This is a genomic window from Flavobacterium daejeonense DSM 17708, assembly GCF_000425425.1.
Lineage (GTDB): Bacteria > Bacteroidota > Bacteroidia > Flavobacteriales > Flavobacteriaceae > Flavobacterium > Flavobacterium daejeonense.
Genome location: NZ_AUDK01000003.1, coordinates 173,015 through 230,685 on the forward strand (window position 1 = coordinate 173,015; position 57,671 = coordinate 230,685).

The window sequence follows — 57,671 nt, forward strand, 5'->3', positions numbered from 1 at the left end:
CTTTAGACATTAGAGCGATCAATGAAAAGATAGAAAGAGAGAGTGCTTTTATAGACCTTCTTACTATGGAAATGAATAAGGTGATTGTGGGTCAGAAGCACATGGTTGAACGATTATTGATTGGATTATTAGGGCAAGGACACATTTTGCTTGAAGGAGTTCCGGGATTGGCTAAGACTTTAGCTATTAATACCCTTTCGCAAGCGGTTCATGGTTCATTCAGCCGAATTCAGTTTACACCGGATTTATTACCTGCCGATGTTATCGGAACGATGATTTATAATATTAAGCAAAATGAATTCTCGATTAAAAAAGGACCTATTTTTGCTAATTTCGTTCTTGCCGATGAGATTAACCGTGCGCCTGCTAAGGTGCAATCTGCTTTGTTAGAGGCGATGCAGGAAAAACAAGTTACCATTGGTGATACTACTTTTAAATTAGAAAAACCATTTTTGGTTTTAGCTACACAAAACCCAATTGAGCAGGAAGGAACGTATCAGTTACCAGAAGCGCAGGTGGATCGTTTTATGCTGAAAACCGTAATTGATTATCCAAAAATGGACGAAGAGCGTTTGGTAATTCGTCAGAATCTTTCAGGAAGCTACGATAAAGTAAATCAGGTAGTTTCTATCGAACAAATTTTACGTGCACAACAGGCTGTTCGTGAAGTTTATATGGATGAAAAAATCGAGAAATACATTCTGGATATCATTTTTGCAACCCGTTACCCTGAAAAATATAAATTAGCTGATTTAAAACCTTTAATCAGTTTTGGATCTTCGCCTCGTGGAAGTATCAATTTGGCAACAGCGGCAAAATGTTATGCTTTTATCAAACGCAGAGGTTATGTAATTCCTGAGGATGTTCGCGCTGTGGTTCACGATGTGTTGCGTCACAGAGTTGGGGTGACTTATGAGGCTGAAGCTGAAAATATTACTTCGGTTGATATCATCAATAAAATTATAAACGAAGTAGAAGTACCTTAATTTAGTTTGCAGTTATCAGTTGTCAGTTGACAGTAATCTGTTTAACTGACAACAAACAACCGACAACCGACAACTGAAAAAAATGGATACAAAAGAGCTTTTAAAAAAAGTACGAAAAATAGAAATCAAAACCCGAAGACTGAGCGATCATATCTTCTCCGGGGAATATCATACTTCTTTCAAAGGGCGTGGAATGACTTTTAGTGAGGTGCGTCAATACCAATATGGCGATGATATTCGAAACATTGACTGGAATGTTACCGCCCGTTACAACGAAGCTCACGTAAAAGTCTTTGAAGAAGAACGTGAATTGACCATGATGCTGATGGTGGATATTTCGGGTTCGGAGAGTTTTGGTTCCAAAAATCAATTTAAAAAAGACATCGTAACAGAAATCGCTGCCACGATGGCTTTTTCGGCTACACAAAACAATGATAAAATTGGTTTGATTTTATTTTCGGACCAAATCGAATTGTATATTCCACCAAAAAAAGGGAGGTCACATGTATTACGCATCATTCGTGAGTTAATCGAATTTGAACCCAAAAGTCATAAAACCGATATTGCTCAGGCCCTGAAGTTTTTGTCGAGTACACAAAAAAAGAAAGCGATTGTTTTTATGATTTCCGATTTCATGGCGAGCGATTATGAGCAAACGCTGAAAATTGCTTCTAAAAAACATGATTTGACGGGAATTCGTGTCTATGATATTCGCGAAGAAAAAATGCCAAATCTGGGAATGGTTTCAATGCTGGATGCTGAAACCGGCGAAATGCAATTGGTAGACACCGGTTCGAAAGCCGTTCGAATGAGTTATGAAAAATATTATCATAACCAATTGAATTATTTCAAAGAAACTTTCAGTAAATCAGGTTCAGGCGTAGTAAATACAAGAGTTGACGAAAGTTACGTAACCAAATTACTGGGCTATTTCAAATCGAGATAAAGATTTTAGATTGAAGATTAACGATTTATGATTTATGATTGAATTTGATTGAAAATCATGTTTAGGATATTTGAACTAAGATTATTAGCAATGAACAAACTGGAACTGGAGAATAGATTGATAGATTTTGCAGCAACTATTATTTCAGTTGCAGGTAATTTTGAAAAGAATTACGCTGGGAATCATTTAGCAACTCAAATTATTCGTTCAGGAACTGCTCCGGCTTTAAACTATGGGGAAGCTCAAAGTGCTGAAAGCAGTAAAGATTTTGTGCATAAAATGGGGATTTGTTTAAAAGAGTTGAGAGAAAGTTTTGTTTGTTTAAAAATTATTGAAAAAGCGAATTTAACAACAGATTTGAATGATTTAGTTAAAGCAAAAATAGAAGCAAACGAGTTGATTTCTATTTTCGTGTCAAGTATCAAAACGGCAAAAGCAAATATGAAATGATTTTGAATTTGAGAAAACGAGTTGTAATTGTGGAAAATCAGCAATCAAAAATCGTTAATCTTCATTCGTTAATCATTTTTAAGCGAAAATTAATATAATGAAAAAACAAATATTCTTCTTATTATTTCTGTTTTCTACGGCCATTTTTGCTCAAAAAAGAGTAGAAACAAGTATCGATACCACTAAAAATAAAATTGGAGCCGAGTTCAAACTGACTTTAAAAACCTCGGTAGATACCTTGTCTAAGGTTGTTTTTCCAAATTTAAAATCGTTTGGGAAATTAGAAGTAATCCAGTCTTATCCTATCGATACGGTAAAAAACAATGATCGATACGAATTAATCAAGAAATACGGACTGACTCAGTTTGATTCCGGACGTTATGTGATTCCGGCTGTGAAAATCGTAATAAACAACAAACCGTATTTGAGTGATTCGATTGCGGTTGAGGTGGCCAATGTTCCCGTGGATACTTTAAAGCAAAAAATGTATGATATTAAAGATATTCAGCCGGCTAATGATTCAATAGGTAATTGGTGGAAATATCTTTTGGGATTTTTGCTTATTCATATAATTGCTGCGGGGGTATATTTCTTCTTAAAGCATAAGCAAAAGAAAAAAATAGAAGAAGAAGTTTATAAAACACCAATTGAAAAAGCAACCAGTTTGTTGAATAATCTGGAAAAGAAAGAGCTTTGGCAAAAAGGAGCAATAAAGGAATATTATAGCGAACTGACCGATATTGCCCGAAATTATATCGAAGAAGCCATTGAAATTCCGGCAATGGAAAGTACCACATCTGAATTGATTGCAGGATTAAGAGCGGCTTCGGTCAAAAAGAAAATGACACTTTCTCCTGAAACTATTGAAAATCTGGAAAGGGTTTTAAAACAGGCCGATTTAGTAAAATTTGCCAAATCAAAACCTTTGGAATATGAAATTACCGAGGATAAAAATAAAATCCAAAAAGCGATTTTAACACTGGATAGTTCGATTCCGGTTGAAATTCCGGAGGAAGAAGATGTTTTACTGAATGAAGTTCAAAGGCAAAAACAAATTGCACTGCAGTTAAAGAAAAAAAGGAACAATCGCATTGTTATCAGTGTAGCTTCTGTTCTTTTTTTATTGTTAGCCACTACTTTTTATTTGATGGCAACCAGAGGATTTGATTATGTAAAAGACAATCTTATCGGTCATCCGTCAAAAGAATTATTAGAAGGCGAGTGGGTAAAAAGTGAATATGGAAATCCGGCCGTTCGGATAGAAACGCCTAAAGTATTAGTGCGTACCGATTTGACAAAATCCTTGCCTAAAGAGGGAATGGCATTAATTAAAGAAATGCAATCTTTTGTTTATGGAAGTTTGATTGATGATTTTTATTTGATGGTTTCAACTTTCAAGTACAAACAAGAAGGACAAATAGATTTGAAAAAATCGATGGATGGTTCATTACAGGCTATGGAGTCCCAAGGTGCGCAAAATATGATTGTGAAACAGGAAGACTATGAGACCAAGGAGGGAATTACGGGCTTAAAAGCTTATGGAACTTTCTCCAGAGTAAGTCCGATAACTAATGATCAGCAAAGAATGTATTATGAAATTTTGATGTTTAGCCAGGAAGGTGGTTTACAACAGATATTGATTTTACATCAGGAAGGAGACAAGTATGCAAATGAAATTTCGGAAAGAGTGTTAAGTTCCGTTGAATTAAAAAATGAAGGCAGATAATGGCAAAAATAACTTTTTTAAATCCGGAGTTTTTTTGGTTGTTTCTTTTAATTCCATTGGCTATTATTTGGCTGGTTTTAAAAAGAAATCAGCAATCGGCAACTTTAAAAGTAAGTTCGATAAAAGGTTTTAAAACCAAACAATCCACTTTAGCAAAGCTAAAACCTTATTTAAATGTATTGCGTCTTTTGGCTTTAAGTTCTTTAATTGTGGCACTGGCGAGACCCAGAACAGTAGATATTAGTAATAGAACTAAAACAACTAAAGGAATTGATATTGTAATGGCAGTGGACGTTTCGGGAAGTATGCTGGCCAAAGATTTAAAGCCTAACCGTATGGAAGCTTTAAAAAGAGTAGCTACTGATTTCGTTGAACAACGACCTAATGACCGAATTGGATTAGTGGTTTATGCTTCTGAAGCTTATACTAAAACGCCCGTAACCAGTGATAAAGCCATTGTAGAGCAGGCAATTGAAAGTATTAAATATGATAATGTTTTACAGGACGGAACCGGAATCGGAATGGGATTGGCAACAGCCGTAAACCGATTAAAAGACAGTCAGGCTAAGAGTAAAGTGATTATTTTATTGACGGACGGAGTAAATAACGCCGGATTTATCGAGCCGGAAACAGCCGCTGATATCGCCAAACAATACGGTATAAAAGTATATACCATCGGAATTGGGACTAACGGAATGGCGGAGTTTCCTTATGCAGTAGCCCCAAACGGACAATTTTTGTTCCAAATGATGAAGGTGGAAATCGATGAAAGACTGATGAAAAGTATCGCTGCCAAAACGGACGGAACTTATTTCAGAGCAACGAGTAACAGCAAATTAGCAGAGATTTATAACGAAATCAACAAACTGGAAACAACCGAAATACAGGAATTAAAATTCTATGATTATGATGAAAAATACCGCCCTTTTGTGTGGTTAGCCGGTATTTTAGTTTTAATCGAAATTGGATTGCGAAATACAGTTTACAGAAGCTTTATATAAAAAGATTTATTGAATGAAGATTAACGATTTTTGATCTTTGATTTGGTACTTCAACAATCAAAAATCGTTAATCAACAATCAAAAATTATTATGGAATTAGACGAAAAAAAATATTTGTACTTACTGATTGTATTGCCTCTTGTGGTTTTACTTTTTCTGATGAATATGTATTGGAAGAAGAAAAAACAAAAGGAATTTGGCGATTTGGAAATCATCAATAAACTCAGTCCCGAACGTTCGGTTTTTAAACCAGTTTTAAAACTTATCGTTCTTTTGTTAGCTTTATTAGCTTTGATTATCGGATTAGTCAATCCAAAAATCGGGACCAAATTAGAAACGGTAAAACGCGAAGGAATCGACATTGTTTTTGCAATGGACGTTTCTAAAAGTATGCTGGCAGAAGACGTTGCTCCAAATCGTTTGGAGAAAAGCAAGCAAATTGTTTCGCAAATTATCAATCAGTTAGGAAGCGACCGCATTGGAATTGTGGCTTATGCGGGAAGCGCTTTCCCGGTTTTGCCTATCACGACCGATTACAGCGTGGCTAAGATGTTTTTGCAAAGCATGAATACTGATATTGTTTCTTCACAGGGAACTTCTTTGGATGAAGCCATCAGATTGTCAGGAACTTATTTTGATGATAAAAGTAAAACTTCCAAATTGGTGATTATGCTTTCGGACGGAGAAGACCATTCGGAAGGTGCCGAAGCCGCTGCCGAAGAAGCCAATAAAATGGGAATGCGCATTATTACGGTAGGAATCGGGACTGAAAAAGGAGGAACGATTCCGTTAAAAGTAAACGGAGTGGTTCAAAGTTACAAGAGAGATAAAAATGATGAGGTAGTAGTAACTAAGTTAAATCAGTCTGGGCTTGAAGAAATTGCCAAAGCAACAAAAGGCGGTTATGTAAATGGAAATAATACCAAAGAAGTATTGGATTACATCAAAAAAACCTTGGATAATATTCAAAAAACCGAATTTGAATCGACACAAATGGCCGATTTTGAATCTCAATTTCAGTGGTTTTTAGGATTTGCTTTTCTGTTGTTGTTTGTGGATATTTTCCTTTTGGAGAAAAAAACCAATTGGGTGAAGAAGTTAAACTTATTTAACGAAGAAAAATAAATGGCATTTCTCGGTTTAGAGAAAGAACATAAAAAAATGAAAATGGAGAATTGTAGCAAATACGGATTTACTTTTTTTACTTTCCTTTTTATCGGATTGGGAACTGCTATGGCGCAGCAAAAAGATAAGACCCTGCCTAAAGCTAATGAAGAATATGATCAAAATAAATATGCAGAGGCAGAAGCGGATTACAGAATATCAAATTCAAAATTTCCTAATCGTTCTGTGGCGCCTTACAATTTAGGAAATGCAATTTATAAGCAAAATCAAGCTTCAGAAGCTAAATATGCTTACGCAAAAGCACTAAAAAATGCCCGTTCGCGAGTTCAAAAACACAAGGCTTATCACAATTTAGGGAATGTGTTTATGAAGGAGAAGAATTATACAGAAGCCGTAGAAGCGTATAAAAATGCTTTGAGAAACGGCCCGGATGATGAAGAAACCAGATATAATTTTGCCTTAGCCAAAAAAATGCTGAAAGAAAATCCGCCTAAGGATAATAAGGACAAAAACGATAAGAATAAAGATAAAAACAAGGATAAGGACAAAGACAAAAATAATCAGGATAACAAAGATCAGAATAAGGATAACAAGGATAAAAACGATAAAAACAAAGACAAAAACGATCCTAATAAAGATAAAAAAGACGGTAAAGACAAACAGGATCAAAATCAGCAGCCAAAACCACAACCGGGTGGAATTTCTAAAGACCGCTTAGAGAATTTATTGGATGCGGTAAATAATGAAGAAAAGAAAATTCAGGATAAAGTAAAAGCCAGAAAAGAAAAAGGAAGACCTGTTCAAACCGATAAAGATTGGTAAAATTTAGTTTAATCGTTTAATCGCTTTTTGTATTTACAGAAATGATTAAACAATTAAGCAGTTAAACTATTTAAACAATTCGATGAAAAGATATTTAATTGTACTACTGTTAAGTTTTCAGGGACTTTGGGCTCAGGTGCATTTTGAGGCTAAGGTAAGCAAGAACACGTTGGGTCTTAACGAAAGACTTCGTATTGATTTTGTGATGAATATTGACGGAGATAATTTTGACGAACCTTCTTTTGAGGGTTTTCGGGTTATTGCAGGGCCGAGTCAGCAGGTAAGTCAGTCCTGGATTAATGGAAAAAGTTCGTTTGAAAAAATCTATTCCTATTATCTGATGCCGGAACGAAAAGGAAGTTTGTTAATTAAACAGGCAACTATTGAGTACAATGGTCAGGTGTATAAAACGTCTCCGGTTAGAGTAACCGTTACTAATGCTGTCGAACAGCCTAAAGATCCAAATGATATTAGTGTTTCTGTAGATGACAATTTGTATTTGGTTGCCGATATTTCGAAAACCAATCCTTATGTAAATGAGCCTATAACGGTAGTTTACAAACTGTATTTTAGTTACAATATCGGAATTAAGAATTTTAGAGAATTGAGTAAACCAAAATACAATGATTTTTGGAGTCAGAATATTGAAATCAGGCAATTAGTTCCTGAAGAAGGCATGTTCAAGGGCGAAAAGTTTCGTTATGTAGTGTTGAAAAAAACGGTCTTATATCCTCAAAAATCCGGAAAATTATCCATAGAACCACTTTCGATGGATATTGATGTTGAGTTACCTACGAATCGTAGAAATATGTTTGGACAAATGTTGTTGAAGGAAGACAGTAAAAGAGTTTCGGCCGGAGCCAGAACTATTGCTGTAAAAGCTTTGCCTGAAGCCGGAAAACCGGAAGATTTTACAGGTGCAGTAGGTAGTTTTGATTTTAGAGTAGCTCCAAGTAAAACCGTTCTGAAAAGTGGAGAAAGTCTGGATTTAGTGGTAAGTGTGGCCGGAAAAGGAAATTTAAAATTATTCAATTTACCTAAACCGGTAGTCCCTAATGCACTCGAAATGTATGATGCGGTGCATAATGAGCAAGTGAATACACCACTTTCCGGAATGTCCGGAAAAATATCCGACAGTTATACGATTATTCCGCAATACAAAGGGGAATATCCTATCAAACCAATGCAGTTTTCGTATTTCGATTTAAATTCAGGAAGGTATAAAACTGTAAGTTCTCAGGAAATTATTGTCAAAGTGCTTGACGGTCCAACGGCTGTGGCAAGTGCTACACCAAATTCCGGAGTGGCTAAAAACAAGGTGGTTGCCAATGAGCAATTTCAGTATATCAAATTGAAAACCGATTTGAAACCAATTAAGGCTAAAGATTTTTTTGGATCTAAATTATTCTATAGCTTATTGCTGATTCCTTTTGGATTGTTACCAATAATTGTATTGGCTAAGAAGAAAAAAGAAGCGATTGACGGCGATGTTGTGGGGAACAGAATCAAGAGAAATAACCGACTGGCGAAGAAATATTTATCGGAAGCTAAAAAACAAATTAACAACAAAGAACCGTTTTATGTGGCTTTGGAAAAAGCGATGCACAATTTCTTAAAAGCAAAATTACATATCGAAACTTCTGAAATGAGTAAGGAAAATATCAAAGAAATTTTGTTGTCTAAAAAAGCAAATCCGGAATCAGTAAACGAGTTTATTGCTCTGACTGAAAACTGTGAAATTGCAAGATACGCACCTTCGTCGAGTGCGACAATTCATAATGATTATGAAAAAGCGGTTATGATAATTTCTGATTTGGAAAAACAACTTTCTTAATTTGTTTAAACACAAAGAACACAAAATAATGAAGAAGATACTTTATATATTATTATTGGTAAGTCAGTTTTTCTTTGCTCAGGAAGCTTTTGACAAAGGAAATGAGCTGTATAAAAATGGTAAATACGAACAGGCGATTGCTGCTTATAATTCGGTGTTGAGTACTAAGCAGCATTCGGCGGAATTGTATTTTAATTTAGGAAATTGCTATTATAAACTTAACAAGGTTGCGCCGGCTATTTATAATTATGAAAAAGCTCTGGTTTTGAATCCGAATGATGGCGATATTCAGAATAATTTAAAATTTGCTCAAAAACGCACCGTTGACGAAATCAAAGTGGTTCCAAAAGTAGGTTTTGCCAAGTTATTGCGTGATTTTACAGGAATGTATCATTACAACAGTTGGGCGTGGATTGCCGTAGCTTTTTCGGTATTGTTTTTAATCTGTTTTTTGGGCTATTATTTTTCAGCTTTAACATTAAATAAAAGGCTGTTCTTTTTCGGAATGTTTGTAATGTTAGTAGCTGTAGCGATAAGTGTTTCTTCGGCTGCTTTTGAAAAAAGTTATTTTAAAAAGGAAAGACCGGCGATTGTTTTTGCCGAAATGACCGAAGTAAAAAGTGAACCGCAAAAAATGGGTGCGGATGTCGTGGTGTTGCACGAAGGAACCAAAGTTTTTGTCAAAGAAACTGTTGATAATTGGAAAAAAGTACAATTAACTGACGGAACCGAAGGCTGGATTGACAATGAGGCCATTCGGGAAGTGAAATAAATTGCAGATTTCTGTTAATGGTGACTGAACACTGAATACGGATTACTGATCACTTTTTTTCAAATCACCGTACCATTTTGCAATGGAAGGATACATAAAAACGGCTGTTTTTTGAATCGGATAGTAAAATATGGATTTGTCCAGTGTTTCTTTTTTAGCAAAAAAATGATTGTGATTGATTTTTTCGAAAATAGTAAAAATCATCCCCACGATTAAAACGGTTTTTAGCACCCGAAATAATCCTCCGCCTAATTTGTTAATCCATCCCAGGAAAGCAAAATCAACCAGTCCGGTTAGGATTTTGGCTAAAAAATGAATGCCAATAACAACAGCTAAGAAAGTCAGGATAAAGGCAAAAATCTGAATACTGTTTGGATTCCAGTGAACGTGATTGGCAAGAATATCTTTGGTAACAACCGAGAATTTTACGGCAAAATAAACCCCAACCAGCAACGAAAGAAAGGATGCTAATTCGATAAAAAGTCCGTTAGCAATTCCTTTGTATAAAGCAAAGGCGAGTAATGCGCCTAAAATAATATCTAAAAACCCCATAAAATAAGAGAATAGTATAAAGAGCAAAGATAAAAGAATTATGTTGGTATCTTTGCCGGAAATAATTTTATGTTTTATGAACTCATAACTCATAACTCATAACTCATAACCCAAAAGATGTCAAGAGATATAAAACTTAAAGAGCGTTGGGAAAAGCTCGTCGATATACTTTCAAACCAATTTTCGCAGGGAGAAGATTTGGATTTGGACGCCATTATTTTTCTAATTGGAGTTCAGGAATTAGGGAAATTACATCGGGAATTTAAAAAAGATGAAAAAGTAAACCTGATGCATATTGCCATTTGCCGTTTGCTGGAGCCTTATGGTTATTACGAATTTGATTTTTTTGACGCCGAAGGCTGGCCGCATTACAAAGTAAAAGAACAATTACCTTCGTTAAAAGCCGGGGAACAATCGGTTTTGATGAAGGAAGCCATTGTGAATTATTTTATCGGGAAAGAACTTATTGATTGATGATTGCAGAGTAACGATTGTAGACCCGAGCGATAGGAACGTGCGAAGCATTTTAGATTTGCTTTAAAAACTCATAACTCATAACCCATAACTCACAACTTTTACTTAAATTTGCACTCTCAATTATTGGACGAAAATGATAGATAAGATTAAAGAATATATTGGTGAAGCACAGGCTTTTTCTACTCATGATACAGCCGAATTAGAATCATTCAGAATTAAATTTTTAGGAAGTAAAGGAATCTTAAAAGAGTTTTTTGCTGAATTTAAAAATGTGCCTAACGAACAAAAAAAGGAATTTGGTCAGGTAATCAATTTGCTTAAAACTTCTGCTGAAGACAAAGTAAAATCCATCCAGGAAGCTTTAGAAAGTAAGGAAGAAGCTAAAGGGGTTTATGGCGATTTGACCCGTGCTGCCGAGCCGGTGACTATTGGTTCTCGTCATCCGATTTCGATTGTGAAAAACCAAATTATCGATATTTTTTCAACTATCGGGTTCAATGTTTCTGAAGGTCCGGAAATCGAGGACGACTGGCATAATTTTACCGCATTAAACCTGCCAGAATACCATCCGGCGCGAGATATGCAGGATACTTTTTTCATTCAGACTAATCCTGATATTTTATTGCGTACCCACACTTCGTCGGTGCAGGTACGTTATATGGAAAACAATAAACCGCCTATCAGAACGATTTCACCGGGACGTGTTTTTCGTAATGAAGCCGTTTCATCCCGTTCACACTGTATTTTTCATCAGGTGGAAGGTTTGTATATTGACAAAGAGGTTTCTTTTGCTGATTTGAAACAGACGCTTTTGTATTTTACTAAAGAGATGTTCGGAAAATCTAAAATCCGTTTGCGTCCTTCTTATTTTCCGTTTACGGAACCAAGTGCCGAAATTGATATTTACTGGGGGTTAAAAACTGAAACCGATTACAGAATTACCAAAGGAACAGGTTGGTTAGAAATTGGTGGTTGCGGAATGGTAGATCCAAATGTTTTGAAAAACTGCGGCATTAACCCTGAAGAATACAACGGATTTGCTTTTGGAATGGGAGTAGAGCGTATTGCGATGTTGTTATACCAAATTGGCGATATCCGTATGTTTTATGAAAACGATGTACGTTTCTTAGAGCAGTTTAAATCAATAATATAATTTAAGTCGAAAGTCAAAAGTCAAAAGTCTCAAAGTTTGGGACTTTTGACTTTTGACTTTATAATTTTTGACTACGATGAAAAAAGACATAACAATCCCCGAAGTAGAAAACGTATTTATTGCCGCTGTTCAGGAATGGAGCGACGATTTTATGGAGAAAGTGTGGTATGCTTATTTAGTCAACGACAGTGATTTCAATATTGAAAGTGCGATGGTGGTTTCTAAAGCTTTTGGGACTATCGATGGAGAAATGAAGAAGACCTCAATTTTGCGTCATGCTTTTGTAGAAGTTCCTGCTGTTTCAGTAATAAAAATTGAAATGATTGAAAAAAGTCTTCTGGCATTGAACAACGAATTCATGCTGACTTATTTCATTGGAAACACATTATACGACAAGAAATTTATCTTTAAAGCGAATTCCATTAACGAAAACAACACCGAAGAGGTGCCTATTTTATTTGTAGATGGGGTGATTGTGAGATAGACTTTTTCTTAAAAATAATAACCGCAAATTCGCAGATTTTTAATGTGAGTTTGCGGTTTTTTTATTGAGTATTTTGTAAGTATATTTTTTATATTTGAGTTAAAATAATACTATGAATTTCTATAAAAATGTTATTGTAATATTTACTTTGTTCTTTTTAATATCTTGTGAAAAATTTTACATTTCTTCGATTGTAAATGACTCAAAAAATAAAATTACAGTTAATGTGAAAATTGATAATGAGGCTGTTAATAAAAAACGTAAAAAATATTTAGAAAAAGGTTATGAATTTAATGAAGAAAATCCTAAAGATTATAAAATTGAGATTAATCCATCAAACTCATATGATCTCGATGGGCGAATGCATGTTAAACCTGACTTTTACGACATATAGGAAATAGAAATTTATTCAGGAGATACATTAATTTTAAAATGCAGAAGGGACCAAATGCAAAAACTTTTTTCAACTGAATCAGCTGGGCGTTTAGATCTGATAATTAATTAAATCCAAAACAATTTTGTTATTTCTGATAAAATGCTCGTTATTCATTAGAAATAATCGCAAATCCTAAGAAATTAATCTGCGAATTTGCGGTTATCCCTTTCGTGCGCTAATCCTTTCACTTTCTAAACATTATATTCTCACGCAGATTCTACAGATTTTAGCAGATTTTTTATAATAGTTTATCTGCTTAAATCTGCAAAATCTGCGTGCTTGTTTAAAAGAGATACATTTATAAAAACAAAACCGCAAATTCACTTATTATAATTTGCGACCCGAGCGATAGCGAATAGGCGAAGCAATTTGCGGTTACTCTCGTTATGTGATTGCTTCGTTCCTCGCAATGACATTAATCCAGTTTCTCAGTCAGTTTTTTAAATACGGTTCTGGCATTTTTGCCTTGGTATAATACCTCGTGAACGGCATCTATAATTGGTGTTTTGGCACCATAACCCTGATTGAGTTTGTAAGCGCTTTTAGTGGCATAATAACCTTCGGCAACCATGCTCATTTCCATCATGGCGCTTTTTACAGTGTAGCCTTTTCCAATCATGTTTCCGAACATTCTGTTTCTTGAAAACACCGAATAACCCGTTACTAATAAATCGCCCAGATAAGCCGAATCATTGATGTTGCGTTTCATTTTGTGTACTTTTCGAATGAATTTCTTCATCTCACGAATGGCATTACTCATCAACACCGATTGGAAGTTATCGCCATAACCCAAGCCGTGAGCAATTCCGGCAGCGATGGCATAAATATTTTTAAGCATGGCCGCATATTCCGTTCCAATGATGTCATCGGTAATTTTGGTTTTGATGTAATTGCTGTTGAGACTTTTGGCAACTGTTTTGGCTTTTTCAGGATCGCCGCAGGCAATTGTTAAGTATGACAAACGTTCTAATGCCACCTCTTCGGCGTGACAAGGTCCTGTGATTACACCGATATTGTAATACGGAATTTCGTATTGAAAATGGAAATGTTCGCCAACAATTAAACTTGTTTCCGGAACAATTCCTTTGATGGCCGAGAAAATAATTTTGTCTTTAAGAGAAACGCTAAGTTGTTGCAATTCGGCATCTAAAAAAGCCGAAGGAATAGCAAAGACAACATAGTCAGCATAAGCTACAGCTTCGTTGATATCATTAGTTAGCAGTAGTTTTTTGGTGTCAAATTCAACCGAACTGATGTAGTTTGGGTTGTGTTTGTATTTTTTGATGTGTTCAATCGCTGATTCATTTCGCATATACCAGGCCACTTCATCAAGATTAGCACAGAGCATTTTTGTAATAGCTGTTGCCCAACTTCCGCCACCAATTACTGCAAACTTTTTATTTTGATCCATCTTTTGTTAGAATTTATTCAAAAATACTTAAAAATGCAGTAATGAAACAAGATTAATCGTTTTTTAGTGTGTGGTTGTTGGTGAAAAAATTTTATTTTTTTTTATTTTTTTATAATAAAGGTTTATTTTTTTTCGTTGTAAGTTTCTGTATATAAATAATTTGTGTTTTTCTAATATTGTTAGAATTAGTTAATTTAGTTTTGGTGTTATGAAAAAGGCGTCTTCAAAAAATGTAGACGCCTTTTTTTGTGTTTTGTAGAGTATTTTTAGTAACTCATTTCAACAATTGCTTTTACTTTTTCGAGCGTAACCTGTTGGTTTTCTCCCAATCCTTTCCAGCCTCTTTCTTCAAATCGGTTTACGATAAAATCGGCGGTTTTTGTATAATCATCGGTGTATTGAGATAATTTGGTATCCATGCCCATTTGGTGGAAAAAGGCAACCGTTTTATTAATCGCTTCCTGAGCAATTTCTTCTTCGGTACCGTTTAAATTAAAAATACGTTTTCCGTATTGCGCCAGTTTTGCTTTTTTGGTTTCAAACAAAACCTGATATAAATTAGGGCCAATAATAGCTAAAGTTCGGGCGTGATCTATGTGGTATAAAGCCGTTAATTCGTGACCAATCATGTGCGTGGCCCAGTCGCCGGGAACACCTTTTTGGATCAATCCGTTCAGTGCCATGGTACAGCACCACATAAAATTAGAAGCCAGAGCGTAATTATTTGGATTTTCGACTACTTTTGGACCAACCTCGATTAAAGTTTGCAAAATTCCCTCTGAAATTCTGTCTTGTAAATAAGCATCGTGTGGATAAGTTAAATATTGCTCCATCACGTGGGTAAAGGCATCAACCACTCCGTTTTGTAATTGTCTTTTGGGTAAAGACTGAATCACGGTTGGGTCGCAAACAGAGAATTTTGGAAATAAGGCACTTCCGCCTAAAGTTAATTTTTCCTGCGTGGCTGCGATGGTTACCACCGCTCCGGAATTCATCTCAGAACCGGTTGCCGGAAGGGTAAGAACGGTTCCAAAAGGCACCACATTTTCGCCTTCTTTGAATAAAATTCTTTTTTGTAGAATTTCAATCGGATTGCCATTGTAATGTACTGCCGCCGAAATAAATTTCACACCGTCAATTACCGAACCACCGCCAACAGCCAGAATAAAATCAATGTTTTGTTCTTTGATAATCGCTACGGCTTTCATCAGAGTTTCAAAATGCGGATTGGGTTCAATGCCGCCAAATTCTACAATTTCAAATCCTTTGAGATTGTTGGTTACTTGTTGGTGGATTCCGTTTTTAAAAATGCTTCCGCCGCCGTAAGCCAGTAGAATTTTAGCGCTTTTTGGAACTAATTCCGATAATTTTTCTATTTGTCCTTTACCAAAAACCAGTTTGGTTGGATTGTATAATTCGAAGTTGAGCATATTAATTTTTGTTGTTTAATTGACCTAATAATTTTTGTGCTACCAGTTTTGAAGAAGCTGGATTTTGTCCTGTGATTAATAAACCATCTTCTATAGCATAGGGTTGCCAATTATCGGTTTTTGAATAAATTCCTCCGTGAGCTTGTAGCACTTCTTCCAGTAAAAACGGAACGACATTAGTCAATCCTATCGCAGCTTCTTCCGTATTTGAGAATCCGGTTATTTTTTTACCTTTTACTAAATAATTACCTTTTACTTTTACATCTTTAAGTACAGCAGGAGCATGGCAAACAAAAGCTACAGGCTTGTTATGGGTGTAAAAAGATTCAATTAATTTGATAGAGTGTTTGTCCTGAGTCAAATCCCATAACGGACCATGTCCTCCGGGATAAAAAACAGCATCATAATCAGCTTCTTTTACATTGGCTAATTTTAGAGTGTGTTTTAGTTTGTTTAATAATGCAGTGTCGGCATCCAATCTTTTAGTGTCTTCAGTTGCCGAAGCAGGATCAGCACTTCTTGGATCAATTGGGGGTTGACCTCCCAGAGGAGTTGCAATGTCAATTTGGATTCCTTTGTCTGCTAATTCATAGTAAGGAGCTGCAAATTCTTCTGTCCAAAAACCTGTTTTTTCTCCTGTGTTTCCTAATTTGTCATGACTGGTAAGGACAAATAATACTTTTTTTTGAGCAAAAGCTGAACTGTTGAATATTGTAAATGCTATAATTACAAAGAATGTTATTTTTTTCATAAGATTTATTTTTAGGCGAATTTACGACCAAAGTGATATTTGTAAAAATAAATTAAACTATGTTTGTGATAAAAATATTTATATCATGGTGAATTTAGAATGGTACAGGACTTTTAAATCGGTGTATAAAAACGGAAATTTTTCAGTGGCTGCCAAAGAGTTGTTTATTAGCCAGCCGGCAGTTAGTCAACAAATAGCAATGTTGGAAGCACATGTGGGATATAAATTATTTAATCGAAAATCGAAAGGAGTTGAGGCAACAGAATATGCCAAGTTACTTAACAACTTAATTATTGACGCATTGGATCGTTTGGAAAATATTGAAAATGGATTTAGATCTAAGGCTCAGAATTCAAAACGACTAATCTCTGTTGGAATTTCAAAAAACCTGTTTAGCAGTTTAGGAAATAGTTTGATTTCAAAATTTGATTTTATCGACTTTACATTTTCTGAAAATGAGATGCTTTTTGAATTGATAGATTCTAAAAAGCTTGATTTTGCAATTGTTTCCAAACGATTTGATACTTTCGATACCGTTTATGAATTGGTGGGAAAAATTAAATTAGTTATGGTAACTTCTCTACAACAGGAAGTAGCTACATTTCATGAAAAATTAAAATCAGATAATCTCACCGAAATAGAGCAATGGTTAAATGAGCAAAAATGGTATAGCCATGATGCAAGAATACCTCATATTAAATTGTTTTGGTTGCACGCATTTAATAAAAAAAGACCATCCATGATTGCTAATTATATTATTCCTTCTGTTTACGAAATGCTTGAAATATTATCGAAAAATTCAGGTATTGCAATCACCTGGAATTGTAATGCGAATCAATTTATTAAAGAGAATAAATTAAAATTGTTGTGGGAAAATGAAAAGATGCCTGATGTAGATGTGTTTTTATTAACGGCAAAAAATAATAATCTGAATTCTTTTTTTGAAATAATTTCTAACAAATTAAAAGAAGCTTTAGCTTAGTTATTTCTTGTAAAACAAATTGTGGTCGATGTATTCCCAGACTTTTTCGGTTAATAACGGACGAATGTTTTTGCCTGATTTGATGTTATTTCGAATAAAAGTCGAAGAAATCTCTACAACAGGAGCATCGATAAGATGTATTTTTGGGTGATTTTTAAGTTCAATATTTTCGACTTCTGACGAAATACGCGGATACACATAAATGTCGTGATGTTCTAAAATAGCTTCGTAGTTTTTCCATTTGTGAAACGATTTCAGATTGTCTTCACCCATAATCAGGGAAAACTCGTGACTGGGATATTTCTCTTCCAAATGCACCAGCGTGTTCACGGTATAGTTTGGTTGCGAAAGTTTGAATTCGATGTCTGAAGGTTTGAGTTTTGGATAATCTTCCGTAGCTAAAAAAACCATTTGCAGGCGGTGGTAGTCGTCCAGTAAAGTGCTTTTTTTCTTTAACGGATTGTGTGGTGTAACCACCAGCCAAATTTGGTCTAAATCGGTATGCTCCGCCATGTGATTAGCAATAATCAAATGCCCCACATGAATGGGGTTGAAGGTTCCGAAATACAGTCCGATTTTCATATTATTTTGTTTCGCAAAGATTCGCAAAGACTTTCAGGAAGATACACAAAGTTTTTTGTGTATCTCTGTGTTTTCTCTTAGCGAATCTTTGTGTAATAACTCTATTTGTTCACAAAATCTTTTACCAATTGAGTAGCTTCTTCCAAAGCTACTTCCAAATCATAATTTTTAATAATTACATCAAATTGCGGAGCGGTAGCCAGTTCTACGTGCGCTTTGGCAATACGCATATTGATTTTGTCCTCGCTTTCGGTAGAGCGCTCTTTTAAGCGACGTTTTAATTCGTCCACACTCGGTGGTTTTACAAAAACAGCCAAAGTTTCTTCAGGAAATTTATGTTTGATACGCAAACCTCCGGCAACATCAATGTCAAAAATCACATTTTTGCCCAATGCCCAAATGCGTTCTACTTCACTTTTTAGAGTTCCGTAAAAATTATCTCTGTACACTTCTTCCCATTCTACGAAATCTTCGTTTTTGATATGGTTTTTGAATTCCTCCAAAGAGATAAAATAATAATCCTTACCATTTACTTCTTCACCTCTGGCTGCACGTGTTGCTGCCGAGATAGAAAACTCCAGATTTAAGTCGGCTTGTTTTAGTAAATGTTTAACTATAGTTGTTTTCCCCGAACCTGATGGCGCCGAGAATACGATTAATTTTCCTTTTTTCATTGTCTGCTGAATAATTGAGTTCAGTTTTTTTGCCACTAATTCACAAATGATTTTTGAATAATTTGGTGAAATTCACTAAAACCAAATTGATTCTAATTCGTGTATTCGTGGCTATATATTACAACACGTTTAAAACCTGCTCTTTAATTTTTTCCAATTCGTCCTTCATCATCACGACTAATTTTTGCATTTGTGCGTGATTGGATTTAGAACCCATAGTGTTGATTTCGCGACCCATTTCCTGAGTGATGAAACCCAGTTTTCTACCATTGGCTTCTGTTCCGTTTAAGGTTTCCAGGAAATAATCCAAATGGTTTGTCAAACGTACTTTTTCTTCAGTAATGTCTAATTTTTCTAAATAATAGATTAATTCCTGTTCGAAACGGTTTTGGTCAACGTTGGCTTCTAATTCTGAAATTGCAGTTTGCAAACGGTCTTTGATATTTTGAATGCGCTCTGGATCTAAAGCCAGTGTATCATTCATGTATTGACGGATATTGGCAATACGCAATTGGAACTCTTTTTCCAGTGAAAGTCCTTCATCTTTTCTAAAAGAGCGAATGTTGTTCAGACTTTCATCGATGCTGTTTTTTATCTGAGCCCATTCGTTTAAGTCAATTTCTTCTCTTTCCACTTTTAGAGTGTCCGGCATTCGAACGGCCATTTTCATCAATTCGGTTTCATCAGCATCAATATAAATTTCTCTAAGTTGTGCGATGTAAGCTTTTACGATAGGTACATTGACTTTAGTCGAAGTTTGTTCGGCAGTATTTTCGATATAAATTGAAAAATCTACTTTTCCTCTTTCCAGTGCGGCGGCAATTTGGGTGCGTAAACCTAATTCCATTTCACGGTATAAGGAAGGGATTCTAACGTTTAGGTCTAAGCCTTTGCTGTTTAAAGATTTAACTTCAACGGTAATTTTCTTGGTTGGTAACTGCAAAGTAGCCTTACCAAAACCGGTCATTGATTGTATCATATCATTTTTTAAAAGGTGGTCAAAGATAGGAAAAAGTTCGCAGTAGTCAGTTTTCAGTTAGCAGCTTAAAGAAGGATATCTCGTAATGAGATTATTTTGTCAATGCCTGAATTACATTTTCAACATTTTGTTTGCTGTTGCCAATGTAAATTTTGCCATCAATAATAAAAACAGGTCGGCTTAAAAAAGTATAATGTTCCAAAATATATTTCTTAAAATCAGCTTCAGTTAAGTTTTGGTCTTTTAATCCCAATGATTTATACAGCTGTGCTTTTTTGCTGAAAAGCGCTTCGTAGCTCCCTGAAAGTTGATGTATTTGCTCCAGTTCTTCAACGGTAATTGGAGTTTGTTTGATATCGTGAAGTTCCAGATTATGGTTTTCAGGTAAAGATTTGATAATTTTTCGACAAGTGTCGCAAGAGGATAAGTGATATATTTTATTCGTCATAATTTTGATTCTTTTATGCAAAGAAAAATCATTTGCGAGCTTAAATGCGTATTTTTACGCAAAATTTTACAAAAGCAATACAATGAAAGAGATTTTAGAGATTACTAAAACCAGTAGAAACATGGTTTCTAAATTGATTCAGGGTTACACTTTAGAGCAGTTGAACAAAGTTCCTGAAGGTTTTAATAACAATTTGATTTGGAACGTGGCGCATATCATCGTGACACAGCAGTTATTGGTTTATAAATTGGCGGGTTTGCCAATGATGATTTCGGAAGAATTAGTTGAAAAATATAGAAAAGGAACTAAAACAGAGCATCAGGCTACTCAGGAAGAAGTTGACGAAATTCTGTCTTTGTTGCATGCTACAGTTACGCAAACCGAGAAAGATATTGAAAATAATTTGTTCCAAAATTTCAACGAATATCCAACTTCTACCGGATTTGTACTAAAAAACAATCAGGATTCGATGGAGTTTAATAATTTTCACGAAGGACTTCATGTAGGTGTGATTATGTCGCTTCGAAAATTGGTGTAAAGCTAATTTTTTTCCAAAAAAACAGATAAAGAGTTCCTGAAACAGGAACTCTTTTGTTTTATAAAATGTCTGCACAGCTAAAAACTTCATTCAATCGAACTCCTTTTTCGGTGTGTTGTACTGTTATAATTTCGTTATGCGCATCATGCTCTAAAAACAGATAGTAATTATTGTCGGCGGCAGTATGCATGAATTTTGTTTTTTCATCCATTGTCAAAAGTGGTCTCGTGTCATAACCCATAACATAAGGAATCGGAATGTGTCCGGCGGTGGGTAATAAATCGGCGCAAAAAACAATGGTTTTTCCTTTGTATTGAATATGCGGAATCATTTGTTTTTCGGTATGACCATCCACAAAGAAAATCCCGAAATCCAGTGCTGATTTTTCCAGAAAATCACTGCTGTTTTTTGGAATAAAATGAAGTTGGCCGCTTTGCTGCATAGGTAAAATGTTTTCGGTCAGGAAAGATGCTTTTTCTCTGGAATTGGGTTCGGTTGCCCATTGCCAGTGATTTTCATTCGTCCAGAATTTAGCATTTTTAAAAGCTGGTTCGTAGCCTGTTTTATCTTTATTCCACTGAATAGCACCTCCGCAATGATCAAAATGCAAATGCGTCAAAAAAACATCAGTAATATCATCACGATGAAAGCCATATTTTGTCAATGAAGAGTCTAAAGAATGCGAACCCCAAAGCGAATAATAGCCAAAAAACTTTTCCGATTGTTTGTTTCCCATTCCGGTATCAATTAATATCAGCCGATTGCCGTCTTCAATCAGCAAACTTCGGGCTGCCATATCAATTAAATTATTGGTGTCGGCCGGATTGGTTTTGTTCCAAATGCTTTTGGGAACTACTCCAAACATGGCGCCTCCGTCCAATTTAAAATTTCCTGTTTCGATGGGATATAATTTCATTAAATTGTAAAATAAAAAATTCAACAATAAAACTACTAAATAATTGTAGTTTCATTGTTGAATCAGTATGATTTTTTTGTTGTAAATCTTAATTCAAAAATTATTATTGCTTCAATTTAGCAAATAAACTTTCTAATTGAGGATGGTTTATAGTTGTAATTTTTTGATTTTTAACCATTTTATCAATATACTCAATTCTATTTTCTGTTACCGGGTGCGAACTTAAAAATTCTGGAATCGAAACAAAATTATTCTGTTTTAATCGCTTGAATAAATTAGACATTCCCTGAGGATTTACCTTATTTGCTAACAATATTTTAAAACCATCGGCATCGGCCTGGCGCTCGAACTCTCTTGAAAAAGATAAAGATTGGAAACTATTTATATTGTCGCCAATTGTTGCCATAATTCCATTGGCATCTCCTAAAATTACCGAGATAAACAAATAACCAGACAAACTACGACAAAGCATTTTCATTGAATGCCGATTATTAACATGAGAAGCCTCATGACCTAATAATCCTACGAGTTCATTATAATTTTTCATTTCTTCGAGAATACCCGTAAAAACAACTATCCTTCCGTCTGGCAAAGCAAAAGCGTTGATTTCATCCGACTTTACAACAATAAACTTAAGATTTTTAGTGTTTTTAAGATTTAGTTGTTTGGCAAAATCATTCAATAATTTTGTTTTCTTCGAGTCGACATTCATGAAATACTCATTTCCTGCCCAGGCTGAGTTGCCTAATTTGTTATCATATTCCTCAGGTATTAAATTTACCGATTGTTCAGCTGCCCAGGGAATTACATAAACATAACACAAGCCAATAATCCCCAAAATTGCTAGAGCAATACCAAAATGAGCGGCAAATCCTAAATCCAGCAATTTTTGATACCAACTTATATGGCCGTTTTCTCTCCTAAAATGATGAATAGTATTGATAAAATGGTCATCTTTAATCTTGATATGCTGTATGACTTCAGAACCGTACTTTAAGTGGAGTCCTGTTGCTCTTTTGTCAAAAAAAACATCTTTAACGAGCCATTTACAATGTGTGCCATCGGACATCTGGAACTCTAAAGTTGCATTTAATTTATTCAACGACAACTCTATTTGTTGCGGAACCGATGAGTTACCATCGTAAAAAACGGCTGTAGTTTTATTATTCATCATTTTTACATTACACTGTCTAAGTTTAAGAAATCGCTTAAATCTTCACCTGTTGCATCTTTGTAATTTTCCTCTGTTTGAGTCAAAGTGTCTAAGTTAATATTTCCTTCGGCTTCAACATGTTCGAAAACAAATTTTAGCGTTCGGGTAACCACCCATGCATAGCCTAATCCTAGTGTGAAAATTAAAATTAAAAGATTTAATGTGATTAATTTAAAAAAATCTCCACCAGTTGCAGTTGAATTAAAACGAATTTTTCCATCTTCTCGGGTTAAACTTAAATTGTTTACATAATATTCAAACAAATCTTTTTGCCACCAGAAACCATAAATACCCAAAGTAACAATTGTTAATAAATAGCCTTTAATATTAAGTGCAAAATAATCGGTTCCATCACCGTCATATTCAAATTCTACATCACCAAAACGAACATTTCCTAATAAATAATTTCTCATATTCATAGCCATCCAGGGACCATAAATTCCTAAAGTAATAATGGTAAAGAAAATCCATTTAAAAAATAACAGGGTGAATTCTTTCCTGTCGCCTCGGTATCCAAAACGAATTCCTCTCCAGGAACTACGGGACATTCGGTAACGATAAGAACCGTGAATGGCAATAGGGAAAATTGCAATTAGTAACACGTAAAACAGTAAAAGCGCTGTTATTGGCATTTTTAAATAGATAAAAAGCCCTAAAACTCCATATAAAACTAAGAATATTAATATTGCCTTGAGAAAACCCTTAAACATTTCCTTTCCGGTTCCATGAAACTCAAAGGAATCATCGTTTAATGAGGTTGAATTGTAAATGTATTGTAGCTGTTTGGCTTTGGCCCAAGGATAATAAATCCCTAAAGTAACTACCGTTAATAGCCAATTAACAATAATGATTCCAAAGTAATCGCTTCCTTTTCCGTTATAATTTAAAGCATACTCTACTCTCTTTTCTAAAGACTTTTCCATAATTATTTAAGATTTTCTGGTTAAAAAAACAGGTTATAAAAATATAATATTTTTTTTACCAAACAGAAAAAATAAATAATATCTATTTCTATATTAGTTATAAAAATGTTATCCGCTATGGAATACCATTTTTATGCCTTATCTTTGCAGTTAATTTAGACAAAATCAACACAACAATGATAAAGGTTTCTGATACTGCCAAAAAGAAAATCATCGATTTGATGAAAGAGGATGGTTTTGATGCCGCTACAGATTATGTAAGAGTAGGTGTTAAAAGCGGCGGATGCTCGGGCTTATCTTATGAATTAAAGTTCGACAAAAACACAGGAGAAGATGATAAGATTTTTATAGACAATGACATAACAATTGCTGTAGAAAAAAAATCATTTTTATATCTGGCCGGAACAATTTTGGAATTTTCCGGAGGATTAAACGGTAAAGGATTTGTTTTTAACAATCCAAATGCAAGCAGAACCTGTGGCTGCGGGGAAAGTTTCTCTCTTTAATTTTTGAAGAGATATTCATCTTTAATTTTTCAATTTTAAATAAACAAAATGAGTAAATATACAGAAGACGATTTAAAAGTCGAACTCGAAACGAAAGAGTACGAGTACGGATTTTACACCAATTTAGAATCGGAGACGTTTCCTGTTGGGTTAAATGAAGACATTGTTCGTGCCATTTCACAAAAAAAAGGAGAACCACAATGGATGACCGACTGGCGCATTGAATCCTTCAAAGCCTGGGAAGAAATGACAGAACCGGAATGGGCTAATGTAAAATATACCAAACCGGATTTTCAGGCAATATCCTATTATTCGGCTCCTAAAAAAGTGGATCCAAATAAAACTTTGGACGATGTAGATCCGGAACTTTTAGAAATGTACAAAAAGTTAGGAATCTCTGTTGATGAGCAAAAAAAGATGAACAACATTGCGATGGATATTGTAGTGGATTCTGTTTCTGTGGCTACTACCTTCCAAAAAACATTAGCTGAGAAAGGAATTATCTTTATGAGTATTTCTGAAGCTATCAAAGAACACCCGGACTTAGTGCGTAAATATTTAGGAACTGTTGTTCCGCAAAAAGACAACTTTTATGCGGCTTTGAACTCGGCTGTTTTCTCTGACGGATCTTTTTGTTATATTCCAAAAGGCGTAAAATGTCCAATGGAACTTTCTACTTATTTCCGTATCAATCAGGCGGGAACAGGTCAGTTTGAAAGAACTTTGGTAATTGCCGATGAAGGAAGTTATGTTTCTTATTTAGAAGGTTGTACAGCGCCAAGTCGTGACGAAAATCAATTGCACGCTGCGGTAGTGGAATTAATTGCCTTGGACGATGCTGAAATTAAATATTCTACAGTTCAAAACTGGTTCCCTGGAAATAAAGAAGGAAAAGGTGGGGTTTTCAATTTTGTAACCAAAAGAGGTTTGTGTGAAACCAACGCTAAAATTTCCTGGACTCAGGTTGAAACAGGATCTGCAATTACATGGAAATATCCTTCTTGTGTATTAAAAGGAGACAATTCAGTAGGTGAATTTTATTCGATTGCGGTAACTAATAATTTTCAACAAGCGGATACGGGAACTAAAATGATTCATTTAGGTAAAAACACTAAATCGACGATTATTTCCAAAGGTATCTCAGCTGGAAAATCACAAAACAGTTACAGAGGTTTGGTACAAATTAGCCCAAGAGCTGAAAATGCCCGTAACTTCTCGCAATGTGACTCTTTATTAATGGGTAACAATTGCGGGGCGCATACTTTCCCTTATATTGAAAGTAAAAATCCATCAGCTAAAATCGAGCACGAAGCGACGACTTCAAAAATTGGTGAAGATCAGGTTTTTTATTGCAACCAACGCGGTATTCCAACTGAAAAAGCGATTGCGTTAATCGTAAATGGTTTCAGTAAAGATGTTTTGAACAAATTACCAATGGAATTTGCTGTTGAAGCTCAAAAATTATTAGAAATAAGTTTAGAAGGTTCAGTAGGATAACCAAAAAATATTTGTTATGGACATCATTTTGAAAAATGTAAAGAAAAAAGATTTTCCGGTTTTAAAGTCATTAGCTAAATCGCTTGGTTTTGAAATTGTTGAAGAGAAACCATACAATCCGGAAATAAAGCAATTATGAAAAAATTACTGCTTTAATCCAAGATATTCAATTACATCCTTATGAAGGCATCGGAAACCTGAAGAATTAAAACATCAATTATCCGGACGCTGGTCAAGAAGAATTAATAAAGAACACCGTATCATTTATAGAGTTACTGAAGAAAACAAAATAGAAATTTTAGATATCCTTTCGCTGAAAGGGCATTATGAATAAATAAAAAGCAAAGATGTTAAGCATAAAAAATCTACAAGCCTCGATAGGCGATAAAGAAATTCTTAAGGGAATCAATCTTGAAGTAAAAGCAGGTGAAGTTCACGCTATAATGGGCCCTAATGGTGCCGGAAAAAGTACCCTTTCTGCCATTATTGCCGGAAACGAAAACTATGAAGTAACCGAAGGAGAGATCTTATTAGACAACGAAGATATTTCTGAATTAGCTCCTGAAGAAAGAGCACACAAAGGAGTATTCCTTTCTTTTCAATATCCGGTTGAAATTCCGGGTGTATCGGTAACAAACTTCATGAAAACAGCAATCAACGAAACTCGTAAAGCAAACGGTCAGGAAGAAATGCCAGCTAACGAAATGTTGAAAGTAATTCGTGAAAAATCAGAATTATTAGAAATTGACCGTAAATTTTTATCGCGTTCTCTTAACGAAGGTTTCTCAGGAGGAGAGAAAAAACGTAATGAGATTTTCCAAATGGCAATGTTAGAGCCTAAATTAGCTATTTTGGACGAAACGGATTCCGGATTAGATATTGATGCTTTACGAATTGTTGCTAATGGAGTAAACAAATTAAAAAGCGATAAAAACGCTATCATCGTAATTACACACTACCAAAGATTATTAGAATATATCGTTCCTGATTTTGTTCACGTTTTATACAATGGAAGAATTGTAAAATCCGGTGACGCTAGCCTGGCTTTAGAATTAGAAGAAAAAGGGTACGACTGGATTAAACAAGAACAAGAAGCTTAATATAGTCTAAAGTCGAAGGTCAAAAGTCTAAAGAAAATAGTAAATGGGTAATTTAATTCTTTCGAAGAAATTAATTCTTGGCAAAAAGCAAGACTATTCAACAAAAGAATATACCTAATTACAGAAAATATAAATTTTAAAAAGGATTTTGATTTCGCCAGACAAATTAGACGGGCATCTATTTCAATAACATCAAATATTGCAGAAGGTTTTGAAAGAAATACAGATAAAGAATTTGTTTATTTTTTACACGTTGCAAAAGCATCTGCAGGAGAAGTTAGATCTCAATTATATTTGGCATTTGATTTAGATTATATAACAAAAGAAGAATTCGAAGAACTTTTAGAATCAGTAACAGAAATATCAAAATTGTTAAGTGGTTTTATTAAATACTTATCAAAAGTCTAAGGTTTGAAAATTTAAGGATAAAGGGTTCGCGCCTTTAACTTTATGACTTTCGACTTTCGACTTTAAGACTTAAATAAAATGGAATTAAAAGAAAAATTAATCTCATCGTTCATGGCTTTTGAAGAGCGTGTAGATGTTCAAACAGAGCTTCACGACGTTAGAACTTCGGCTTTAAAGAACTTTGAAGAAAAAGGTTTCCCAACAAAAAAAGAAGAAGCTTGGAAATATACTTCGTTAAATGCCATTCTTAAGAATGATTTTACCGTTTTTCCTAAAAAAGAAGACGCAATCGAATTTAACCAGGTAAAAAAATACTTCCTTCACGAAATTGACACTTACAAAGTTGTATTTGTAGATGGAATTTTCAGTTCGAATCTTTCGTCAACGACTCATGATGGAATTGATGTTTGCTTAATGTCTGCGGCATTAACCAAGCCTAAATACAAAATGGTAATTGATGCTTATTTCAACAAAATTGCCAGCAAAGACGAAAGTTTAACAACTTTAAATACTGCTTTTGCCAGCGAAGGAGCTTATATTAATATCCCAAAAAGTAAAGTAGCCGACAAACCTATTGAAATCATGTATTTCTCAACTGGTAACGAAGCTGCTTTAATGGTGCAACCAAGAAACTTAGTAATTGTAGGTGAAAATTCACATGTACAAATTATTGAGCGTCACCAAAGTTTAAGCGATAATCCGGTATTGACGAATGCCGTTACTGAGATTTTTGCTCAAAAACGTGCGATTGTAGATTATTACAAAATCCAAAATGACAATCACGAAGCCAATTTGATTGACAACACTTATGTTTCTCAACAAAAAGAAAGTCATGTTTCGGTTCATACGTTCTCATTTGGTGGAAATTTAACTCGTAACAACCTGAACTTTTACCATTTTGGTGAAAGATTGACAAGTACCTTGAACGGTATCACGATTATTGGTGAAAAACAACACGTAGATCACTATACTTTAGTAAATCACGCGCAGCCAAATTGTGAGAGTTTCCAGGATTACAAAGGAATTTTCTCTGATCGTTCTACGGGAGTTTTCAACGGAAAAGTTTTCGTGGAAAAAGAAGCTCAAAAAACCAATGCGTTCCAACAAAGCAACAACATTGTGTTGAGCGATAAAGCCAGCATCAACGCCAAACCACAATTGGAAATTTTTGCCGATGACGTAAAATGTTCACACGGTTGTACCGTAGGACAATTGGACGAAACGGCTTTATTCTACATGCAACAACGCGGAATTCCTAAAAAAGAAGCCAAAGCTTTGTTGATGTATGCCTTTTCAAATGCCGTTATCGAAAACATCAAAATACCAGAATTGAAACAAAGAATCACAAAAATCATTGCTAACAAATTAGGAGTGAAATTAGGATTTGACTTATAGTTTTCAAAACTATTTACTACAAAGGGCACAAAGTTTATTCCGGTAACATTGTGCCCTTTGTGATTTTAAAACCAACAATATAATTTTCTGTTAAAACTAAATTCTACAAAAGCACTTCGGTTAAATAAAGCACAAAAAACAATTTTAGTTTTAGTACTTTTGTAAAATAGAATTTTTCTAAATAGTTATGCTAGACATTCAAAAGATAAGAGCTGATTTTCCTATTTTAAATCAAAAAGTAAACGGAAAACCATTAGTATATTTCGACAACGGGGCAACATCACAAAAACCACAAGTGGTAATTGATGCCATTTCAAAATATTATCAGGAAATTAATGCCAACATTCACCGTGGCGTGCACACTTTGAGCCAACTGGCAACAGATGCTTACGAAGTAGCTCGTGGCAAAGTACAACATCATATTAATGCCAAACATGCTCACGAAGTGCTTTTTACTTCAGGAACTACTTTTGGGATTAATTTGGTTGCCAATGGTTTTGCGGCCATTTTAAAACCGGGTGAAGAAGTGATTGTTTCCCATTTGGAACATCATAGTAATATTGTGCCTTGGCAGATGCTTTGCGAGAAAACCGGAGCTACGCTAAAAGTCATTCCAATGGATGAAACCGGAGAGTTAATCATGTCAGAATATGATAAATTACTTTCTGGAAAAACTAAAATCGTAGCAGTAAATCATATCTCGAATGCTTTGGGAATCATCAATCCGGTGAAATACATGATTGATAAAGCGCACGAAGCAGGAGCAGCCATCTTGATTGACGGAGCTCAATCGGTTCCACATTTAAAACCAGATGTTCAGGCATTGGATTGCGATTTTTATGCATTTTCAGGTCATAAAATGTGCGGCCCGACAGGAACCGGAGTTTTGTACGGAAAAGAAGAATGGTTACATAAATTACCTCCTTATCAGGGCGGTGGCGAAATGATTAAAGAAGTTTCTTTTGAAAAAACCACTTATGCCGATTTGCCTCATAAATTTGAAGCCGGAACACCGCACATTGCCGGTGGAATTGTGCTGGGAGCAGCAATCGATTATCTGAATTCAGTAGGTTTTGAAAACATTCAAAAACAGGAATTAGAATTATTAGCTTATGCTACCGAACGTTTATCGGAAATTGAAGGTTTGCGTATTTATGGAAATTCTAAGAATAAAACTTCGGTAATTTCGTTTAATATAGAAGGAATTCATCCTTATGACATTGGTACCATTATTGATAAATTGGGTATTGCTGTAAGAACCGGACATCATTGTGCGCAACCGATTATGAATTTCTTTGGTATTCCGGGAACTATCAGGGCTTCTTTCTCTTTTTATAATACGAAAGAAGAAATTGACGCTTTAGTGGAAGCGGTTAAAAAGGCTAAAATGATGCTGTCTTAAAAATGAAAGTACTGACTTTATTCATATTGACTTTGTTTTTGGGTAAAAGTTGCGAAAGTGAAGCCCAAAAGAAAATGGAAACGGCGCAACTGATTTACACTGCCAATTCCAGAGGTTTTTTTCAGGAAATAGTAATTGAAAATCATAAGCTAAGTATAAAAAAAGACCGAAAAGGAAAAGTCATTCAATCAAAAATTTCCGATGCCGACTGGAAAGAATTGGTACAGCTTTTTCAGGAAGTGAATTTAGACGAAATAAAAAACTTAAAATCACCTACCGAAAAACGTTTTTATGACGGCGCTGCCATAGCCCAACTAAAAATAAATTATGAAGGAAAGAGCTATGAATCACAAAGTTTTGACCATGGTTTTCCTCCCAAAGCAATAAAAAAAATAGTGACTAAAATCAATGCATTTGCAAAAAAAGACAATGACAATTAAAGATATACAAGACGAAATAGTGGACGAATTTTCGATGTTTGACGATTGGATGCAACGTTATGAATACATCATCGAATTAGGAAAAAATCTTCCGCTTATTAAAGAAGAATATAAAGTTGACGAAAATTTGATAAAAGGATGTCAATCTAAAGTTTGGCTTCAAGGCGAAAAAGACAACGATAAAATAGTTTTTACAGCCGATAGTGACGCCATTTTAACCAAAGGAATTATTGCTATTTTAATTCGGGTTTTTTCAAACCAAACTCCAAAAGACATCATTGATGCCGAAATGGATTTTATTGATGAAATTGGATTAAAAGAGCATTTATCACCAACCAGAGCCAATGGTTTGGTTTCGATGATTAAGAATATTAAAATGTATGCTTTGGCATTCGATGCTAAGAAATAATTTCAATTTTAAATAGCAACAAAACTTATATGACTTATATGGTTCATATAATTTTAAACAAAAAAATAAAACAAAATGGAACAAGAAATAGACACTAACGAATTAGGAGAATCTATCGTAATGAAACTAAAAACCATTTACGATCCTGAAATTCCTGTAGATATTTACGAATTAGGTTTGATTTATGATGTAATGATAAATACGGATTATGAAGTAAGAATCTTAATGACATTGACTTCGCCAAACTGTCCGGTAGCGGAGAGTTTACCAAGAGAAGTTGAAGAAAAAATTAAATCTATTCCAAATGTAAAAGGAGCCGAAGTAGAAATTACTTTCGATCCGCCTTGGAGCAAAGATTTAATGAGTGAAGAAGCCAAATTAGAATTGGGAATGCTTTAATTAGTATTCAGTGGGCAGCACATTAGCAGTCTAAAATACCTGCCTGCATTGATTACTAAACACTGATTACTGAACACTGAAAAAATGGAAGAAATAGTAAACAAAGTAGCCAACAGTGTTTTGGAAGTTTTCGATTTAGAAGATTACTATCCAAAAGGCATTCGCGCACAAATTGATATTTCGCAATGGCTTCTGGAAGGTTTATTGTTAAAAGAAAAAGATTTTCGCGAACAGCTAAAAAATCACGATTGGGCACAATATCAGGATCAATATGTATCTGTTTTTTGTAATACCGATGCGATAATTCCGGCTTGGGCATCTATTTTAGTAGCAGTTCATTTAGCCCCTTTTGCCAAAAAAATCATTAATGGGAAAAATGAAGATATGGATGCGGCACTCTATGAAGAATTGCTTCCAAAAATTGATTACAGCGTTTACATAAACAAGCCTGTAATTATCAAAGGTTGCTCTAAAAAACCTGTTCCAATGCGGGCTTATATTCTGGCGGCTCATTATTTACAGCCTTTTGCCCGAAGTATTATGTATGGTGAAGCCTGTTCGGCAGTGCCATTATACAAAGCGCCTAAAAGCAATTAACCACATATTTATTAAATCAAATGCTACTTTTTAAGTAGCATTTTTTTTATATTTACTATTCATCAATCATTTGAAAGTTATGAAAAAACTATTTCTACTCATCGTATTAACGTTTGCTGTCCTTTCTATAAACGCTCAGGAAATGCCAAAAGACACCACAAAAATCTGGACAACTAAAGGTAATGCCTCTTTATTATTAAGTCAGTCGGCATACAACAAAGAATGGCTGGGTGGCGGAACTTCTAACGTGGCGGGAAATTTTAATTTAAACTATGATTTCAATTATAAAAAAGGCAATGTTGTTTGGGATAACAAATTCATCCTGGCTTACGGACTGAGCAAAATAAAAGGTAATGAAAGGATGGCTAAAACTGATGACCGTATTGAACTGAATTCACTTTGGGGGAAAAAATCTACAATTAAAAACTGGTATTATTCCATGTATTTTAATTTTAAATCACAAATGGATACCGGTTTAGATAAAGATGGTTTAAAAATATCTCATTTTTTCTCGCCGGCATATTTTCAGTTTGGTCCCGGTTTTTTATGGAAAAAAGACAATAATCTAAGTATCAATATTGCTCCGGCTGCGGGTAAATTGATTTTGGTGCACAAACATTTCACCGATTTAGGCACTTCTTTCGGAGTTTTGCAAGGAGATAATAGCCGTTTTGAATTTGGAGCCAGTATTTCGGCTTACTATAAAGTTAGCCCTATAACTAATGTATCCATTGAAAATATTCTGAATTTGTATTCTAACTATTTAGAAGATCCTCAAAATGTAGATATCAATTACCAAATGAATATGGTGATGAAAATTAACAAATACCTTTCGGCTAATATTAACATGCAAGCCATTTATGATGACAATGCGATCAAAGCTTTTCAGATTAAAGAAATTTTTGGATTAGGAATCAATTATGGTTTTTAGTTTTTTTCCAAAATAAAAATCCCTTTTCAGAATCAGCTCTGAAAAGGGATTTTTTTATGTTTATTTCGAAAAAACTATTCTTTTTCTTCTTTCTCAATCGCATCCTTATAATCCGGATACAGGAATTTATTGTATGGAAAACGGGTAATATGAATTTGACGAACGGCTTCGTACACTCTTTCTCTGAATTCTTCGAAATTTTGCTTTTGTGCCGCCGAAATAAACAAAGCATTTTGCTCTCCCACCCGGTTCATCCAGGTCGATTTCCATTCGTCAAGCGTGTAATGTTTGGTTGTTTTTTCAGTCATTAAATCATCTTCATCAATAGTTAAATGACGATACGCATCGATTTTGTTAAACACCATCAAAGTAGGTTTGTCACTGGCTTTGATGTCCACCAAAATCTGATTTACCGAAGCAATATGATCTTCAAAATCCGGATGTGAAATATCAACGACATGTAATAATAAATCTGCTTCGCGAACTTCATCCAGTGTACTTTTAAACGATTCTACCAATTGTGTAGGTAATTTTCGAATGAATCCAACCGTATCCGACAACAGAAATGGTAAATTCTTGATTACCACTTTTCGAACGGTAGTATCCAAAGTGGCAAACAATTTATTTTCGACAAAAACATCACTTTTTCCAATGGTATTCATCAGCGTAGATTTTCCCACATTGGTATAACCTACCAAAGCCACACGCACCATTGCACCGCGGTTACTGCGCTGCACGCCCATTTGCTTGTCGATGGTTTTGATTTTGTCTTTCAACAACGAAATTCGGTCGCGTACAATACGACGGTCGGTTTCAATCTCAGTTTCCCCCGGACCACGCATCCCGATTCCCCCTTTTTGACGCTCTAAGTGTGTCCATAAACCGGAAAGTCGCGGTAGTAAATATTGACATTGTGCCAGTTCTACCTGAGTACGTGCGTAGGAAGTCTCGGCTCTTTGCGCAAAAATATCCAGAATCAAATTAGTTCTGTCGAGGATTTTACAATCGATAATTTTGGAAATATTCTTTTGTTGGGAAGGCGTTAATTCGTCATCAAAAATAATGGTCGAGATTCCGTTTTCCTTTACATAATAATTAATCTCATCTATTTTTCCGGTTCCTAAAAAGGTTTTAGGATTAGGTTTGTCCATTTTTTGCGAAAAACGCTTCACTACCTGTCCGCCGGCAGTAAAGGTTAAAAACTCCAATTCGTCCAAATATTCATTGAGTTTTTCTTCACTCTGGTTTTGGGTCACAATACCTACAATGACCGATTTCTCAAAATTGATTACTTCTTTTTCTAACATGTCTTTAAATAAGGCTACAAATTTAATGATTTGCCGGATAGTATTGGAAATTATGTTTTTATAAAAAATAGTCTTTCATTTGCCTGTTGATTTTGTCCTTTTAAATACAAATGAATATCTTTATTTTTTATTCAAAAGCTATGAATCTCAAGAAATTTGTTCGTTATCAGGCGCTTTGTTTGCTCTTTTTACTAAAAACAAGTCTTTATGGACAAATTCAGAAAGATACGATCACGCTTTCGGATTTACCAATCCAAACTTCTCCCATTCAAACGACGATTCAAAATACAGCATCGGTTGTTGCGATAGTAAGTCAAAACGATCTTACCAAAAATAACGGCGTGATTTTGACTCCAATTTTGAACACTATTCCCGGTTTGTATATGCAACAAGGCGCATTAAACACAAACCGAATCACTATTCGTGGAATTGGCGCGAGAACTCCTTACGGAACCAACAAAGTGAAAGCTTATTTTGATGATATTCCGCTAACAACCGGAGAAGGCGAAACAACGTTGGAGGATTTAGATTTGGAATCCATTAGAAGTATTGAAATTATCAAAGGGCCTAATTCCAGCAGTTTTGGTTCCGGATTGGGCGGCGTAATTCATTTATTACCTAAAAAAACTACCACAGCAGCTTTTGGAAAATCAAACACAACTTATGGTAGTTTTGGTTTGATTAAACAAAATCTTTCCGGAGGATTTTCTTTTTCAAAATCAAATCTTTTTACCGGTTTTACTCATTTACAAAATGACGGTTTTAGAGAAAACAGCGCTTACGACCGAAAATCATTCAATTTGCACGGAAAACAAGCAATTAGTCCGAAAGGAGAATTATCTTATTTGGGAATTTTTACCCGTGTCAAAGCCTATATCCCGAGTTCGATAAATGAAAACGATTTTCTGTATCAGCCTCAAAAAGCAGCTGCAAGTTGGGCGGCTGCCAGAGGAAATGAATCTTACGATAAATTGATTTGGGGAATTGGATACCAGCACCAATTTTCAGCAAAATGGTCGGCGAAGACCAGTTTTTTCTCCAATTTAAAGAAAGGAAATGAAGACCGTCCTTTTGATATTTTAATGGATAAATCGAATGCTTTAGGTTTTAGAACCAAAATCAATTACAAAAATTATTTTCTAAAAAAACCTTTGGAAATAAGTAGCGGTGTCGAATTTTTGAATGAAAAATACGAATACAGTCTTTGCCAAAATCTTTATCAAACACAACCGGGACAGGGCAGTATAAAAGGTGATTCGTTTAGCAATATCAATCAAAACCGACACTACATCAATTATTTTTTGGAACTGCAATTTCAACTAACGAACGCACTCCTTTTAGAAAGTGGTTTGGCGATGAATTCTACCCGATATACAATGGAAACTGAATTATCGGACAGCAATATAGAAAGTGACAAGCCTTCATCGTTCGGAAAAATTTGGTCTCCCAAACTAGGACTTTCTTACAAAATCAGCCAGGGAAAAAACATTTACTTGTCAGTCAGTAAAGGATTTTCGGTGCCGGCTGTTGCCGAAACTTTAACTCCTGGAGGCACTATTAACGCTGCTTTAAAACCGGAAAGCGGTTGGAATTACGAAGTAGGTTTTAAAGGCAATTGGTTCAACAATAGTTTATATACGGAATTGGCATTATTTTATATTGACATAACCAATTTATTAGTTGCCAAGCGTACGGCCGATGACCAATATGTAGGAGTTAATGCCGGGGAAACCAGTCATCAGGGAATAGAATTTCAAGTGAATTACCGCTTTTTAAAATCGGACAAATGGCAATTGAACCCTTATTTTTCTGGGACAATCAATCATTTTGTTTTTGAAAAATTTGTGGATGGAGATCATGATTATTCCGGAAACAAACTCACCAATGTTCCGGATATACAATGGAATTTGGGACTTGAATTCAGCACCGTTCAGGGATTTCGACTCAACACTTCTTTTAGAAATACCGGACAAATCCCTATGAATGATGCTAATTCAAAATACAGCCATTCGTATCAGCTGTTGGATATAAAAACAAGTTATGCTTTTAACTTGCTAAAAAGTTTAAAAACAGAATTCTACGCCGGAATCAACAATACATTAAACGGTCGTTATGCCGCCAGCATTTTGCCTAATGCTGTAGGTTTTGGAAATGCTCCGGCAAGATTCTATTATCCTGGGGATCCCAGAAATTATTATGCTGGAATGAGTGTTTCTTACCTGTTTTTGTAAAAAACTAGTTTACCTTAAGCAATTTTACTTCAAAAACAAGTACCGAACCTCCCGGAATACTTCCATAATCATTTCCGCCATATCCTAATTTAGCCGGAATGACTAATATTGCACTTCCGCCTTCTTTCAGATATGAAATTCCTTCAGTCCAGCCTTTTACTACTTGGTTCAACCCAAAAGAAATTCCTTTTTCGTCACTTTGATCAAATACTTTTCCATCCATAAAATAACCTTTGTAAGCCACGGTTACATTTGAAGTTGGTGTGGCCTGAGCTCCGGTTCCCGGATCTTGGATTACATAATACAATCCGGATTCGCTTTTAGTTCCTTTTAATCCTTTTTCGGCAACGTATTTTTCAATTTCTTTTTCGTTTTTAGCGATATAAGGAATTTCGCTTCCTGCTTCACTCGATTTACTTTCTTTTTTACAAGAAATAAAAAGGGTCATAATTAATACTGCCGATAGTAGCTTTTTCATAATCTATTTTTTTAAATGTAGCCAAATATAATAAAATTCAATAATGCCAGCTAAAAATTAGCTTTAACACCTTTAAAACTTAAAAAAATCCGGCAAGAAATCCTGTTAAGCACAGCAACTTACCTGTATGGATTTCAGGACACTACAAGACAGCACAGGATACAAAACAATAAACAACCACTTAAATTTACTCCTAACTAATAACCATTAACCAAATAATTTATGAACAGAAAAACTACTTTTTTTTATTATCAGCTATGCCTTAAAATCAGTCTGATGATCTGTTTTTTATTCAGTTGCTTCTCTGCAAATGCTCAGGAATGGAGTATTCTGGGTAATGAATCACAGATAGCATCCGCAACTTCTGCTTATACCAGCATTGCAGTTATAAAAAACGGAACAACTTTTACGCCTTATGTAGCACTTACAGAAAGTGGAGTGCCCAAAGTAAAAAAACGTTTATCAGACGGTACTTGGATTCAGGTGGGTATTGATCTTGGAACAAGTGCCACTTACACACAAATTTTTGCAGATCTCGTAGGTAACTTGTATGTTGCTTATATTGATGGTTCTGCCAGTTCTAAGTTAGCAATAAAAAAATATGATTATGTGGCAGGAACTTGGGATCCTTTGAATCCTTCCGACAGCAATTCGCTTTATGTTTCAACTGGAAATGTCAATCAGGTAAGTACTAAATTTTCAGGGCAAAGATTCTCTATTGCATTTGATTCTTTCAATACAATTTATGTTGCTTTTGCTGATGCAGGTTTAATACCTTATGTCAAAAAATTCAACATCGACACAACTAGCTGGGAAACAGTAGGAACAGGTCCGGCTACTACTGGTTTAGCAGCATTACCTAGTTTAACTATTGATTCGAATGACAAACCTTGGTTAACATACACAAGTTTAACTACAACAGGAGACACTTCAGGAACTTTAGCACTTTTTAGTTTTAATGGTACAACATGGGCTGAAAGTATAAACCCTACTCCAATTGGTGGACTTCGTCAAATATGTCTTGCCAATAATGGAAATAACAACCTTTGTATGGCAATGTTTGATACAGGTAACACTAATAGAACAACTGTTGTCCAATTTGATAAAACAACTTCTAGCTGGAGCGGTAAAACAACACTATCATCAAGAGATGGACAATACATTAGTCTGATTAATGATCCAAGTAATAATGTGTTTTGCTCTTATGTTGACAAATATAGTGGTTCTTCGTATGTACAAGTTGCCCGAGTACATAAATTAGAAGCTGGCAGTATATCTTGGACAGAATTAACCGATAAAAATGCCGCTCGTGGAATAGATGAACCAACAGGAAATGTGGCAACCTTTATAGGCAGCTCACCATATCCTTATATAGTATATACAAAATCAAATTCTAACAGCGTTACTACACCTATTGCCAGATTGTATGTTCCACCACCACCTCCGGCAGTACTTACAACCAATAATCCAACAAACATATCAACAACTTCTGTTGTTACAGGAGGAGATATTACTTCTGATGGTGGAGTAGCTGTAACTGAAAGAGGCGTTGTGTATAGCAATAACAATTCCAACCCTACCATTAATGATGGAAAAGTGGCTGATATTAACGCAGGTTTAGGTGAATATTCCTTGACACTATCAGGATTAACTCCGGGAACTTTTTATTATATCAGAGCCTATGCCATTAATGGTGGAGCAGCATCTTATGGAAATACAGTAAGAGTTAGCACTCTACAAATACCGGATGCGGTAGTAACAACTCCTAAACAAATGGAGTTTTTAAACAGAGGCCTTGTAGCTATTCAGAAAACAAGTAGTTCTGTATTTTTAAGCTGGCGATTATTAGGAGATGATCCAGCAGGAATAGCCTTTAATGTGTATCGTAATGGGGTAAAAATAAACGCTACACCTATAACAACATCTACCAATTATACTGACAATTCAGGAACTACCAGCAATACTTATACCGTTAAAGAAATTATTAATGGAGTAGAAGGCGCAGAAACAACTCCTGTTACACCTTGGTCTAGTAAACATCTCTCTATTCCACTTCAAATGCCTCCTGGAGGAACACTGCCAGACGGACAAACCTATTCCTATATAGCCAATGACGCCTCAGTGGGTGATGTTGATGGTGATGGAATATATGAGATTATATTGGAATGGGAAGCTACTGTTGAAAATCATAATTCCGGAGGTTATAGTGGTAAACAAATTTTTGACTGTCTCCGTTTAGATGGAACTAGACTCTGGCGTATTGATTTAGGTATCAACATGAATGCCGGACCTCACTTTAATCAGTTCATGGTTTATGACTTTGATGGAGATGGTAAAGCTGAAATTATCCTAAAAACGGCCGACGGTACTGTTGATGGTCAGGGAAATGTTATTGGAAACCCTAATGTAGATTATCGTAATTCTAGCGGCTGGGTACAAGACGGTCCTGAATTCTTAACTGTTTTTAATGGGCTTACAGGTGCTGCAATGCAAACGGTAACATATCAACCTGCCAGAGGAAGCATCTCTGATTGGGGAGATAGCTATGGAAACCGTGCGGATCGCTTCGTGTCGGCAGTAGCTTATCTGGATGGTGCCAGACCAAGTTTAATTGTAGGTCGTGGTTACTATAACAAATTAGTGCGTGCTGCTTATGACTGGCGAAACGGACAACTAACTCTTCGTTGGATATTTGACAGTAAAGACCCAAATCATCCGGAATATGATGCTTATTCAGGTCAGGGTAATCACCAAATGACAATAGGTGATGTAGATGGAGATGGCAAAGATGAAATTATCAATGGTTCGAGTGTCATCAACGATGACGGAAAACCGCTTTGGACTTATAGAATGGGACATGGTGATGCCTTACACATGACCGATATGGATATAGACAAACCTGGACAGGAAATATGGATTAATCTGGAATCTCCGGGCTCCTACGATGGATTGGGACTAAGACAATACGATGCCAAAACGGGACAAACTAACTGGGGAATTGCCACTACCGGCGACGTAGGTCGTTCTATGGCTGCCGATATGGATCCAAACTACAGAGGTTACGAAATGTGGGGGTCTTCCGGAGACAGTGTATATGATGTTAAAGGAAATCCTATCAGTACTTACAAACCAACCTACAACTTTGGTATTTGGTGGGATGGTGATTTAGGTCGTGAATTATTAAACGGAAATGTTATTGACAAATGGGATTACGTAAACAAAAAACCAACTCGTTTATACACTATTTACTCAGACTATGCAGTAACCTCTAATAACGACACTAAGAAAAACCCTAATTTACAAGCGGATATTTTAGGAGATTGGAGAGAAGAAGTTATTCTTCGTAAATCTGATAGTTCTGAATTGGTTATTTTTACAACCGATTCAGAAACAAGTTATCGCATACCTACTTTAATGCATGATCCGCAATACCGTACGGCAATTGCCTGGCAAAATTCAGGCTACAACCAGCCTCCTTATCCAAGTTATTACATTGGATATGATATGGACATAAATAATATTCCAACCGCTAAGATTACCATTGCAGGTCATTCCACAGTAGGTGTTTCATCCATTACTAGAAAAACACCGGCTGCTGCTACAACAAATGCAACTTCTGTTACTTATAATGTTGCATTTTCTGCTAATGTAAGCGGGGTGGATACCAGCGATTTTAGTGTAACTACTACAGAAACTGCTGTTGGAACAATCGGTTCTGTAACTGCTGCATCAGCTTCTTCTTATGATGTAACTGTCAATAACATTAGCGGTGACGGAACTTTACGTTTAAACTTGAACGCCAGTGGTACCGGAATTACTGATGATTCGAGTAATACAATTAGTAGCGGATTTACTTCAGGTGAAACATATACAATAGACAACACTGTTCCAACATTAAGCACAGTAACTCTGGCATCTGACAATACAACAACTACTTTAGCTAAAACAGCAAATACAGTTACTTTAAGTTTTACAGCTTCTGAAAGTATTGCTAATATTGGAGTAACTATTGCGGGACATATAGTAACGGCAACAGATCTTGGCAGCAATAACTTTAGTGCAACTTATGTAATGACAAATTCTGATATCGAAGGAATAATTCCTTTTTCTATTGATTTCAAAGATTATGTTGGAAATGCAGGAACTACTGTTAGCACCACTACAGATATGAAAACAGTAACTTTCGACAGCACTGCTCCTGCCGTTTCAGCTGTAACATTTACCTCAAATAACGCTAACAATGCAATTGCAAAACCAGGAAGCATAGTTACACTTAATTTTATATCCTCAGAAGCTATTAGCAGTCCTATGGTAACTATCGCTGGACATACAGTAACGGCTTCTAATACCTCAGAAAACAACTACAGTGCAACGTACACGATGACAACTTCTGATACGGAGGGTACAATTCCTTTTACAATTGATGTTGCTGACTTGGCTGGAAATGCAGCTGCTCAGGTAACAACTGCAACTAGTACAATTAGTTTTACCAAAAATGTTACTAGTCTTAGTACGGTTACAATTGCATCAAACAATGCCACTCCTACCTTGGCAAAAACAGGGGATATCGTTAGCTTGAATTTTACCGCTTCAGCTACAATATCCAATGTGGTAGTGACAATTGCCGGACATAATGTAACTGCAACAAATGTGAGTGGAAACAGCTATAGTGCTACTTTCACGATGACAAGTACCGATAGCGAGGGAGTAATTCCTTTTTCAATTGCATTCAAAGATGCAGCCGGAAATACAGGAGCCACAGTAAGTACAACAACAGATGCTAAAACAGTAACTTTTGACCGCACTGTTCCAACATTACCAACAGTTGCATTTACTTCTAATAATGCCAATACCAAAATGGCCAAAGAAGGAGATGTTGTTACGCTAAATTTCTCTTCATCTGAAGCTATTAATACTCCAACAGTTACTATTGCAGGACATACTGTAAGCGCTACCAATATTTCTGGTAACAATTACAAAGCTACCTATACTATGATGGCTGCCGATGCCGAAGGAGTTATTCCTTTTACAATCAATTTTGCAGATTTAGCAGGAAATGCAGGAGTTCAGGTAACTACTGCTAGCAGCACAGTGACTTTCAAACATACTACTCCAAAACTAAAAGTATATGTTGAAACGCCTACTTGTCCTGACAAGGCTAATGGTAAAATTAGTATTGGCTCTGATTTGAACAATTATACATACAACCTGAATATTACTGGAAACGGCGTAAATATCGCCTTAACAAATCAAACTATAACGACTACTACAAATTGGGAGAGATCCGATTTTGCTGCAGGGACCTACTTAGTGACAATTATCATTCCTTCCATTAATTTCCAAGAATCCTATAGTGTTGTTGTCAAAGAAATTTCGGCAATAACTGCTAAAAGAGAAGAAGCTAACAAAACGGTGGGTTATACCGTTTCAGGAAGTAATGAATACATTGTGACTGTTAACGGACTTGTACAAACCTACTTAACCGGAACAACGGAAACGTCTAAAATTGAAATTAATGCTAACTTGCTTCAGGCAACAAATACTGTGACTATAGCAACTAATAGTGACTGTCAGGAAAAGGTAGAAGATAATTTTAATCTCAGTCCGTCAGTAAGCATTCATCCTAATCCAACGGCTGATGTTGTTTATATACAAGGTGTTCGTAAAGGATTGATTCAGCTATATACAAACAATGGTGCTTTATTGCTTGAGGCCAATGCTGAAAATACTAACAGTATTGATTTAAGTGGTTATGCAACTGGGATGTATTTGATAAAAATTACTCAGGGAAGCGAAGTAGAAACTTTTAAAGTTATTTTGAAATGAGAACGATAGAAAAAATAAAAACAATATTCCTGTTAATCGGATTAGGACTTATGACATCCTGCGGTGGAGGTGGCGGAAGTGATACACCTGAAGTAAATTTACCTGAAACACCTTCATTATCCTTACCCGTTAACGGAGAAAGCTGTAGCAGTTATACAGCCGTAACTAATAATTCAGCTAAAGCCGAAATAAGCTTTAGCTGGGCTTCGGCCGCCTATGCCACATCTTATGCTTTAGTAATTAAGCAAGCCGGAGTAGAAGTTGCCAATCAAACGGTTTCGACAAATGTTTTAAAAGTAATTTTAGACAAAGGGAAAACTTATTCCTGGACCGTTACTGCTAAAAATAAAGATGGTGAAAAAACCAGTGCTACTTATTCTTTTACCACACCCGGAAACCCAGTCGGGAATTATGTACCTTATGCTGCAATAATCAATTTTAGTGTAAACAGCACAACCAGCATGGCTAGTTTATCGTGGATAGGTAAAGACGAAGATTCGAATGCCAGCACTTTAAAATATGATATCGAAATCAAAAAAGACAATGTTGTCATTCAATCTTTGACGAATCAAACGGTTACTTCAGTAGCCGATTTTGTAGCAGTGTTAAATTCAAGCTATCAAATAAAAATTAACACAATTGATGCGCAAGGGTCTTATTCGACTTCTATTGTAAGCTATACTTACCAATAAGCCCCAGCAAAGCCAATTCAGATTAAAATTGAATCAGAAAAGGCATTTCAAAAAATAGTTTATTTTTGTTTGGGCTCTATTATTAAACCTAATAAAGGCGGCTCGTTATTTAAAATTTCGGGCCGCTTTTTTTAATCCAAACCAATGAAAAAAACCATCGTCATTCTATTTTTTCTACTTTCCTTTTTTCTACCCGTAATTTCAAATTCCGGGCAGTTATTGGCACATATTGACAAAATGATTTTTCTTCAGGGAAAAGTAGGAGAAAAAACCTTAACCTTAAAAATCAAATGCTATAACGAATCTCCTGTACGTTATCTGGACTATTTTTTTGATGATAAAAAAACAGACCAGTATATGGAGGGCAATTTCATTGGTAATACCTGGCAATTTATCTCTTTGGAAACAGAAAAAACAGAAAAAAATCTGGTTATCAGGGAAGAAAAAGACGGAAACTGGAAAGGTTATTGGCGGGAAGGTTCTGATAAGAAAATAAATGTAATCCTCTACCCAATTAACGTAAATCCCGAAGCTAACTATTTTTATTATTCAAAATCCAAAGAATTGGATCCTTATGACAGCTACAAAGTTTTTATTTTTCAACTGGATAAAATCAAAACCGAAAAAGCAGCTAAAAATTTTCAATTAGAATGGTTAACCGAAAAGGAATCCGGAATCTCTTTTTTCAGAGTACAAAATGAAAACAAAAAAGTAAACTGCGATTCCATTAACAAAAACCTTGAACAAATTCAGTTGGCCATCCTTCAGGATTATTTTCGTTTCAACCCAAACAGAAGCAATCTGAATATTCAGGCTGAACTGCTTTATCTCAATGAAGGCATTATTAGTTTTAAAATAATAACTTCTATGTCTTTTAAAAACCAGCCAGAAGTTAAAACACAACAGTTTTTTACCTTAGATATGCAAACAGGACAATCAGTAGATTTGGAAAGTTTGATTTGGTTCGATCCCCAAAATCCAAAACCAGCTGCAAATGAAATTACACAAACTTATGAATACCGTAAAGCCATCTTTGCTCCAAAATTATTCTCTATTTTAAGCGAACTTTATCCGCAACAAATGCAAAGCACTGATTGCAAACTCAACGAAGTTACCAGCTGGGCCATACCTAATTTTGCCCTTACCAAAAAAGGATTTTTATTTTGCTTATCCTATTCTAAAGATTGTAATCTAATGGATTGGGCAATTATCCCTTATGAAAAATTAACACCTTATCTGGAAAAAAAATACAAGCTCAACTAATCTCCATAAATTTGTACATCATCCAATTGAAAAGCACCGTCTAAGGTCAAATTTTTTCCGGAACCGATGTATTTGAAAGCAATATTAATTTTTCCGGAATAGCCAGATAAATCAATTGTTCCTGAACCGATAAATTCGTGCCAGGGTGTTGTTTGAGTTGGGATTCGTGCCGAAATTGGAATCCAGGTCGCTGTTTTAATATTTGCACCGTCAAAATTGGTCGAAACATATACTTTAAGGGTGTTTAAAGGCGAATCTACATCGAGATGATGCTGCGCGGTTCTGAAAGAAAGCCTTTCATTAGTATGCGTATCCATATCAATTTTTGGCGAAATCAACCAAACAATATTCGATGCTACTTTTGTTCCTGTAATCGCAAATTCAGCGTAACCATTAGTGGAAGTGATTCCGCCTTTCCACACGATAGCTCCGGCTTCTATAATATTACTCCAACCCGGCAAACTCAAATTAGTTCCATCCGAAACGGATTGAAAATCTTCGACAAAAAAAGGAATGTTTCGGGTTTCAGAGAGTTGAACATCACTTTCTTTTCGGGCAATTAACTGATAATCGGAAGCATATTTGGTTAAAACGCCCCGTACTTTTCCACTTCCTTCCGGAACAATATTTTTTGAAAAATCAGCATAAGTGCTCGTTCTGAAAATCAGTTGATTTCCTTTTTTGTCAACCAAATTCCAATTGGTCGCTCCGCCTACATCATTCGTTTCTTCATAATAATGGCGACCAATAGCGGCTTCCGTAAACTGCACATCACTCAATTCAATAAGTGTATTCAAATGAGAATCATTGATTTCGCCCAAATCAATAGCACGAACTAATTGTTCTTCTTTTACATTGGTACAGGAAGCGTTTAATACTTTTTTATAATCATTTTGCGAAAGCCTTCCAACACCGCCCTGATTGTAAGTATTGACGTATAAACTGCCAATTCGCAAGCTTCCGTAATACAAATCCGTGTATTGATTTTTCAATTTGATATAAACTTTATTCCCAATCCGATAATCAACATAAAGATTCGTTGCATCTACCGGCACACTACAACCAACCGCCGGAGTGGTTTCTGTCGCTAAAGTTTGTAACGAAATTGTTTTGAAAAAATTCCCGTTTTCATCACTCGAAACCACATAAGCTTCAATGACATCGTCATACGGATATTGAGCCACAATTTCTGCCGCGGTTTGCTGAATATTTTCTACCATTTTGTTGACCGGAAAGTCGGGTTGGTTACAACTTAATTTTGGAATTTCTGTCGCATCATTGGTACAGCCTCCCAAAACCAATAATAATAAAAACAATGGAAAAGTATAATTTTTCATAACAGTTGGATTTTTAAATTAAAAACTGAAATTGAGATTTATAAAGTAAGTCCGGCCGTAACCGTAATAATATTTGTTTCCAAAAGAAGGCGTCCCACTGGAAACATCTTGGTTGAGTTGTCTGAAATTAGCATTTCGTGCCTGTTCATAGCCGCCGGTTTTATATTTTGTGTCCAACAGATTATTGATGCTGGCAAATAATCCAACATTCATTTTTTTAGTGCGCCAGGATTTTCCGCCTAACAAATTGACTAAAAAAGCCGAATCCAGTTTTTCCTGTTGCAACAATTCAGCAGCTCTTTCCTCAGTTGCTTCGGGAAAAGGGAAACCACTAGCCGGATTAATATAAAAACGATTCGTTCGGGAAATAGGTGAAACATCAATATAATTTTCTGCTAAAAAATTAACATTAGTCCCAATCCACCAATATTTAGGATCCCGATATTCCAAACCCAGAGAATACGCCTGCTGCGGCATTCCAGCCTGCTTGTAATTTTTTAAAAATGCTGTTCCGAAATCAAAGGAAGGATTGCTGTTTTCGGCCGTTGCTACAGCATCGTTATTAATACTTACATTTGGATTGCTGTCAAAGGTATATTTGCCATAAGCAGCCGAAAAAGTGGTTTTGAAAGTAGGAGTCATTTGGTATTCCAAACTAAATTCGGCTCCGATATTTTTTCGGTCTAAATGCGTCAGCGTCTGACTCACAAAAGCATTGGTGTTCGTATATCCGGCTTCGTTATCAAATATTCCTTCGGCATAAAAAAAGCTGATTTTAGTTGCATTTTTTATATTCGAAAAATAAGCCGTCAATCGGGTTTTGATTTTAGGAGTTCTAAAAATATAAGTCGCATCCAGACTGTTGAGTGTTTCATTTTCTAAACCGTCAACGATAGTATTATTCAATCTTGCATTCGAAAAACTATTTCTTAAATTGGGCGCTTTGGTCAAATGAGAGGTATTAAATTGGAGCGATTGTTTGCCCGAAATTTTAAAAAGCATACCGCCTTTAAAACCAAAATTTTCAAAATTTAATTTTTGGCTTTTGCCAAAAGAAATTGTCGGGTAAATTCCGTTTTTGTACAAACCTTCTCTTTGATATTGGGTTTTCGAAAAAGTTTGCGCCAGATAAAAATCAATTTTGTGATACGAAAATTTAAATTGCGTGAAAGCATCTATAACCGCTGCCAAAGATTGGTAATTATAGCCGTAAGTATCCCCAACTTTTACCATTCGATTTGGATGATTCAAATCTGATTGCGCCTGAGTTCCGCTATAAAATCCGTCAATGTCCAGAAAAGAAACTCCGCCCAACAAATCGGTTAATTTTTGGTAATTGTGCGAATGCAAATCCCGAAACGAAATTCCGGCATTGACTATCAGATTTTCGCTGAGTTGGGAGTTGAAATTCGAATTTACTGCCAGCGTTTTATCGTCATTTCGGTCTTCATATAACGCATAATGACTTTGGGCGGGTTCGTAACCAATGATATTGGAATTGGCATCTGTCACAGGGTTTTGATTCGCCCGATACATGGTTTCCCAATCTATTTGCGGATTGGCTAAAAATGTTAATCGGCTTTTCTCGGCATTTTCATAATCCGGAATAAAATCACCGGAGAATTCGCCGTTATCCGGAGCATACATCGAACTGTAATAACTCGGCATTTTTCGATAATACGTTGGATCCGGGCTGTTGGCATTTTGATAATCGATGTTGCTATTGGCTATTTTTCCAAATTGATACAGCACCGCGGAATTCAAATTTGTATGATCATTAATTTTGAAATAATGATTCAGTATCACCATAGGTTCTTCGATTGTTTTTACTCTCGAATTTCGGATTTTACCATTTTGATAGCCCCAATAGGAATTGTAGGTTTCGTTGGTTAATTGTGTAACTTCGGCGGTATTGGGCGAATTTTTACCTCTTTCGTTAGAAGTGTAAATTCCGGTGAAATTCAGAGAATGTTTGTCCTCCAATTTCTTTTCGATACTAATAAATAGCGAATTAGCATTATAATTTGTACCTTCAAAATGGCCTTCCTGTGCATAACGTTTTCCGGCAGAAACTACATAAGCCCATCCCGATTTTTCCATCCCGGAAGCATACGTGGCCATAGCCCGCCAACGATAATTAGTATTGGTTCCCGAAAAAGTAATGCGACTGCCGGCGCGATAAACCGAAGCTCTGGTATTGATTTGCTGAGCACCCAAAATTCCTCCAAAAGTATAATCGGAAGGAGTAGTGCCAATAGAAAGTTCCTGATTTCGGGTTACATCGTTGAGTCCGCCCCAATTGTTCCAATTCGGTCGTCCGTCATAAATTTTGTTCATTGCAATTCCGTTTAGCATTGTAGTGGCATTTTCGCTGTCCAATCCCCGAATTCTAAAACGCGCCTGTCCCCAATTGAAAGCTGCCGCCTGTTGAAAAGCGTCTTTCGAAGACTGCAACAATCCCGAAGTACTTTCGGAACTGCTGTTATCATCGGCTAAATCTTCATCAAAAATCTGGACAATTGCAGCCTGCTGATCGGTAATTTGATCCAATTCTAACAAGACTGTTCCTAAGTCTACCGCTAAAGTATTTTGAGTTGAAACCGTAAACAGGGCGTCTTTATATCCCTGACTGTGAAAAAGCACTAAATAGTCGGCTGCGGGAATCGCTTTAAAAATAACGACTCCTTCAGCGTTGCTGAGTTGGGTAAAATTGGTGTTTTGTATCGAAACCACCACAGCCACGATCGGTTGGAGTGTTTTAGCATCCAAAACTTTAGCCGAAATGCGGGATTGTTCCTGTGCGAATGTTGCACAAACTGCTCCAACGCCAAAAAATAAAACAAGTAAACGCCTCATAAACCAATAGAATTAACCCTGAGGTTTTCTTTTTAAAAAAGAAAATCAGGTAGCAATACAAACTGAAAACTGGAATTACCGATTTAGTAATTGTTCCTTTTTCCAGGAAAATTTCAATAATCGCAGGCAAACTTGTTTTGGAAAAATTTACAAAATCAAAAAGTGGTGGTATTAAGCTATTTATAAATAGCTTATCACTTTTGACGAATTAAAAGTAAGAAAAAAATTATTTAAACAAATATTTTTTAAAAGATTTTTTCAAATAAAAAAACCTTAGCTGCGATTAGTATTTTTTATAATCATAGCTAAGGTTTTATAGTTTTTAAAAATCGAATTAGAATGCTACTGAATCACCTTAATTCTTGGTACTAAAAAAGCAATAATAATTCCGAAGATTCCAATAAAGGCAAAAGAAAATCGCAACCCAAACAATTCGGCTATGTAGCCAATAACAGGTGGCCCCATTAAAAATCCAAGGAAACTTACACTGGAAACTGCCGTTAAAGCTTCACCGGGAGGAATCGTGGGGTGTTTTCCGGCAATGCTGTATAAGGTTGGAACAATAGTCGAAACACCTAATCCTACCAGCATAAATCCGATTGTGGACGGAACTAAAAAAGGTAAAAATACCGCTGTAAAAAGTCCGGTTGAAATCAGTATTCCTCCGGTTTGGATGACACTTTTTCGGCCAAATTTATTAATCATTCCATCGCCCAGAAAACGTCCGGTAGCCATCATAATCATAAACGAAGTATAACCTAAAATAATCAACGGACCAGGCGCCTGAACAATATCTTTAAAGTAAATTCCACTCCAGTCAAACATGATTCCTTCGCTGGCCATCGACCCAAAACCAATAATTCCCAACCAGATTAAAGCCGTATCCGGTTTTGAAAACAGCTTTTTCTTTTCGGCGGATTTTCTTTTTTCTTTGGCTTTTACCAAAAATTTATAATTGAGTGCAATCAAAATCCAGGTCATGATACCTACAATGATAAAATGATGGTGCGGCGTTAAGTCTAATGCCATCATTCCTAATCCTGCCAAAGCTCCTGTAAAACCGGCAAAACTCCACACGCCGTGAAATGAAGCCATGATTGTTCGGTTAAAAAGTTGTTCGGTATAAACTCCTTGTGTATTTACGGCAATGTTGTTCATATTTCCAAACATTCCAAACAAATAGAGTCCCAAAGCCAGCTGCCAGGCATTAGTGGCTAAACCTAAATTGGTCATACAAAAAGCATACATACCTAATGACAAAACTACCAATCGATGACTTCCGAAACGGGTAACTAATTTTCCGGAGAAAGCCATCATTGTCAATTGTCCTACCGGCAGGGCAAACAAAATAGAACCCAAATCGGCATCGCTAAGATCAAGTGCCACCCGAATATCCGGAATTCTACTCGCCCAGGTTGCAAAACACAATCCCATTCCGAAATAAAAAGAGGAAACTGCAATACGCACTCTGTTCAGATACGATTGTTTGGCATTTCTAAAACTTTTTTTAATCTTTCCCTGCGCCCTAAAGCTTCCTATAAAATTTAATCGTAACAAAGGCTTTCTGTTTTTTAGTGAATGAAGCTGCAAAAATACAAAAAGCAATTTTGGCACTTTGTTAATTAACGTATAACAAGTCGCAATACATCGTTATCGTTTATAAGTTTATGCTTAGATGGAACGCAGATAAAACGGATTTTAGCAGATTAGCACAGATTTAATTAAAACAAAAACCGCAAATTGCACCAATTTTCACAAATTGATTTGTGTAAATTGGCGCAATTTGCGGTGATTTTTTAGCAGCTAAAGTAAAGTCGCTATTTATGAAAAAACTACAAATCAACTACTCTTTTTTCGGTATTACTCTGGATGGCAGCTTCAATAATTCGCATCACATTGAATCCGTCCTGAGCAGTAACCGGCTCAACAGTATCATTTGCAATAGCATTATAAACTCTATCAAAAAAGTCATAATAATTCCCCTGAAGAGTCGGAATTTTGCCATGCATAATTTTGCCATCGATTTCCGTATGTAAAAAACCTTCTTTGTCTAGTGGTTCTGTTCCCCAATCAGTCAAATTAGGCTTTTTCATTAGTTTCAAATCGTCTTCCTGAACATCGCCGCGATGTTTTAAAAACGAACCTTTTTTGCCATGAATCACATAAGCCGGATTAGGTTCTCGGACAAAAAAACCGGCTTTCAATCGCACTCTTAAATCAGGATAAAATAATGAAATATCAATCCAGTCATCCACCACCGAATTTGTTCTGGTAGTGCGAATATCAGCAAAAACCGACTTTGGTAAACCAAACAAATACAAAGCCTGGTCGATAATATGAGGCCCTAAATCTTTTAAAACTCCCGAACCGGCATTGACTGTTTCCTTGTGCGCTTTTGGACTTAACAGCGGATTGTACCGGTCAAAATGGAATTCGGCTTCGACAATTTCGCCCAAAACTCCGTCATTTAAAACCTGGCGTACTGTTTTTAAATCACTGTCCCATCTTCTGTTTTGGAAAACGGCTAATTTTAAATTTTTAGCTTTTGCCAATGTAGCTAATTCTTCGGCTTCGGCAGCTGTGGTGGTAAAAGCTTTCTCCACAATGGCATGCTTTCCGGCTTCCAAAACTCTTTTAGCATATTCAAAATGCGTGTCGATGGGTGTGTTTACTACAATTAAGTCGGCATCCGAAGCCAAAACCTCTTCGATAGTGGCATAACTTTGTACATGCGGATAATCTTCCTGAATGAGTTTTTTACTTCGTTCCCAGGAACCTAATAACTCAAATCCCGGATGCAATTCTAAAAAAGGTGCCTGAAACACTTTCCCCGACATCCCGTAAGAAAGTAAGGCTGCTTTTATTTTTTTCATATTTTTATTTTTTGACAATTCTCTTCTTATAATTGGCACACAGATACTACGGATGCAACAGATTGCCACAGATTTTTTAGCCACGAATGCCCAAATTGTTTTTTTAAAATCTTAGTGAATTTTGCGTGTCATCCTGAGCTTGTCGAAGGACTTTGTTCCCTTTGCGGTTAAACCTTTTTTGCTCTTTCGTATTGTGGAGGCCAAGCCACATCATCTCCTAATGCTCTCGCAAAATCCAATCCCAAATTAGGATTGCGCAACGATTCTCTGGCAAATAAAACCAAATCAGCTTTTCCGCTTTGCAAAATTGCTTCCGCCTGATGTGCTCCGGTGATTAATCCCACAGCTCCGGTTAAAATTCCGGTTTCTTTTTTAATTTTTTCGGCAAAAGGTACTTGGTATCCCGGTTCTAAGGCAATTTTTTGGTAGGAAACCAAACCGCCCGAAGAAACATCAATTAAATCGACACCTTTTTCTTTTAATATTTTCGACAGCGCTATCGATTCTTCAACATCCCATCCGCCATCCGCCCAGTCTGTTGCAGAAATTCTAACGAATAACGGCAAATTCGACGGCCATTCGGTTTGAACCGCTTCGAGAACTTCCATTGTAAAACGGATACGGTTTTCAAAACTTCCGCCATATTCGTCGGTTCTTTTATTTGATAAAGGCGACAAAAACTGATGATTCAAATAGCCATGAGCCGCATGAATTTCCAAAACTTCATATCCTGCCTGAACAGCTCTTTTGGTTGCTGCTTTAAAGTCGGCGATTATTTTTTGGATTCCGTTTTTGTCTAAAGCTTGTGGCGTTTCTTCATCATGATAACCAATTGCTGACGGTGCCACCGTTTGCCATCCTCCATTGGAAATATCTAATTTTTTATTGCCTTTCCAGGGCGAAGTAACACTGGCTTTTCGACCGGCATGCGCCAATTGAATTCCCGGAACCGCATTTTGACTTTTGATAAAAGCCGTAATTGCTTTCATTTTTTCGATATGCTCGTCTTTCCAAATTCCTAAATCTTCCGGAGAAATTTGTCCTTCGGGAGCAACAGCCGTTGCTTCCTGAATAACTAACCCCGCTCCGCCGCTGGCTCGGCTGCCTAAATGTACCAAATGCCAATCGTTAGCAAATCCATCAACAGATGAATATTGGCACATGGGCGAAATCGCGATTCGGTTTTTAAAACGAATGTCTTTTATTTGTAAAGCTGAAAATAACAAAGAAGCCATAGGATTTGTTTTTTTTAGAAACGTAAAGTTACGCTTCAAAGCGCAAAATGAAAATTATTAACAAACATTTATTACCCCCGTTTAAGGTAAATCTTTGCAACTAGAATAGAAAATGTTACTTTAGCCGAATTATATAAAGAACTGAAATTAAAAAATGGAAATAATTATCAAGCTTTCTCAATTTTTATTGAGCTTATCATTACTGATTATTCTTCACGAATTAGGGCATTTTATTCCTGCCAAATTATTCAAAACCAGAGTTGAAAAATTCTATTTGTTTTTTGATGTGAAATTTTCACTTTTCAAAAAGAAAATCGGTGAAACGGTTTACGGAATAGGGTGGTTGCCACTGGGCGGTTATGTAAAAATTTCCGGAATGATTGACGAAAGCATGGACAAAGAGCAAATGGCTTTGCCTCCACAACCTTGGGAATTTCGCTCTAAACCGGCTTGGCAGCGTTTGATTATTATGTTGGGAGGAGTTACGGTAAACTTTATTTTAGCTTTCATTATTTACATCGGAATGGCTTTTGCCTTTGGCGAAACTTATATCGCAAATGCTGATTTGAAAGACGGACTTTTAATTGAAAATCCGGCAATGATTAAAGCGGGATTCCAAACAGGAGATAAAATTTTGGCGGTTGACGGAGCTCAAATTGCCAAATTTGACAACGACATCAATATGAAAATTGTAATGGGGAAAGAGGTGCTGATTGAAAGAAAGGGTGTTCAGCAAACAATTAAAATGCCAACCGACTTTATTGATCAGCTTACTAAATTTGAAAAAAGTCCGGTAGTATCTATCCGTATGCCTTTTGTAATTGGAGCTGTAAGCGATGAATCTGCTAACAAAAATTTACAGACAAAGGATATTGTTCTTTCATTAAACGGTCAGAAAACGAAATATTTTGACGAAGCCAAAACTATTTTGGATAGTAATAAAGGAAAAACTATTTCGGCTGTGGTTTTACGTGACCAAAAAGAAACTCCAATTCAACTTAGTGTGAACAAAGAAGGGAAATTAGGAGTGCAGTTAGGTGGTTTAGGAATGGATTCTTTGGAAAAATTAGGGTATTATAAAGTAAGTACACAGGATTTTGGCTTCCTGGAATCTATTCCAGTGGGAATTGAAAAAGGGAAAAACCAATTGATTGGTTACGGAAAACAATTAAAAATGATTTTTAGCCCAAGCACCGGAGCTTACAAGCAAGTAGGTGGATTTGCTGCTATTTATAATATTTTTCCAAATACATGGAGCTGGGAAGTGTTTTGGAACATCACCGCTTTGTTATCCATTATGCTTGGGGTAATGAACTTATTGCCTATTCCGGCTTTAGATGGAGGACATGTGATGTTTTTATTATACGAAATTGTTTCCGGTAAAAAACCGAGTGATAAATTCCTTGAAAATGCCCAAATGGTTGGTTTTGTATTACTTATCACGCTGTTGTTATTTGCTAACGGAAACGATATTTACAAAGCCATTGTAGGTAGGTAAAAAAAATCGATTTTTTTTGATTTTTTGTTTGCCATGTTCAAAAAACGTCTTATATTTGCAACCGCTAAGAACAAGCTAACACAGCTTAAAAATAGCTACCAAAAACGTTCCTTACGCATATTAAATATACAGTTTCCTCCTTAGCTCAGTTGGTTAGAGCATCTGACTGTTAATCAGAGGGTCCTTGGTTCGAGCCCAAGAGGGGGAGCTTTTTTAGAAAGCCATTCAAGAAATTGAGTGGCTTTTTTTGTTTATATACTTTTCAAAATCCCGCAAATACTGGACATGATGTCAATTACCTCATTACGGGAATTGGTTCGAAAACATTCATTTTCTATAATTAAAAATGAAGTTTAACTTTATGTGTCATTTCTATTAGCATATCAAATTCTTTATGATTATTTATTATGTTCATTTGAAATTTTACTATCATTACTATATATTAAATTAATATATTTTTGAAATTATTAATTTTTCAAAATATGACATTTAAAAAAAACTATTCCATTTTCATCTTCTTTATTGCATTTATTTCATTTGCTCAGAAAAATAAAGAGCTTTATCATTATGCCGGAAGAATAGAAAAATTTAAAGACGAAAAAGTATTTTTAATTGGTTCTGCTTCATCTGTTTCTTTTGCCTTTACGGGCAATTCTTGCAAAGTAGCATTACAAAGCATGGACACTTATGAACATCCAAATTATATTTCATTGGAATTGGATGGTAAATATATTGGAAGGTTAAAAGTAGAACAAGGAGAGTTAAAAAATTACAATATTCCAATTCTGAATAAGAATAAACAACATCATCTTACCATATACAAAGCTACTGAAGCGGCAAATGGAGCAGTTTTGTTTTCCGGAACTACAGCGAAAGTTATTCCATCAATAATTAAGAAAAAGAAAAAAATTGAATTTATTGGGGATTCTATTACTTGTGGTTTTGGAAATGATACTTCAGCTACTGCATGTGGAGAAGGACAATGGTTTGATCAGCATAATGCTTATTATTCTTATGCTTCTATATTATCGAGAAAATTAAATACTGATTTTGTTTTGAGTTCCGTATCAGGAATTGGAATGTATCGCAATTGGAACGATGAACACCAAAATGAAGCAATTATGCCTGATGTTTATGAAAATCTATATTTAAACAAAGACAGTTTTAAAACCTACAATTTTGATTTTCAGCCTGATATTATTAGTATTTGTTTAGGTACCAATGACCTTTCGAATGGTGATGGTATTAAAAACAGACTAGCCTTTAATGAAGAAAAATACATTTCAAATTACATTAACTTCATAAAAACTGTTTATAAACATGCTCCAAAAACAAGGATTATATTATTAAACAGCCCAATGGTTTCCGGTGAAAAAAACATAGTTCTACTACGCTGTTTAAACAAAGTAATTCAGGCTTTTGAAAATGATAAAGAACATAAACCCATTTCTTTGTTTGAATTTCACCCCATGAGTCCTAAAGGCTGTGGCTATCATCCTGATATTAATGATGATAAAGTGATGGCTAATCAATTATTTCCTGTTTTTAAAAAATTATTAAATGAAAAATAATCTAATCACATTCATTCTTTTTCTGATTTTTTCGAATACAGCAATTGCTAATATTACATTGCCCAATGTCTTTTCAGACAATATGGTTTTACAACGCAATACAGAAGTTAAAATTTGGGGCTGGGCTAATCCTCAGGAAGAGGTAGTTATCAGTCCAGGTTGGAATAATGAAAAATATAAAATTAAAGCCAATAATCAGGCCATGTGGGAAATAGTGATTCCAACCCCCAAAGAAGGTGGACCCTATACCATTAACATAAAAGGCTATAATGAGATTGTACTGAAAAACATTCTTATTGGTGAAGTTTGGCTTTGTTCAGGACAATCCAATATGGAAATGTCAGCGAGTTGGGGAATTAAAAACGGAGATGATGAAGTAAAAAAAGCAATAAATTCAAGTATTCGTTTCTTTAAAGTTCCCAAATTAACTGCGACAGCACCACAAAATAATCTTTCCGGGAATTGGGAAGAATGTACTCCTGAGAGTATGAAGAATTTTAGTGCGGTAGCTTATTTTTTTGCCCAGCGTTTGCAGGAAGATTTAAAAAATGTTCCCATAGGTCTAATTTCATCAAATTGGGGCGGAACAGCTGCAGAAATTTGGATACCGGAAGGAGTTGTTACACAAGATTCTGTTTTATCAGCTAGCGCTAAGAAATTAAAAGAACAATCTTATGGACCTAATCAGCCGGGACGTGCTTTTAATGCTATGATTTATCCGTTGGCAGGATTTAAAATTGCTGGAGCAATTTGGTATCAGGGCGAATCAAATGTGGGATCAACCAGTTATAACAAAACACTTTCGGCATTAATCGCTTCCTGGAGAACATTATGGAAAAATGAATTCCCTTTTTATTTTGTTCAGATTGCGCCTTATCAATATGGTGAAGATAATTTTAGTGGAGTCATTATCAGAGATGCACAAAGAAGAGTGCTACAAGAAGTTCCTAATACCGGAATGACAGTTACAACCGATATTTCAACCATTGACGATATTCATCCGAAAGATAAAAAAACAGTTGGAATCCGATTAGCCAATTTAGCATTGGCAAACACTTATAAAACCAACAATACTCTTGTAAATGGTCCATTGTTTAAAAATATGGAGATTGACAAAAATCAGATAAAAGTGATGTTTGATTATGCAAATGGTTTGCATTTTTCAGGTAAAAAATCAACTCAATTTGAAATTGCAGGCTCCGATAATGTTTTCTATGAAGCTGTAGCTGTTATTAAAAACAATACTGTTATGCTAACATCTGATAAGGTGAAAAGACCTGTTAAGGCTCGTTTTTCATGGAGAAACACGGCGCAATCAGATTTGTTTAATGAGGCCAATTTACCTGCTTCTTCATTTATAAGTGAATAAAATTTAGACTATGAAAAATAAACCATTCTTCCTCACAGCTTTTATTACCCTAATCTTTACTAACAATATTATGAACGCACAAAAAAAGGACTATTTAGACAAAACTAAATCCATTGAAGAACGTGTCAATTTACTTCTTAAACAAATGACCATAGAAGAAAAAGTGGGGCAAATGAACCAATACAATGGCTTTTGGGAAGTAACCGGTCCTGCACCCAAAGGAGGAAATGCGGAGTTAAAATACCAGCATTTGCGTAACGGCTGGGTAGGTTCTATGCTATCTGTTCGTGGAGCGAAAGAGGTAAAAGCGGTTCAAAAAATAGCCGTTGAAGAAACCCGATTAGGTATTCCTTTAATTATAGGTTTTGATGTCATTCATGGTTATAAAACATTGAGTCCCATTCCTCTTGCCGAAGCTGCCAGTTGGGATTTGGAAGCCA

The 57,671-nt window shown here is 35.6% G+C and carries 54 protein-coding genes and 1 tRNA gene (2 of these 55 running past the window's edge); 37 read left to right on the forward strand and 18 right to left on the reverse strand.

The features are described 5' to 3' along the window. From H599_RS0104185 to H599_RS0104230, 9 genes are all read left to right on the forward strand, one after another. A protein-coding gene (locus H599_RS0104185; protein WP_026712977.1) for an AAA family ATPase crosses the window boundary here: on the forward strand, positions 1-986 show its 3' portion. 19 nt of this gene lie to the left of the window's left edge; the window shows 986 of its 1,005 coding nt (coding positions 20-1,005); its start codon lies off the left edge, out of view; its stop codon occupies positions 984-986. An 82-nt stretch (positions 987-1,068) separates the two neighbouring features. After that, complete coding sequence (locus tag H599_RS0104190) at positions 1,069-1,932, forward strand: DUF58 domain-containing protein (RefSeq protein ID WP_026712978.1); 864 nt, start codon at positions 1,069-1,071, stop codon at positions 1,930-1,932. A gap of 90 nt (positions 1,933-2,022) precedes the next feature. Then, positions 2,023-2,382 carry a four helix bundle protein gene (locus H599_RS0104195; RefSeq protein WP_026712979.1) on the forward strand — a complete coding sequence of 120 codons (360 nt, stop codon included), beginning with the start codon at positions 2,023-2,025 and terminating at the stop codon, positions 2,380-2,382. Positions 2,383-2,479: 97 nt separating this feature from the next. Next, positions 2,480-4,108, forward strand: coding sequence for a BatD family protein (locus H599_RS0104205; RefSeq protein ID WP_026712980.1), 1,629 nt, complete (start codon positions 2,480-2,482; stop codon positions 4,106-4,108). Beyond that, positions 4,108-5,109: a vWA domain-containing protein gene (locus H599_RS0104210; protein WP_026712981.1), complete on the forward strand. Its 1,002-nt coding sequence runs from the start codon at positions 4,108-4,110 to the stop codon at positions 5,107-5,109. The genes H599_RS0104205 and H599_RS0104210 overlap by 1 nt, the downstream gene beginning before the upstream one ends. 90 nt (positions 5,110-5,199) lie before the next feature. Then, a complete protein-coding gene (locus H599_RS0104215) occupies positions 5,200-6,234 on the forward strand; it encodes a VWA domain-containing protein (RefSeq protein WP_026712982.1) in 1,035 nt (344 codons plus the stop codon). A gap of 42 nt (positions 6,235-6,276) precedes the next feature. Further along, a complete protein-coding gene (locus H599_RS0104220; protein ID WP_026712983.1) occupies positions 6,277-7,056 on the forward strand; it encodes a tetratricopeptide repeat protein in 780 nt (259 codons plus the stop codon). A gap of 82 nt (positions 7,057-7,138) precedes the next feature. Continuing rightward, positions 7,139-8,890, forward strand: a complete 1,752-nt coding sequence (locus H599_RS0104225; RefSeq protein ID WP_026712984.1) for a BatD family protein — start codon at positions 7,139-7,141, stop codon at positions 8,888-8,890. A 28-nt stretch (positions 8,891-8,918) separates the two neighbouring features. Next, the gene (locus H599_RS0104230; protein ID WP_026712985.1) at positions 8,919-9,662 is read left to right on the forward strand and encodes a tetratricopeptide repeat protein; all 744 of its coding nucleotides are present in this window, start codon (positions 8,919-8,921) and stop codon (positions 9,660-9,662) included. 42 nt (positions 9,663-9,704) lie between these two features. Here the strand turns inward: H599_RS0104230 and H599_RS0104235 are convergent, their stop codons facing one another. Next, positions 9,705-10,241, reverse strand: a complete 537-nt coding sequence (locus tag H599_RS0104235; RefSeq protein ID WP_316930435.1) for a CvpA family protein — start codon at positions 10,239-10,241, stop codon at positions 9,705-9,707. A 90-nt stretch (positions 10,242-10,331) separates the two neighbouring features. Here H599_RS0104235 and H599_RS0104240 point away from each other — a divergent pair, with 90 nt between their 5' ends. The 4 genes from H599_RS0104240 (at position 10,332) to H599_RS0104255 (ending at position 12,722) form a co-directional block, all read left to right on the forward strand. Continuing rightward, positions 10,332-10,688, forward strand: a complete 357-nt coding sequence (locus H599_RS0104240; RefSeq protein ID WP_026712987.1) for a hypothetical protein — start codon at positions 10,332-10,334, stop codon at positions 10,686-10,688. A gap of 136 nt (positions 10,689-10,824) precedes the next feature. Next, positions 10,825-11,844 carry a phenylalanine--tRNA ligase subunit alpha gene (gene pheS, locus H599_RS0104245; RefSeq protein ID WP_026712988.1) on the forward strand — a complete coding sequence of 340 codons (1,020 nt, stop codon included), beginning with the start codon at positions 10,825-10,827 and terminating at the stop codon, positions 11,842-11,844. Positions 11,845-11,920: 76 nt separating this feature from the next. Further along, positions 11,921-12,328: a hypothetical protein gene (locus H599_RS0104250; protein ID WP_026712989.1), complete on the forward strand. Its 408-nt coding sequence runs from the start codon at positions 11,921-11,923 to the stop codon at positions 12,326-12,328. Between the two features lie 112 nt (positions 12,329-12,440). After that, a complete protein-coding gene (locus H599_RS0104255) occupies positions 12,441-12,722 on the forward strand; it encodes a hypothetical protein (protein WP_026712990.1) in 282 nt (93 codons plus the stop codon). 457 nt (positions 12,723-13,179) lie between these two features. Here H599_RS0104255 and H599_RS0104260 read toward each other — a convergent pair whose 3' ends face one another. The 3 genes from H599_RS0104260 to H599_RS0104270 all read right to left on the reverse strand — a co-directional run bounded on the left by H599_RS0104260 (position 13,180) and on the right by H599_RS0104270 (position 16,356). Continuing rightward, positions 13,180-14,175, reverse strand: coding sequence for an NAD(P)H-dependent glycerol-3-phosphate dehydrogenase (locus tag H599_RS0104260; protein WP_026712991.1), 996 nt, complete (start codon positions 14,173-14,175; stop codon positions 13,180-13,182). Between the two features lie 266 nt (positions 14,176-14,441). Continuing rightward, a complete protein-coding gene (locus tag H599_RS0104265) occupies positions 14,442-15,605 on the reverse strand; it encodes an iron-containing alcohol dehydrogenase (RefSeq protein ID WP_026712992.1) in 1,164 nt (387 codons plus the stop codon). Between the two features lies 1 nt (position 15,606). Continuing rightward, positions 15,607-16,356, reverse strand: coding sequence for a type 1 glutamine amidotransferase domain-containing protein (locus tag H599_RS0104270; RefSeq protein WP_026712993.1), 750 nt, complete (start codon positions 16,354-16,356; stop codon positions 15,607-15,609). An 85-nt stretch (positions 16,357-16,441) separates the two neighbouring features. Here H599_RS0104270 and H599_RS0104275 point away from each other — a divergent pair, with 85 nt between their 5' ends. Beyond that, positions 16,442-17,338, forward strand: coding sequence for a LysR family transcriptional regulator (locus H599_RS0104275; RefSeq protein ID WP_026712994.1), 897 nt, complete (start codon positions 16,442-16,444; stop codon positions 17,336-17,338). On the opposite strand, the gene nadD is transcribed toward H599_RS0104275, so the two are convergent. From nadD to H599_RS0104295, 4 genes are all read right to left on the reverse strand, one after another. After that, on the reverse strand, positions 17,339-17,920 hold the full coding sequence (gene nadD / locus H599_RS0104280) for a nicotinate (nicotinamide) nucleotide adenylyltransferase (protein WP_026712995.1): 582 nt from the start codon (positions 17,918-17,920) through the stop codon (positions 17,339-17,341). Positions 17,921-18,021: 101 nt separating this feature from the next. Further along, on the reverse strand, positions 18,022-18,594 hold the full coding sequence (gene gmk, locus H599_RS0104285; RefSeq protein WP_026712996.1) for a guanylate kinase: 573 nt from the start codon (positions 18,592-18,594) through the stop codon (positions 18,022-18,024). Between the two features lie 118 nt (positions 18,595-18,712). Beyond that, on the reverse strand, positions 18,713-19,573 hold the full coding sequence (locus H599_RS0104290) for a YicC/YloC family endoribonuclease (protein ID WP_035141148.1): 861 nt from the start codon (positions 19,571-19,573) through the stop codon (positions 18,713-18,715). A gap of 91 nt (positions 19,574-19,664) precedes the next feature. Further along, positions 19,665-20,021 (reverse strand): arsenate reductase family protein, encoded by a 357-nt coding sequence (locus H599_RS0104295; RefSeq protein WP_035141149.1) that lies wholly within the window; start codon positions 20,019-20,021, stop codon positions 19,665-19,667. 82 nt (positions 20,022-20,103) lie between these two features. On the opposite strand from H599_RS0104295, the gene H599_RS0104300 reads away from it, so the two are divergent. Further along, the gene (locus H599_RS0104300) at positions 20,104-20,559 is read left to right on the forward strand and encodes a DinB family protein (protein WP_026712999.1); all 456 of its coding nucleotides are present in this window, start codon (positions 20,104-20,106) and stop codon (positions 20,557-20,559) included. A 58-nt stretch (positions 20,560-20,617) separates the two neighbouring features. Here H599_RS0104300 and H599_RS0104305 read toward each other — a convergent pair whose 3' ends face one another. The 3 genes from H599_RS0104305 to H599_RS0104315 form a co-directional block, all read right to left on the reverse strand. After that, positions 20,618-21,475, reverse strand: coding sequence for an MBL fold metallo-hydrolase (locus H599_RS0104305; RefSeq protein WP_026713000.1), 858 nt, complete (start codon positions 21,473-21,475; stop codon positions 20,618-20,620). Between the two features lie 103 nt (positions 21,476-21,578). After that, entirely contained in the window at positions 21,579-22,649 is a 1,071-nt protein-coding gene (locus H599_RS0104310; RefSeq protein ID WP_026713001.1) for a M48 family metallopeptidase, read from the reverse strand. 2 nt (positions 22,650-22,651) lie between these two features. Further along, positions 22,652-23,611, reverse strand: coding sequence for a YjgN family protein (locus H599_RS0104315; RefSeq protein ID WP_026713002.1), 960 nt, complete (start codon positions 23,609-23,611; stop codon positions 22,652-22,654). A gap of 176 nt (positions 23,612-23,787) precedes the next feature. On the opposite strand from H599_RS0104315, the gene H599_RS0104320 reads away from it, so the two are divergent. The 13 genes from H599_RS0104320 to H599_RS0104370 all read left to right on the forward strand — a co-directional run bounded on the left by H599_RS0104320 (position 23,788) and on the right by H599_RS0104370 (position 32,695). Next, a complete protein-coding gene (locus tag H599_RS0104320) occupies positions 23,788-24,117 on the forward strand; it encodes a HesB/IscA family protein (protein ID WP_026713003.1) in 330 nt (109 codons plus the stop codon). A gap of 48 nt (positions 24,118-24,165) precedes the next feature. Further along, complete coding sequence (gene sufB / locus H599_RS0104325; RefSeq protein WP_026713004.1) at positions 24,166-25,614, forward strand: Fe-S cluster assembly protein SufB; 1,449 nt, start codon at positions 24,166-24,168, stop codon at positions 25,612-25,614. A 16-nt stretch (positions 25,615-25,630) separates the two neighbouring features. After that, on the forward strand, positions 25,631-25,753 hold the full coding sequence (locus H599_RS21315; RefSeq protein ID WP_262493880.1) for a hypothetical protein: 123 nt from the start codon (positions 25,631-25,633) through the stop codon (positions 25,751-25,753). A 102-nt stretch (positions 25,754-25,855) separates the two neighbouring features. Continuing rightward, a complete protein-coding gene (locus H599_RS21160; protein WP_245600490.1) occupies positions 25,856-25,948 on the forward strand; it encodes a hypothetical protein in 93 nt (30 codons plus the stop codon). A 13-nt stretch (positions 25,949-25,961) separates the two neighbouring features. Further along, positions 25,962-26,714 carry a Fe-S cluster assembly ATPase SufC gene (sufC, locus tag H599_RS0104335; protein WP_026713005.1) on the forward strand — a complete coding sequence of 251 codons (753 nt, stop codon included), beginning with the start codon at positions 25,962-25,964 and terminating at the stop codon, positions 26,712-26,714. A 69-nt stretch (positions 26,715-26,783) separates the two neighbouring features. Continuing rightward, positions 26,784-27,122, forward strand: a complete 339-nt coding sequence (locus H599_RS20510; protein ID WP_081810504.1) for a four helix bundle protein — start codon at positions 26,784-26,786, stop codon at positions 27,120-27,122. 78 nt (positions 27,123-27,200) lie between these two features. Continuing rightward, positions 27,201-28,517 carry a Fe-S cluster assembly protein SufD gene (sufD, locus tag H599_RS0104340; RefSeq protein WP_026713006.1) on the forward strand — a complete coding sequence of 439 codons (1,317 nt, stop codon included), beginning with the start codon at positions 27,201-27,203 and terminating at the stop codon, positions 28,515-28,517. Between the two features lie 187 nt (positions 28,518-28,704). Further along, on the forward strand, positions 28,705-29,919 hold the full coding sequence (locus H599_RS0104345; protein ID WP_026713007.1) for an aminotransferase class V-fold PLP-dependent enzyme: 1,215 nt from the start codon (positions 28,705-28,707) through the stop codon (positions 29,917-29,919). 2 nt (positions 29,920-29,921) lie between these two features. After that, positions 29,922-30,359 (forward strand): hypothetical protein, encoded by a 438-nt coding sequence (locus H599_RS0104350; RefSeq protein WP_026713008.1) that lies wholly within the window; start codon positions 29,922-29,924, stop codon positions 30,357-30,359. After that, the gene (locus H599_RS0104355) at positions 30,349-30,768 is read left to right on the forward strand and encodes a SufE family protein (protein ID WP_026713009.1); all 420 of its coding nucleotides are present in this window, start codon (positions 30,349-30,351) and stop codon (positions 30,766-30,768) included. The genes H599_RS0104350 and H599_RS0104355 overlap by 11 nt, the downstream gene beginning before the upstream one ends. Positions 30,769-30,843: 75 nt before the next feature. Continuing rightward, positions 30,844-31,167, forward strand: a complete 324-nt coding sequence (locus H599_RS0104360) for a DUF59 domain-containing protein (protein WP_026713010.1) — start codon at positions 30,844-30,846, stop codon at positions 31,165-31,167. A gap of 84 nt (positions 31,168-31,251) precedes the next feature. Further along, entirely contained in the window at positions 31,252-31,764 is a 513-nt protein-coding gene (locus tag H599_RS0104365) for a DUF2480 family protein (protein ID WP_026713011.1), read from the forward strand. A gap of 79 nt (positions 31,765-31,843) precedes the next feature. Then, positions 31,844-32,695, forward strand: coding sequence for a DUF3078 domain-containing protein (locus H599_RS0104370; protein ID WP_026713012.1), 852 nt, complete (start codon positions 31,844-31,846; stop codon positions 32,693-32,695). 74 nt (positions 32,696-32,769) lie between these two features. Here H599_RS0104370 and hflX read toward each other — a convergent pair whose 3' ends face one another. Then, positions 32,770-34,002, reverse strand: coding sequence for a GTPase HflX (hflX, locus tag H599_RS0104375; RefSeq protein ID WP_026713013.1), 1,233 nt, complete (start codon positions 34,000-34,002; stop codon positions 32,770-32,772). Between the two features lie 140 nt (positions 34,003-34,142). On the opposite strand from hflX, the gene H599_RS0104380 reads away from it, so the two are divergent. After that, complete coding sequence (locus H599_RS0104380; RefSeq protein WP_026713014.1) at positions 34,143-36,233, forward strand: TonB-dependent receptor family protein; 2,091 nt, start codon at positions 34,143-34,145, stop codon at positions 36,231-36,233. Positions 36,234-36,237: 4 nt separating this feature from the next. Here the strand turns inward: H599_RS0104380 and H599_RS0104385 are convergent, their stop codons facing one another. Continuing rightward, entirely contained in the window at positions 36,238-36,711 is a 474-nt protein-coding gene (locus H599_RS0104385) for an FKBP-type peptidyl-prolyl cis-trans isomerase (RefSeq protein ID WP_026713015.1), read from the reverse strand. 276 nt (positions 36,712-36,987) lie between these two features. Between H599_RS0104385 and H599_RS20725 the strand changes: the two genes are divergently transcribed. The 3 genes from H599_RS20725 to H599_RS0104405 all read left to right on the forward strand — a co-directional run bounded on the left by H599_RS20725 (position 36,988) and on the right by H599_RS0104405 (position 44,492). Then, complete coding sequence (locus tag H599_RS20725; RefSeq protein WP_162174246.1) at positions 36,988-42,537, forward strand: rhamnogalacturonan lyase family protein; 5,550 nt, start codon at positions 36,988-36,990, stop codon at positions 42,535-42,537. After that, positions 42,534-43,229 (forward strand): hypothetical protein, encoded by a 696-nt coding sequence (locus H599_RS0104400; RefSeq protein ID WP_026713016.1) that lies wholly within the window; start codon positions 42,534-42,536, stop codon positions 43,227-43,229. Before H599_RS20725 ends, H599_RS0104400 begins: the two co-directional genes overlap by 4 nt. Positions 43,230-43,373: 144 nt before the next feature. Beyond that, positions 43,374-44,492, forward strand: coding sequence for an SMI1/KNR4 family protein (locus H599_RS0104405; RefSeq protein WP_035141151.1), 1,119 nt, complete (start codon positions 43,374-43,376; stop codon positions 44,490-44,492). Here the strand turns inward: H599_RS0104405 and H599_RS0104410 are convergent. The 5 genes from H599_RS0104410 to H599_RS0104430 form a co-directional block, all read right to left on the reverse strand. Next, on the reverse strand, positions 44,489-45,829 hold the full coding sequence (locus H599_RS0104410) for a DUF5689 domain-containing protein (protein ID WP_026713018.1): 1,341 nt from the start codon (positions 45,827-45,829) through the stop codon (positions 44,489-44,491). The genes H599_RS0104405 and H599_RS0104410 overlap by 4 nt on opposite strands. 18 nt (positions 45,830-45,847) lie before the next feature. Continuing rightward, the gene (locus tag H599_RS0104415) at positions 45,848-48,685 is read right to left on the reverse strand and encodes a peptidase associated domain and porin domain-containing protein (RefSeq protein ID WP_026713019.1); all 2,838 of its coding nucleotides are present in this window, start codon (positions 48,683-48,685) and stop codon (positions 45,848-45,850) included. Between the two features lie 342 nt (positions 48,686-49,027). Beyond that, on the reverse strand, positions 49,028-50,275 hold the full coding sequence (locus tag H599_RS0104420) for an MFS transporter (RefSeq protein WP_262493881.1): 1,248 nt from the start codon (positions 50,273-50,275) through the stop codon (positions 49,028-49,030). A 242-nt stretch (positions 50,276-50,517) separates the two neighbouring features. Further along, entirely contained in the window at positions 50,518-51,558 is a 1,041-nt protein-coding gene (locus H599_RS0104425) for a Gfo/Idh/MocA family oxidoreductase (RefSeq protein ID WP_026713021.1), read from the reverse strand. Positions 51,559-51,725: 167 nt separating this feature from the next. Beyond that, positions 51,726-52,793, reverse strand: a complete 1,068-nt coding sequence (locus H599_RS0104430; protein WP_026713022.1) for an NADH:flavin oxidoreductase/NADH oxidase — start codon at positions 52,791-52,793, stop codon at positions 51,726-51,728. A gap of 154 nt (positions 52,794-52,947) precedes the next feature. Between H599_RS0104430 and rseP the strand changes: the two genes are divergently transcribed. The 5 genes from rseP to bglX form a co-directional block, all read left to right on the forward strand. Further along, positions 52,948-54,291, forward strand: coding sequence for an RIP metalloprotease RseP (gene rseP, locus H599_RS0104435; RefSeq protein WP_026713023.1), 1,344 nt, complete (start codon positions 52,948-52,950; stop codon positions 54,289-54,291). A 134-nt stretch (positions 54,292-54,425) separates the two neighbouring features. Next, positions 54,426-54,499, forward strand: a tRNA-Asn gene (locus tag H599_RS0104440). A 274-nt stretch (positions 54,500-54,773) separates the two neighbouring features. Next, positions 54,774-55,862, forward strand: coding sequence for an SGNH/GDSL hydrolase family protein (locus tag H599_RS0104445; protein ID WP_026713024.1), 1,089 nt, complete (start codon positions 54,774-54,776; stop codon positions 55,860-55,862). Next, positions 55,852-57,231 (forward strand): sialate O-acetylesterase, encoded by a 1,380-nt coding sequence (locus H599_RS0104450; RefSeq protein WP_026713025.1) that lies wholly within the window; start codon positions 55,852-55,854, stop codon positions 57,229-57,231. Before H599_RS0104445 ends, H599_RS0104450 begins: the two co-directional genes overlap by 11 nt. Positions 57,232-57,241: 10 nt before the next feature. After that, a protein-coding gene (gene bglX / locus H599_RS0104455) for a beta-glucosidase BglX (RefSeq protein WP_026713026.1) crosses the window boundary here: on the forward strand, positions 57,242-57,671 show its start. Its footprint extends 1,868 nt past the window's final position; only the first 430 of its 2,298 coding nucleotides appear in the window; the start codon lies at positions 57,242-57,244; its stop codon lies beyond the right edge, outside the window.

What these genes read in the sequence shown, in the direction of transcription:
- H599_RS0104190 (WP_026712978.1), top strand. Translation starts at nt 1,069, where the DNA reads ATGGATACAAAAGAGCTTTTAAAAAAAGTACGAAAAATAGAAATCAAA.
- H599_RS0104195 (WP_026712979.1), top strand. Translation starts at nt 2,023, where the DNA reads ATGAACAAACTGGAACTGGAGAATAGATTGATAGATTTTGCAGCAACT.
- H599_RS0104205 (WP_026712980.1), top strand. Translation starts at nt 2,480, where the DNA reads ATGAAAAAACAAATATTCTTCTTATTATTTCTGTTTTCTACGGCCATT.
- H599_RS0104210 (WP_026712981.1), top strand. Translation starts at nt 4,108, where the DNA reads ATGGCAAAAATAACTTTTTTAAATCCGGAGTTTTTTTGGTTGTTTCTT.
- H599_RS0104215 (WP_026712982.1), top strand. Translation starts at nt 5,200, where the DNA reads ATGGAATTAGACGAAAAAAAATATTTGTACTTACTGATTGTATTGCCT.
- H599_RS0104220 (WP_026712983.1), top strand. Translation starts at nt 6,277, where the DNA reads ATGGAGAATTGTAGCAAATACGGATTTACTTTTTTTACTTTCCTTTTT.
- H599_RS0104225 (WP_026712984.1), top strand. Translation starts at nt 7,139, where the DNA reads ATGAAAAGATATTTAATTGTACTACTGTTAAGTTTTCAGGGACTTTGG.
- H599_RS0104230 (WP_026712985.1), top strand. Translation starts at nt 8,919, where the DNA reads ATGAAGAAGATACTTTATATATTATTATTGGTAAGTCAGTTTTTCTTT.
- H599_RS0104240 (WP_026712987.1), top strand. Translation starts at nt 10,332, where the DNA reads ATGTCAAGAGATATAAAACTTAAAGAGCGTTGGGAAAAGCTCGTCGAT.
- pheS (WP_026712988.1), top strand. Translation starts at nt 10,825, where the DNA reads ATGATAGATAAGATTAAAGAATATATTGGTGAAGCACAGGCTTTTTCT.
- H599_RS0104250 (WP_026712989.1), top strand. Translation starts at nt 11,921, where the DNA reads ATGAAAAAAGACATAACAATCCCCGAAGTAGAAAACGTATTTATTGCC.
- H599_RS0104255 (WP_026712990.1), top strand. Translation starts at nt 12,441, where the DNA reads ATGAATTTCTATAAAAATGTTATTGTAATATTTACTTTGTTCTTTTTA.
- H599_RS0104260 (WP_026712991.1), bottom strand. Translation starts at nt 14,175, where the DNA reads ATGGATCAAAATAAAAAGTTTGCAGTAATTGGTGGCGGAAGTTGGGCA.
- H599_RS0104265 (WP_026712992.1), bottom strand. Translation starts at nt 15,605, where the DNA reads ATGCTCAACTTCGAATTATACAATCCAACCAAACTGGTTTTTGGTAAA.
- H599_RS0104270 (WP_026712993.1), bottom strand. Translation starts at nt 16,356, where the DNA reads ATGAAAAAAATAACATTCTTTGTAATTATAGCATTTACAATATTCAAC.
- H599_RS0104275 (WP_026712994.1), top strand. Translation starts at nt 16,442, where the DNA reads ATGGTGAATTTAGAATGGTACAGGACTTTTAAATCGGTGTATAAAAAC.
- nadD (WP_026712995.1), bottom strand. Translation starts at nt 17,920, where the DNA reads ATGAAAATCGGACTGTATTTCGGAACCTTCAACCCCATTCATGTGGGG.
- gmk (WP_026712996.1), bottom strand. Translation starts at nt 18,594, where the DNA reads ATGAAAAAAGGAAAATTAATCGTATTCTCGGCGCCATCAGGTTCGGGG.
- H599_RS0104290 (WP_035141148.1), bottom strand. Translation starts at nt 19,573, where the DNA reads ATGATACAATCAATGACCGGTTTTGGTAAGGCTACTTTGCAGTTACCA.
- H599_RS0104295 (WP_035141149.1), bottom strand. Translation starts at nt 20,021, where the DNA reads ATGACGAATAAAATATATCACTTATCCTCTTGCGACACTTGTCGAAAA.
- H599_RS0104300 (WP_026712999.1), top strand. Translation starts at nt 20,104, where the DNA reads ATGAAAGAGATTTTAGAGATTACTAAAACCAGTAGAAACATGGTTTCT.
- H599_RS0104305 (WP_026713000.1), bottom strand. Translation starts at nt 21,475, where the DNA reads ATGAAATTATATCCCATCGAAACAGGAAATTTTAAATTGGACGGAGGC.
- H599_RS0104310 (WP_026713001.1), bottom strand. Translation starts at nt 22,649, where the DNA reads ATGATGAATAATAAAACTACAGCCGTTTTTTACGATGGTAACTCATCG.
- H599_RS0104315 (WP_026713002.1), bottom strand. Translation starts at nt 23,611, where the DNA reads ATGGAAAAGTCTTTAGAAAAGAGAGTAGAGTATGCTTTAAATTATAAC.
- H599_RS0104320 (WP_026713003.1), top strand. Translation starts at nt 23,788, where the DNA reads ATGATAAAGGTTTCTGATACTGCCAAAAAGAAAATCATCGATTTGATG.
- sufB (WP_026713004.1), top strand. Translation starts at nt 24,166, where the DNA reads ATGAGTAAATATACAGAAGACGATTTAAAAGTCGAACTCGAAACGAAA.
- H599_RS21315 (WP_262493880.1), top strand. Translation starts at nt 25,631, where the DNA reads ATGGACATCATTTTGAAAAATGTAAAGAAAAAAGATTTTCCGGTTTTA.
- sufC (WP_026713005.1), top strand. Translation starts at nt 25,962, where the DNA reads ATGTTAAGCATAAAAAATCTACAAGCCTCGATAGGCGATAAAGAAATT.
- sufD (WP_026713006.1), top strand. Translation starts at nt 27,201, where the DNA reads ATGGAATTAAAAGAAAAATTAATCTCATCGTTCATGGCTTTTGAAGAG.
- H599_RS0104345 (WP_026713007.1), top strand. Translation starts at nt 28,705, where the DNA reads ATGCTAGACATTCAAAAGATAAGAGCTGATTTTCCTATTTTAAATCAA.
- H599_RS0104350 (WP_026713008.1), top strand. Translation starts at nt 29,922, where the DNA reads ATGAAAGTACTGACTTTATTCATATTGACTTTGTTTTTGGGTAAAAGT.
- H599_RS0104355 (WP_026713009.1), top strand. Translation starts at nt 30,349, where the DNA reads ATGACAATTAAAGATATACAAGACGAAATAGTGGACGAATTTTCGATG.
- H599_RS0104360 (WP_026713010.1), top strand. Translation starts at nt 30,844, where the DNA reads ATGGAACAAGAAATAGACACTAACGAATTAGGAGAATCTATCGTAATG.
- H599_RS0104365 (WP_026713011.1), top strand. Translation starts at nt 31,252, where the DNA reads ATGGAAGAAATAGTAAACAAAGTAGCCAACAGTGTTTTGGAAGTTTTC.
- H599_RS0104370 (WP_026713012.1), top strand. Translation starts at nt 31,844, where the DNA reads ATGAAAAAACTATTTCTACTCATCGTATTAACGTTTGCTGTCCTTTCT.
- hflX (WP_026713013.1), bottom strand. Translation starts at nt 34,002, where the DNA reads ATGTTAGAAAAAGAAGTAATCAATTTTGAGAAATCGGTCATTGTAGGT.
- H599_RS0104380 (WP_026713014.1), top strand. Translation starts at nt 34,143, where the DNA reads ATGAATCTCAAGAAATTTGTTCGTTATCAGGCGCTTTGTTTGCTCTTT.
- H599_RS0104385 (WP_026713015.1), bottom strand. Translation starts at nt 36,711, where the DNA reads ATGAAAAAGCTACTATCGGCAGTATTAATTATGACCCTTTTTATTTCT.
- H599_RS20725 (WP_162174246.1), top strand. Translation starts at nt 36,988, where the DNA reads ATGATCTGTTTTTTATTCAGTTGCTTCTCTGCAAATGCTCAGGAATGG.
- H599_RS0104400 (WP_026713016.1), top strand. Translation starts at nt 42,534, where the DNA reads ATGAGAACGATAGAAAAAATAAAAACAATATTCCTGTTAATCGGATTA.
- H599_RS0104405 (WP_035141151.1), top strand. Translation starts at nt 43,374, where the DNA reads ATGAAAAAAACCATCGTCATTCTATTTTTTCTACTTTCCTTTTTTCTA.
- H599_RS0104410 (WP_026713018.1), bottom strand. Translation starts at nt 45,829, where the DNA reads ATGAAAAATTATACTTTTCCATTGTTTTTATTATTATTGGTTTTGGGA.
- H599_RS0104415 (WP_026713019.1), bottom strand. Translation starts at nt 48,685, where the DNA reads ATGAGGCGTTTACTTGTTTTATTTTTTGGCGTTGGAGCAGTTTGTGCA.
- H599_RS0104425 (WP_026713021.1), bottom strand. Translation starts at nt 51,558, where the DNA reads ATGAAAAAAATAAAAGCAGCCTTACTTTCTTACGGGATGTCGGGGAAA.
- H599_RS0104430 (WP_026713022.1), bottom strand. Translation starts at nt 52,793, where the DNA reads ATGGCTTCTTTGTTATTTTCAGCTTTACAAATAAAAGACATTCGTTTT.
- rseP (WP_026713023.1), top strand. Translation starts at nt 52,948, where the DNA reads ATGGAAATAATTATCAAGCTTTCTCAATTTTTATTGAGCTTATCATTA.
- H599_RS0104445 (WP_026713024.1), top strand. Translation starts at nt 54,774, where the DNA reads ATGACATTTAAAAAAAACTATTCCATTTTCATCTTCTTTATTGCATTT.
- H599_RS0104450 (WP_026713025.1), top strand. Translation starts at nt 55,852, where the DNA reads ATGAAAAATAATCTAATCACATTCATTCTTTTTCTGATTTTTTCGAAT.